The organism is Streptomyces sp. T028 (genome assembly GCF_048159505.1).
In the GTDB taxonomy this organism is placed as follows: domain Bacteria; phylum Actinomycetota; class Actinomycetes; order Streptomycetales; family Streptomycetaceae; genus Streptomyces.
The window spans coordinates 54,605-109,720 of sequence record NZ_JBLRVZ010000049.1; the positions used below are offsets into that span (position 1 = coordinate 54,605).

Annotated in this window: 54 protein-coding genes and 4 pseudogenes (2 of these 58 only partly in view); 14 read left to right on the forward strand and 44 right to left on the reverse strand. The window is 71.1% G+C overall.

Translation table 11 applies throughout. The features are described 5' to 3' along the window. The 12 genes from ACLZN2_RS39040 to ACLZN2_RS39095 all read right to left on the reverse strand — a co-directional run. A protein-coding gene (locus ACLZN2_RS39040; protein ID WP_416984344.1) for a cytochrome P450 crosses the window boundary here: on the reverse strand, positions 1-1,070 show its 5' portion. It extends 148 nt beyond the left edge of the window; the window shows 1,070 of its 1,218 coding nt (coding positions 1-1,070); its start codon is at positions 1,068-1,070; its stop codon lies off the left edge, out of view. A 59-nt stretch (positions 1,071-1,129) separates the two neighbouring features. Then, a complete protein-coding gene (locus ACLZN2_RS39045; RefSeq protein ID WP_416984345.1) occupies positions 1,130-1,435 on the reverse strand; it encodes a hypothetical protein in 306 nt (101 codons plus the stop codon). A gap of 10 nt (positions 1,436-1,445) precedes the next feature. Continuing rightward, complete coding sequence (locus ACLZN2_RS39050; protein WP_416984346.1) at positions 1,446-2,786, reverse strand: DUF3500 domain-containing protein; 1,341 nt, start codon at positions 2,784-2,786, stop codon at positions 1,446-1,448. Positions 2,787-2,973: 187 nt separating this feature from the next. Beyond that, positions 2,974-4,470, reverse strand: coding sequence for a sensor histidine kinase (locus ACLZN2_RS39055; RefSeq protein WP_416984347.1), 1,497 nt, complete (start codon positions 4,468-4,470; stop codon positions 2,974-2,976). After that, positions 4,467-5,192 carry a response regulator transcription factor gene (locus ACLZN2_RS39060; protein WP_416984348.1) on the reverse strand — a complete coding sequence of 242 codons (726 nt, stop codon included), beginning with the start codon at positions 5,190-5,192 and terminating at the stop codon, positions 4,467-4,469. The genes ACLZN2_RS39055 and ACLZN2_RS39060 overlap by 4 nt, the downstream gene beginning before the upstream one ends. 65 nt (positions 5,193-5,257) lie before the next feature. Continuing rightward, the gene (locus ACLZN2_RS39065) at positions 5,258-5,923 is read right to left on the reverse strand and encodes a response regulator (protein WP_416984349.1); all 666 of its coding nucleotides are present in this window, start codon (positions 5,921-5,923) and stop codon (positions 5,258-5,260) included. Continuing rightward, positions 5,920-7,272: a sensor histidine kinase gene (locus ACLZN2_RS39070; RefSeq protein ID WP_416984350.1), complete on the reverse strand. Its 1,353-nt coding sequence runs from the start codon at positions 7,270-7,272 to the stop codon at positions 5,920-5,922. The genes ACLZN2_RS39065 and ACLZN2_RS39070 overlap by 4 nt, the downstream gene beginning before the upstream one ends. 134 nt (positions 7,273-7,406) lie before the next feature. Beyond that, entirely contained in the window at positions 7,407-8,084 is a 678-nt protein-coding gene (locus tag ACLZN2_RS39075; protein WP_416984351.1) for a response regulator, read from the reverse strand. Beyond that, positions 8,081-9,571: a sensor histidine kinase gene (locus tag ACLZN2_RS39080; RefSeq protein WP_416984352.1), complete on the reverse strand. Its 1,491-nt coding sequence runs from the start codon at positions 9,569-9,571 to the stop codon at positions 8,081-8,083. The genes ACLZN2_RS39075 and ACLZN2_RS39080 overlap by 4 nt, the downstream gene beginning before the upstream one ends. 27 nt (positions 9,572-9,598) lie before the next feature. Further along, positions 9,599-10,813 carry an acyltransferase family protein gene (locus tag ACLZN2_RS39085; protein WP_416984413.1) on the reverse strand — a complete coding sequence of 405 codons (1,215 nt, stop codon included), beginning with the start codon at positions 10,811-10,813 and terminating at the stop codon, positions 9,599-9,601. Between the two features lies 1 nt (position 10,814). After that, entirely contained in the window at positions 10,815-11,870 is a 1,056-nt protein-coding gene (locus ACLZN2_RS39090; RefSeq protein WP_416984353.1) for an alpha/beta hydrolase, read from the reverse strand. Between the two features lie 207 nt (positions 11,871-12,077). Then, on the reverse strand, positions 12,078-12,518 hold the full coding sequence (locus ACLZN2_RS39095) for a MarR family winged helix-turn-helix transcriptional regulator (RefSeq protein ID WP_416984354.1): 441 nt from the start codon (positions 12,516-12,518) through the stop codon (positions 12,078-12,080). A gap of 97 nt (positions 12,519-12,615) precedes the next feature. Here ACLZN2_RS39095 and ACLZN2_RS39100 point away from each other — a divergent pair, with 97 nt between their 5' ends. Then, complete coding sequence (locus ACLZN2_RS39100; RefSeq protein ID WP_416984355.1) at positions 12,616-13,014, forward strand: nuclear transport factor 2 family protein; 399 nt, start codon at positions 12,616-12,618, stop codon at positions 13,012-13,014. A gap of 9 nt (positions 13,015-13,023) precedes the next feature. Here the strand turns inward: ACLZN2_RS39100 and ACLZN2_RS39105 are convergent, their stop codons facing one another. From ACLZN2_RS39105 to ACLZN2_RS39160, 12 genes are all read right to left on the reverse strand, one after another. Then, positions 13,024-13,908, reverse strand: a complete 885-nt coding sequence (locus ACLZN2_RS39105; protein ID WP_416984356.1) for an alpha/beta hydrolase — start codon at positions 13,906-13,908, stop codon at positions 13,024-13,026. Positions 13,909-14,210: 302 nt separating this feature from the next. After that, positions 14,211-15,458 (reverse strand): kynureninase, encoded by a 1,248-nt coding sequence (gene kynU / locus ACLZN2_RS39110; RefSeq protein ID WP_416984357.1) that lies wholly within the window; start codon positions 15,456-15,458, stop codon positions 14,211-14,213. Next, positions 15,451-16,290, reverse strand: a complete 840-nt coding sequence (locus ACLZN2_RS39115) for a tryptophan 2,3-dioxygenase family protein (RefSeq protein WP_416984358.1) — start codon at positions 16,288-16,290, stop codon at positions 15,451-15,453. The genes kynU and ACLZN2_RS39115 overlap by 8 nt, the downstream gene beginning before the upstream one ends. Positions 16,291-16,474: 184 nt before the next feature. After that, positions 16,475-16,888: a DUF3151 domain-containing protein gene (locus ACLZN2_RS39120; RefSeq protein ID WP_416984359.1), complete on the reverse strand. Its 414-nt coding sequence runs from the start codon at positions 16,886-16,888 to the stop codon at positions 16,475-16,477. 28 nt (positions 16,889-16,916) lie between these two features. Further along, on the reverse strand, positions 16,917-18,386 hold the full coding sequence (locus tag ACLZN2_RS39125; protein WP_416984360.1) for an MFS transporter: 1,470 nt from the start codon (positions 18,384-18,386) through the stop codon (positions 16,917-16,919). 93 nt (positions 18,387-18,479) lie between these two features. Continuing rightward, positions 18,480-19,502 carry a class II fructose-bisphosphate aldolase gene (fbaA, locus tag ACLZN2_RS39130; RefSeq protein WP_416984361.1) on the reverse strand — a complete coding sequence of 341 codons (1,023 nt, stop codon included), beginning with the start codon at positions 19,500-19,502 and terminating at the stop codon, positions 18,480-18,482. A 196-nt stretch (positions 19,503-19,698) separates the two neighbouring features. Then, positions 19,699-20,253, reverse strand: coding sequence for an orotate phosphoribosyltransferase (gene pyrE / locus ACLZN2_RS39135; RefSeq protein WP_416984362.1), 555 nt, complete (start codon positions 20,251-20,253; stop codon positions 19,699-19,701). Positions 20,254-20,263: 10 nt separating this feature from the next. Beyond that, positions 20,264-21,061: an aldose 1-epimerase gene (locus ACLZN2_RS39140; RefSeq protein WP_416984414.1), complete on the reverse strand. Its 798-nt coding sequence runs from the start codon at positions 21,059-21,061 to the stop codon at positions 20,264-20,266. 293 nt (positions 21,062-21,354) lie between these two features. Further along, positions 21,355-22,275 (reverse strand): SRPBCC family protein, encoded by a 921-nt coding sequence (locus ACLZN2_RS39145; protein ID WP_416984363.1) that lies wholly within the window; start codon positions 22,273-22,275, stop codon positions 21,355-21,357. Positions 22,276-22,369: 94 nt separating this feature from the next. Further along, on the reverse strand, positions 22,370-23,971 hold the full coding sequence (locus ACLZN2_RS39150) for a polyamine aminopropyltransferase (protein WP_416984364.1): 1,602 nt from the start codon (positions 23,969-23,971) through the stop codon (positions 22,370-22,372). A gap of 9 nt (positions 23,972-23,980) precedes the next feature. Beyond that, entirely contained in the window at positions 23,981-24,514 is a 534-nt protein-coding gene (locus ACLZN2_RS39155; protein WP_416984365.1) for a DUF2617 family protein, read from the reverse strand. A 395-nt stretch (positions 24,515-24,909) separates the two neighbouring features. Next, entirely contained in the window at positions 24,910-25,362 is a 453-nt protein-coding gene (locus ACLZN2_RS39160; protein WP_416984366.1) for a hypothetical protein, read from the reverse strand. Positions 25,363-25,503: 141 nt separating this feature from the next. Between ACLZN2_RS39160 and ACLZN2_RS39165 the strand changes: the two genes are divergently transcribed. Next, on the forward strand, positions 25,504-26,700 hold the full coding sequence (locus ACLZN2_RS39165) for a pyridoxal phosphate-dependent aminotransferase (protein WP_416984367.1): 1,197 nt from the start codon (positions 25,504-25,506) through the stop codon (positions 26,698-26,700). A gap of 151 nt (positions 26,701-26,851) precedes the next feature. Here ACLZN2_RS39165 and ACLZN2_RS39170 read toward each other — a convergent pair whose 3' ends face one another. Both ACLZN2_RS39170 and ACLZN2_RS39175 read right to left on the reverse strand, forming a co-directional pair. Then, complete coding sequence (locus ACLZN2_RS39170; RefSeq protein ID WP_416984368.1) at positions 26,852-27,436, reverse strand: TerD family protein; 585 nt, start codon at positions 27,434-27,436, stop codon at positions 26,852-26,854. Positions 27,437-27,653: 217 nt separating this feature from the next. Continuing rightward, entirely contained in the window at positions 27,654-27,824 is a 171-nt protein-coding gene (locus ACLZN2_RS39175; protein WP_416984369.1) for a hypothetical protein, read from the reverse strand. 500 nt (positions 27,825-28,324) lie between these two features. Between ACLZN2_RS39175 and ACLZN2_RS39180 the strand changes: the two are divergent. Next, positions 28,325-28,762: pseudogene (locus ACLZN2_RS39180) on the forward strand (aminotransferase class I/II-fold pyridoxal phosphate-dependent enzyme); the annotation flags it as partial. Between the two features lie 259 nt (positions 28,763-29,021). Here the strand turns inward: ACLZN2_RS39180 and ACLZN2_RS39185 are convergent. Both ACLZN2_RS39185 and ACLZN2_RS39190 read right to left on the reverse strand, forming a co-directional pair. Next, positions 29,022-29,285, reverse strand: a complete 264-nt coding sequence (locus tag ACLZN2_RS39185) for a type II toxin-antitoxin system RelE family toxin (RefSeq protein ID WP_067256670.1) — start codon at positions 29,283-29,285, stop codon at positions 29,022-29,024. Beyond that, positions 29,278-29,547, reverse strand: a complete 270-nt coding sequence (locus tag ACLZN2_RS39190) for a type II toxin-antitoxin system Phd/YefM family antitoxin (RefSeq protein WP_027734289.1) — start codon at positions 29,545-29,547, stop codon at positions 29,278-29,280. Before ACLZN2_RS39190 ends, ACLZN2_RS39185 begins: the two co-directional genes overlap by 8 nt. Before the next feature lie 100 nt (positions 29,548-29,647). On the opposite strand from ACLZN2_RS39190, the pseudogene ACLZN2_RS39195 reads away from it, so the two are divergent. Next, a pseudogene (locus ACLZN2_RS39195) lies at positions 29,648-30,086 on the forward strand (aminotransferase class I/II-fold pyridoxal phosphate-dependent enzyme); the annotation flags it as partial. Between the two features lie 350 nt (positions 30,087-30,436). Here the strand turns inward: ACLZN2_RS39195 and ACLZN2_RS39200 are convergent. From ACLZN2_RS39200 to clpB, 7 genes and pseudogenes are all read right to left on the reverse strand, one after another. After that, positions 30,437-31,038, reverse strand: a pseudogene (locus tag ACLZN2_RS39200) (helix-turn-helix domain-containing protein); the annotation flags it as partial. Continuing rightward, positions 31,002-31,175, reverse strand: a pseudogene (locus ACLZN2_RS39205) (response regulator transcription factor); the annotation flags it as partial. The pseudogenes ACLZN2_RS39205 and ACLZN2_RS39200, both read right to left, overlap by 37 nt. Beyond that, the gene (locus tag ACLZN2_RS39210; RefSeq protein WP_416984370.1) at positions 31,165-32,424 is read right to left on the reverse strand and encodes a sensor histidine kinase; all 1,260 of its coding nucleotides are present in this window, start codon (positions 32,422-32,424) and stop codon (positions 31,165-31,167) included. The pseudogene ACLZN2_RS39205 and the gene ACLZN2_RS39210, both read right to left, overlap by 11 nt. 25 nt (positions 32,425-32,449) lie before the next feature. Then, a complete protein-coding gene (locus tag ACLZN2_RS39215; protein WP_416984415.1) occupies positions 32,450-33,169 on the reverse strand; it encodes an ABC transporter permease in 720 nt (239 codons plus the stop codon). 85 nt (positions 33,170-33,254) lie between these two features. Next, on the reverse strand, positions 33,255-34,184 hold the full coding sequence (locus ACLZN2_RS39220) for an ABC transporter ATP-binding protein (RefSeq protein ID WP_416984371.1): 930 nt from the start codon (positions 34,182-34,184) through the stop codon (positions 33,255-33,257). 191 nt (positions 34,185-34,375) lie between these two features. Further along, positions 34,376-34,912 (reverse strand): YbjN domain-containing protein, encoded by a 537-nt coding sequence (locus ACLZN2_RS39225; RefSeq protein WP_416984372.1) that lies wholly within the window; start codon positions 34,910-34,912, stop codon positions 34,376-34,378. Between the two features lie 311 nt (positions 34,913-35,223). Next, positions 35,224-37,845, reverse strand: coding sequence for an ATP-dependent chaperone ClpB (gene clpB / locus ACLZN2_RS39230; RefSeq protein WP_416984373.1), 2,622 nt, complete (start codon positions 37,843-37,845; stop codon positions 35,224-35,226). 192 nt (positions 37,846-38,037) lie between these two features. Between clpB and ACLZN2_RS39235 the strand changes: the two genes are divergently transcribed. Next, positions 38,038-38,442: a pyridoxamine 5'-phosphate oxidase family protein gene (locus ACLZN2_RS39235; protein ID WP_416984374.1), complete on the forward strand. Its 405-nt coding sequence runs from the start codon at positions 38,038-38,040 to the stop codon at positions 38,440-38,442. A gap of 208 nt (positions 38,443-38,650) precedes the next feature. On the opposite strand, the gene ACLZN2_RS39240 is transcribed toward ACLZN2_RS39235, so the two are convergent. Then, the gene (locus ACLZN2_RS39240) at positions 38,651-38,989 is read right to left on the reverse strand and encodes a hypothetical protein (RefSeq protein WP_416984375.1); all 339 of its coding nucleotides are present in this window, start codon (positions 38,987-38,989) and stop codon (positions 38,651-38,653) included. Positions 38,990-38,991: 2 nt separating this feature from the next. Then, the gene (locus tag ACLZN2_RS39245; RefSeq protein ID WP_416984376.1) at positions 38,992-39,198 is read right to left on the reverse strand and encodes a hypothetical protein; all 207 of its coding nucleotides are present in this window, start codon (positions 39,196-39,198) and stop codon (positions 38,992-38,994) included. Between the two features lie 113 nt (positions 39,199-39,311). Between ACLZN2_RS39245 and ACLZN2_RS39250 the strand changes: the two genes are divergently transcribed. Genes ACLZN2_RS39250 through ACLZN2_RS39260 form a run of 3 tightly spaced genes read left to right on the forward strand, consistent with a single transcriptional unit; the run spans position 39,312 to position 42,302 of the window. Further along, entirely contained in the window at positions 39,312-40,295 is a 984-nt protein-coding gene (locus ACLZN2_RS39250) for a helix-turn-helix transcriptional regulator (RefSeq protein WP_416984377.1), read from the forward strand. A 1-nt stretch (position 40,296) separates the two neighbouring features. Further along, complete coding sequence (locus tag ACLZN2_RS39255; RefSeq protein ID WP_416984378.1) at positions 40,297-41,310, forward strand: helix-turn-helix transcriptional regulator; 1,014 nt, start codon at positions 40,297-40,299, stop codon at positions 41,308-41,310. After that, entirely contained in the window at positions 41,307-42,302 is a 996-nt protein-coding gene (locus ACLZN2_RS39260) for a helix-turn-helix transcriptional regulator (protein WP_416984379.1), read from the forward strand. Before ACLZN2_RS39255 ends, ACLZN2_RS39260 begins: the two co-directional genes overlap by 4 nt. On the opposite strand, the gene ACLZN2_RS39265 is transcribed toward ACLZN2_RS39260, so the two are convergent. After that, the gene (locus tag ACLZN2_RS39265; RefSeq protein ID WP_416984380.1) at positions 42,259-43,371 is read right to left on the reverse strand and encodes a LuxR C-terminal-related transcriptional regulator; all 1,113 of its coding nucleotides are present in this window, start codon (positions 43,369-43,371) and stop codon (positions 42,259-42,261) included. The two genes, ACLZN2_RS39260 and ACLZN2_RS39265, sit on opposite strands and share 44 nt — an antisense overlap. Positions 43,372-43,731: 360 nt before the next feature. Here ACLZN2_RS39265 and ACLZN2_RS39270 point away from each other — a divergent pair, with 360 nt between their 5' ends. From ACLZN2_RS39270 to ACLZN2_RS39280, 3 genes are read left to right on the forward strand one after another with little or no spacing between them, the layout of a single operon-like run. Next, positions 43,732-45,276, forward strand: a complete 1,545-nt coding sequence (locus ACLZN2_RS39270; RefSeq protein ID WP_416984381.1) for a circularly permuted type 2 ATP-grasp protein — start codon at positions 43,732-43,734, stop codon at positions 45,274-45,276. Next, on the forward strand, positions 45,273-46,205 hold the full coding sequence (locus tag ACLZN2_RS39275) for an alpha-E domain-containing protein (protein WP_416984382.1): 933 nt from the start codon (positions 45,273-45,275) through the stop codon (positions 46,203-46,205). The genes ACLZN2_RS39270 and ACLZN2_RS39275 overlap by 4 nt, the downstream gene beginning before the upstream one ends. Positions 46,206-46,210: 5 nt before the next feature. Beyond that, positions 46,211-47,053 carry a transglutaminase family protein gene (locus ACLZN2_RS39280; RefSeq protein ID WP_416984383.1) on the forward strand — a complete coding sequence of 281 codons (843 nt, stop codon included), beginning with the start codon at positions 46,211-46,213 and terminating at the stop codon, positions 47,051-47,053. A 106-nt stretch (positions 47,054-47,159) separates the two neighbouring features. Here the strand turns inward: ACLZN2_RS39280 and ACLZN2_RS39285 are convergent, their stop codons facing one another. Further along, positions 47,160-48,269 carry a sugar ABC transporter substrate-binding protein gene (locus tag ACLZN2_RS39285; RefSeq protein ID WP_416984384.1) on the reverse strand — a complete coding sequence of 370 codons (1,110 nt, stop codon included), beginning with the start codon at positions 48,267-48,269 and terminating at the stop codon, positions 47,160-47,162. A 315-nt stretch (positions 48,270-48,584) separates the two neighbouring features. Between ACLZN2_RS39285 and ACLZN2_RS39290 the strand changes: the two genes are divergently transcribed. Continuing rightward, positions 48,585-50,300, forward strand: a complete 1,716-nt coding sequence (locus ACLZN2_RS39290) for a fibronectin type III domain-containing protein (RefSeq protein WP_416984385.1) — start codon at positions 48,585-48,587, stop codon at positions 50,298-50,300. Between the two features lie 5 nt (positions 50,301-50,305). Here the strand turns inward: ACLZN2_RS39290 and ACLZN2_RS39295 are convergent, their stop codons facing one another. Both ACLZN2_RS39295 and ACLZN2_RS39300 read right to left on the reverse strand, forming a co-directional pair. Further along, entirely contained in the window at positions 50,306-50,908 is a 603-nt protein-coding gene (locus ACLZN2_RS39295; protein WP_416984386.1) for a Uma2 family endonuclease, read from the reverse strand. Between the two features lie 90 nt (positions 50,909-50,998). Further along, positions 50,999-51,445, reverse strand: a complete 447-nt coding sequence (locus tag ACLZN2_RS39300; RefSeq protein ID WP_416984387.1) for an ATP-binding protein — start codon at positions 51,443-51,445, stop codon at positions 50,999-51,001. Between the two features lie 197 nt (positions 51,446-51,642). On the opposite strand from ACLZN2_RS39300, the gene ACLZN2_RS39305 reads away from it, so the two are divergent. Beyond that, a complete protein-coding gene (locus ACLZN2_RS39305; protein WP_416984388.1) occupies positions 51,643-52,524 on the forward strand; it encodes a helix-turn-helix domain-containing protein in 882 nt (293 codons plus the stop codon). A gap of 10 nt (positions 52,525-52,534) precedes the next feature. Next, on the forward strand, positions 52,535-52,714 hold the full coding sequence (locus tag ACLZN2_RS39310) for a DUF397 domain-containing protein (protein ID WP_416984389.1): 180 nt from the start codon (positions 52,535-52,537) through the stop codon (positions 52,712-52,714). Positions 52,715-52,784: 70 nt separating this feature from the next. On the opposite strand, the gene ACLZN2_RS39315 is transcribed toward ACLZN2_RS39310, so the two are convergent. The 3 genes in view from ACLZN2_RS39315 to grpE are tightly spaced (at most 42 nt apart) and all read right to left on the reverse strand, a layout consistent with a single transcriptional unit that may run on beyond the window. After that, positions 52,785-53,246: a heat shock protein transcriptional repressor HspR gene (locus tag ACLZN2_RS39315; RefSeq protein WP_416984390.1), complete on the reverse strand. Its 462-nt coding sequence runs from the start codon at positions 53,244-53,246 to the stop codon at positions 52,785-52,787. 5 nt (positions 53,247-53,251) lie between these two features. Beyond that, positions 53,252-54,424: a molecular chaperone DnaJ gene (gene dnaJ, locus ACLZN2_RS39320; RefSeq protein ID WP_416984391.1), complete on the reverse strand. Its 1,173-nt coding sequence runs from the start codon at positions 54,422-54,424 to the stop codon at positions 53,252-53,254. A gap of 42 nt (positions 54,425-54,466) precedes the next feature. Further along, positions 54,467-55,116, reverse strand: the 3' portion of a protein-coding gene (gene grpE / locus ACLZN2_RS39325) for a nucleotide exchange factor GrpE (RefSeq protein WP_416984392.1). Its footprint extends 10 nt past the window's final position; only the last 650 of its 660 coding nucleotides appear in the window; its start codon lies beyond the right edge, outside the window — the gene reads right to left on this strand; its stop codon occupies positions 54,467-54,469.

Here is a 55,116-nt window from a genome sequence, read left to right on the forward strand (position 1 = left end):
CAGTAGTGGATGCCGGCGGAGAACGAGATGTGCGGGTTCTCCGTGCGGGTGAGGTCCAGGCGCTCGGGGTGCTCGAACACCTCGGGGTCGTGGTTGGCGGACCCGAAGAGCATGGCGATCTCGGCACCCCGGGGGATCGTCGTGCCGTCGATCTCGATCTCGTCCAGCACCCACCGCTCGAAGAGCTGGAGCGGGGTGTCGTACCGCATGAGCTCCTCGACGGCGGTGGGGACGAGCGAGTGGTCGGCGCGCAGGGCGGCGAGCTGCTCCGGGTTGTGGAAGAGGGCGTTCCAGCCGTTGACGGTGGCGTTGACGGTCGCCTCGTGCCCGGCGTTGAGCAGCAGCACGGCGGTCGAGATCATCTCCTGCTCGGTGAGCCGGTCGCCCTCGTCGTGCGCGGCGATGAGCCCGGAGATGAGGTCGTCGCCGGGTTCCTTGCGGCGGGCGGCGATGAGTTCACGCAGGTAGGCGGAGAACTCGACGGAGGCCCGCACCGCCTTCGCGGCGGTGTCCTCGGACGGGTTGAGCTCGTACATCCCGCAGATGTCCGCCGACCAGGGCCGCAGCGGCGCGCGGTCGGCCTCCGGTATCCCGAGCATCTCGGCGATCACGGCGACGGGCAGCGGTTCGGCGACCTCGCTCAGCAGATCGCCCCCGCCGGCCTCCACCAGCCGGCCCACCAGCTCGCCCGCGAGCTGCCGTACGTACGGCGTCAGCCGCTCGACCGTGCGCGGGGTGAACGCCTTCGACACCAGGCGCCGGATCCGGGTGTGGTCCGGCGCCTCCAGGTCCAGCAACCCGTGGTCGTTGAGGGTGTGGAACGGCTCGTGCTCGGCCGGGGGAGCCGTCCGCCCGAAGTCCTCGTGCGTGAACCGGTGTTGATACGTCCGCCCCAGCCGCCGGTCCCGCAGCAGCGCCGACACGTCCGCGTGGTGCGGCACCAGCCACTGGTCGGTCGGCGCGTAGTGGATCACCCGGCCCCGCTCCCGCAACTCGGCGTAGGCGGGGTAGGGGTCGGCGAGGAACGCCGGGTCCCAGGGGTCGAAACGAAGGTCGTCAGCTGCTGCCATGAACGGACGCTAGCCGGTGATCGGGCTGCTGACCAGGGGGGTCTCGCTCCGGTGTGGGGTCAGCGGGCGGGTGGCTGCTCCACGGAGGGGCCACCCCGGTGGACCGTGGGGACGTGGCGGTCGGCCGGGGCGGGAAGCGTGTCGACGCAGGTCCGGGAGCAGGCGTTGACGAGGAGAGGCAGTACGTCCGTGGCGACGCCGAGGGAGATCCAGACCTGCTCGGGTCCCGTCGGGGGCAGCGGGCCGGCGCAGACGCTGCACTCCTGGCCGGGGAGGACGGGTACGTGGAGCGCGGGGAACGGCATCCGGTTCTTGACGCGGAAGCCGGGCCGGGAAATGACGGGGGCCCCGGCCCGGTCGGTCACGCGTGGGAGGTCACCGGTGGTGCGGTGACGTCAGGTAGTGCTGCCTGAGGAGCTCCCTTCCGTAGTCGTTGCCGTTGGGGGTGCGGATGACGGAGTGGACGTGCTTCTGGGTGGCGCCGCTGCCCTGGGTCGCGCCGTACGCCCCGGCGAGCGGGCCGGGGGCCTGGCAGTCGACCTCGATCCAGACGACGGGGCTGTGGACGCGGACGTAGAAGGCGTCGTCGTCGCCGGTGCCGCCGGCCCAGGTGACATAGGTGTCGTCGAGGTGCTTGCGGATCTCCGCCATGCGCACCTTCGCGGCGTCGGCCTTGGCGCGGCCCACGAACGCCTGGGCGATACCGAGCAGTTTCTTCTTCTGGGCGGCGGTGAGGGCGTTGCCCCGGATGCCGACGTACTCCTGGACGGTGTTGTCCGAGAACGCCCCCGATTTCATCGACTCGTTGGACTTGGTCGTCGACTCGATGGCGACGGCCTGCTGGGCGGTGGTGAGGGTGTTGATGAAGGCCAGGCTCGCCACGACCTCCTCGTGGCAGACGGTCACCGTCTCGCCGTCGATCTCCATCGAGGTCGGCTCCGAGCCCCAGAAGCAGGGGCTCATGACGACCTGGTCGCCGAGCACGAAGTAGTTGATCACCAGGTGGTGGCCGTCGAACTGGAAGCCCCAGGGCTCGCTGTCCGAGGGCGTGCCCATCACGGTCCAGTAGTAGGCGTCCTCGTTGAAGGAGTTCGTGTTGCCGATCGCCTCGCCGGCCGCCTGGTTGATCTTCCGGATCTTCTCCGTCGTCTCCAGGCCGTCGGCGCTCAGGGCGGCCTTCAGCAGGGCCGTGCCCAGGGCCTTCTGGTCGTCGCTGAGGTCGGCGAGGGAGACGCCCTGGCGCTCGTAGGAGTCGATGTTGCTCCACAGCCGCCACTCGGTGGAGTGGACCGTGAACTGCGTCGAGGTCTTCTGGGTGTCGGTGAGGCCGGCCAGGAAGGCGTTCGCCGCCGAGATCACCGGGGCGGTGGCCACACCGGTGGAGTGGATCGTGAACAGGTCGTCGATCCGGTTGCCGTCGGTGGTGAGACCGAAGAACTCCTCGGTGATCGACATGTTGCCGGGGCCGCCGGTGCCGCCGCCCGGGCCGCCGCTGGGCGCGCCGCTCGGCGCGCCGGAGGCGTCGGCGGTGGGGGTGGCGGTGGCGTCGTCGGCCATCGCGGCCCAGGCTCCGGCGCCGCCCATGGTCGCGACGGCCGTGGCGCCGGACGCGAAGAACACCTTGCGCATGAAGTTGCGGCGGCTCGCGTGAGCACGGCCGCCGGTTTCGGACTGCGGCTCGGGGGCCGTCGGCTCACCGGTGTCGAGCTCGGTCATCGTCCCTGATCCTCTTCGTCATGAGCCCGTCCCCACTGGACCGGCGGCCTGCCGATCACTGTGGTGCAGCGAACTTAGGCAGGCCTTAAGCAGCGGGGACAAGCCCGTCGAAAGGGACTCGCGGGGAGTGGGCAGAGGGGGTCTGACCTGGGGTTCTGTGAGAGTCCTTAGACTCCGGGCGGGGGTGTCAGACTCCCAGCGGCAGCGTCACCGAGAACTCGGTGCACCCCGGCTCGCTCGCCACCTCGATCCGGCCCCCGTGCGCCTCCGTGATGGCCGCGGCGATGGCCAGCCCGAGCCCCGAGCCGCCCTCCTTGCCGGACGCACGGGAGCGCGAGGCGTCGGCCCGGGTGAAGCGCTCGAAGACGGTGGGGAGGAGCTCGGGCGGGATACCGGGGCCGTTGTCCCGCACGCGGATCACGCAGTGCCGGGCGGTCGCCGGATCGGCGTCCGCTCCGGTGGCGGCCTCCACGATCACCGTGATCTTCGTGCCGGCCGGTGTGTGTATTCGCGCGTTGGCCAGCAGGTTGGCCACCACCTGATGCAGCCGGGACGGGTCGGCGACGACCGTCACCGGCGTGTCCAGGCGCAGCGCGAGCTGCCAGTCGTGCTCGCTCCCCGCGGCCTGCGCGTCCCACACGGCCTCGGCCACCAGCGTCGCGATGTTCACCTCGGCCCGCCGGAGCGGCCGCCCCTCGTCGAGCCGCGCGAGCAGCAGCAGGTCCTCGACGAGGTCGGTCATCCGCGCCGACTGGGCGGAGACCCGGTGCCAGGCCAGCTCCGGCTCGATGGTGGTGCTGCCGCCGTTCATGAACTCGGCGTACCCGGCGATCGAGGCGAGCGGGGTGCGCAGTTCATGGCTGGCGTCGGTGAGGAACCGGCGCATGCGCTGCTCGGTGCGCTGGCGTTCGGCCAGCGAGGCCTCGACATGGTCGATCAGCCGGTTGAGCACGGCGCCCACCTGGCCGGCCTCGGTGCCGGGGTCGGTGTCCCCCTCGGCGACCCGGGCGAGGCCCGCGACCTCCCCGCGGTTCAGCGGCACGCGGGCCACCTCGGCGGCGGTGGCCGCGACCCGGCCGAGCGGACGCAGCTGGCGCCGGATGACCACCGCGCAGGCACAGGCCGCGGCCGACAGACCGACCCCCGCGATCACCGCTTCGAGGACCACCAGCCGGTCGATCACCTGCTGGATGTCGTCCATCGGCAGCCCGGCGAGTACGGGGACCCCGTCGCCGCCGATCGCGGTCACCCGGTAGGTGCCCAGGCCGGGAACGGTGCGGGTGTGCAGCGAGCCGTCCGGGCTGATCCCCTTCAGCGCGGCCCGCTGGGCGGCGCCGAGCACCTGCTGCCGGCCGTCCTCGGTCACCACCTCGGCGGCGATGACCTCCCCGTCGGCGAACCGCGCCGCCAGGGTGCCGGTGGGCTGCCCGCGTTCGTTGAGGAACCCCAGGTCCGTCGCCCCGCCCGTCCGGCGCTGCAGCCCGCCCTGGCCGCGCTCCGCCGCGTTCGTGACCCGCTGGTCCAGGTCCCCCAGCAGATACACGCGCTGCACGTACACCGTGGTGAGCGCCATCGCCGCGCACACCACCGCGAGCGTCACGGACACGAACAGCACCAGCCGGACCCGCAGCGAGCGCCAGCCCGGACGGGCGCCCGAGTCCGCCCCGCGCCTGAGGAACCTCATGTCCCCTCGTCCGCGGCCCGGATCGAGTACCCCACTCCGCGGACCGTGCGGATCATCGGGACCCGCCCCTTGTCGATCTTCGCCCGCAGTCCGTGGATGTAGACCTCGACGAGGTTCCCCTCGCCGTCGAACGAGGCATTCCACACATGGTCCAGGATCTGTGCCTTGCTCAGCACCTGGTGCGGATGGCTCATCAGGAACCGCAGCAGGTCGAACTCCTTCGTCGTCAGCGCGATCGGCGTCCCCCCGCGCTGCACCTCCCTCGTCCGCTCGGCCAGCACGAGGTCCCCCAGCGTCCGCACCGACCCGTCGGCCGTCTCGTCGGGCAGCCCGGCCCGGCGCAGCAGCCCGCGCACCCGCAGCATGACCTCCTCCAGCGAGAACGGCTTGGTGATGTAGTCGTCCGCCCCGGACGACAGTCCGTCCAGCCGGTGCTCCAGCGCGTCGCGGGCGGTGAGCATCAGCACCGGCAGGCGCGGGTTCTCGTTCCTGAGCCGGCGCAGCACCTGGATCCCGTCCACGTCCGGCAGCATGCCGTCGAGGACCACGACATGCGGGGCGCAGTCGCGCGCCAGACGCAGGGCGCCGCGTCCGTCCCCCGCCGCGAAGGGACGCCAGCCCGCCTCGGTCACGGCCGCCGACAGCAGCTCCGTGAGCTCGGGCTCGTCGTCGACGATCAGTACGCGCACCGTGCCGCCACGCGTTTCGGCATCGCCGGACATGCGTTGCCCTCCTCTCGGCCGGTCGAGCACCGGAAACCGGGGCCATGGTAGCCAGCGGACCCGGGTCAGCCCGGCGTCACCAGTCTCGCCTCGTACGCGAACACCGCGGCCTGGGTCCGGTCCCTCAGGCCCAGCTTGACCAGGATCCTGCTCACATGGGTCTTGATGGTGGACTCCGCGACCACCAGCCGGCCGGCTATCTCGACGTTCGACAGGCCCTGCGCGATCAGGACCAGGACCTCCGTCTCGCGCTCGGTCAGGTCGCCGTAGGCGGCCTGGGCGGCGCGGGGCAGAGCGGGGGTGTTGGAGAGTTTGGAGAACTCGGTGATCAGACGCTTGGTGATGGAGGGGGCGAGCAGGGCCTCGCCGGCCGCCACCACGCGCACACCGTCCGCGAGCTGGCGGGCCGAGGCGTCCTTGAGGAGGAAGCCGGAGGCTCCCGCGCGCAGGGCCTGGTACACGTACTCGTCGAGGTCGAAGGTGGTCAGCACCAGGACCTTCGCCGTGCCGTCGGCCGCCACGATCTCCCGGGTCGCCTCGATGCCGTTCAGCTCGGGCATCCGGATGTCCATCAGGACCACGTCGGGGGACAGCTCACGGACCCGGTCCACCGCCTCACGGCCGTTGACCGCCTCACCGACGACCTCGATGTCCGGCATCGCGTTCAGCAGGACCGAGAAGCCCTCGCGCACCATCATCTGGTCGTCGGCTATCAGGACACGGATCGTCATGCTCCACTCTCACTCGCGGCCGGTACGGGCAGGAACACCGTCACCTCGTAGCCCCCGGCGGGCGTCGGTTCCGCCGTCATCTCGCCGTTCAGCATGGTCACCCGCTCGCGCATCCCCGTGATGCCGTGCCCGGCGCCGGGCGAGGGCTTGACCAGGGAGGGGTTCGGTGGCGGGTCGTTGACTATGCGCAGCCCCAGACCGCCCAGCACATAGCCGACCTCCACCCGGGCGGTCGCCCCGGGGGCGTGCCGCAGGGTGTTGCTCAGCGCCTCCTGGACGATGCGGTACGCCGACAGCTCTACGCCCTGCGGGAGTTCGTGGGCCGCGCCCGTGATCACCTTCTCGACGTCCAGGCCGGTCTCCCGCACATTGGCGAGGAGCGCCTCCAGGTCGGCGAGGGTGGGCTGGGGGGCGTCCGGCGCCTCGTAGTCCTCGGCGCGGACCACGCCCAGGACGCGGCGCAGTTCGGTGAGGGCCGCCACCGCGTTCTCCCGGATCGTGGCGAAGGCCTTCTCCAGTTCCTCCGGCGGGTTCTCCACCCGGTAGGGGGCGGCCTCCGCCTGGATGGCGACCACCGACATGTGGTGGGCGACCACGTCGTGCAGCTCGCGGGCGATCGTGGTGCGCTCCTCCAGGAGGGTGCGCCGGGAGCGCTCGTGGGCGGTCACGGTCTGCTGGGCCGTCACCTCCTGCTCGGCCTGCCGGCGTATGTGCCAGACGGTGACGGCGAGCAGGGAGAGCGCGGAGCAGACCAGCATGGGCCCCACGTTGGTGGGGTAGTAGGTCCGGCTGAAGACCGTCTCCGCGAGGAAGCCGTAGGCGGCCGTGAACATCCACATCCAGGCCGCCGTGCGCGGGCGGGTGCGGATCGCGACGACCGTCAGCACCGCCAGGTGGGAGATGAAACTGGGCGGCAGCCACGGCCAGTTGCCGTACGTCTCGCTGATCAGAGCGACCGCCGTGGTCGAGACGAGCGACGCCCAGAACGCGGCGGCCGGCCGGACCAGCGTCAGCAGCACCGGCGCCAGGACCAGCACGCCGCTCAGTACGGACGTCGAGTCGGCTCCGGCGGGCATCACGGAGGACAGCACCGCCACCATGCCGGCCGCCCCGACCAGGATGTGCCGCGAGTAGGTCGCGTACTCCCGCTTGCGGCCCCGCAGCCCCCGTGTGAAGCGGCCCGTGGGCTCCCTCGGCGGCAGCGGGCGGTAGGCCAGCATGTCGTCGAACAGGTCTTTCCTCATCCCGCGCAGGGCGTCCATGGCCGCCCGGACCTCCGGGCTCTTCGGCTGGTAGGCGCCGTGCGGGTCGTCATGGGGCGGCATGTGCGTCTGCGTCGTCTCTGTCACGTTCAAAACGGTAGGCGGGAAGGGGGGTCGAGGTCGTCACCAGTGAGAGGGGTTCCGGCGGATCCGTCTCAAGTACTACGGGTCTGCCCGGGACTCCCCCAGGGGCACGAAAGACTCCCACAGGTGCGCGGGCCTCAGTACCCGGACGGTCGCACCAGCCCCGACTCGTAGGCGAACACCGCCGCCTGGGTGCGGTCGCGCAGGCCCAGCTTCACCAGGATGCGGCCCACGTGTGTCTTCACGGTCTGCTCGGCGACGACGAGATGGCGGGCGATCTCCGCGTTGGACAGGCCCTGCGCGATCAGGGTGAGCACCTCCGTCTCACGCTCGGTGAGATCGCCGACGCGCTCCTTCAGCGGGGGCCTCGGTGTGCCGTTCAGCCGGGAGAACTCGGCGATCAGCTTGCGGGTGATGCCGGGCGCGAGCAGGGCGTCGCCGGCGGCCACGACCCGGACCGCCTCGGCGAGCTGGTCCGCCGAGGCGTCCTTCAGCAGGAAGCCGGACGCCCCGGCGCGCAGCGCCTCGTACACGTACTCGTCGAGGTCGAACGTGGTCAGCACCAGCACCTTGATGGAAGGGTGCGCGAGAGTGATGCGACGGGTGGCCTCGATGCCGCCGAGCTCGGGCATACGGATGTCCATCAGGACTACGTCCGGGGCGAGTTCGGCGACCTGACCGACGGCGTCCAGGCCGTCCACCGCCTGCCCGATCACCTCGATGCCGGGGTGGGTGTTGAGCAGTACGGTGAAGCCCTGCCGGACCATCTGCTGGTCGTCGGCGATCAGTACGCGGATGGTGCCGCCGCTCGTCATCGTTTCTCTTCCCCTGTCTCTTCTCTTGTCGCGTCCCTGGTCGCGTCCCTGGTCGCGTCTCCTGTCGGGGACGGATCATCCGGGAAGACGAGTTCCAGGCCCTCCAGGGTCCCGAGGTCCCGCTCCGGGGGTGCGACGCCGTCCCTCGGGAGGAACGCGATGACGGAGAACCCGCCGTGCAGCGTCGGGTGGGCCGCGATCTGGCCGCCGAGCATCGCCGCCCGCTCCCGCATGCCGAGCAGGCCGTGCCCCGCGCCGGGCGAGGGTCGCACGGGGCCGCTCGGGCGGCCGTTGGTGACCTCCAGCGTCAACCCCCGGGACTGGTGGACGACGTCCACCCGGACATGGGAACCCGGCGCGTGCCGCAGGGCGTTGCTCAGCGCCTCCTGGACTATCCGGTACGCCGACAGCTGCACACCCGGCGAGTAGGCGGGCGGCTCGCCCCTGACCGTGGCAGTGACATGCAGCCCGGCCGCCCGGGTGTTCTCCACGAGGGCGTCGAGGCGGTCCAGCGTGGGCTGCGGGGTGTCGGGGGCGCTGCCGGTGCCGGCCGCGCCGAGGCCGTAGGGGTCCTCGGGGTTCTCCGAACGCAGTACGCCGAGCACCCTGCGCAGTTCGGTGAGCGCCTCCAGCGCGTTCTGCCGGATGCCGGCGAGGTTCTCCTTGAGCTCCTCGGACGGGTTCTCCACCAGATGCGGGGCCACCTGGGCCTGGATGGAGATCACCGACATGTGATGGGCGACCACGTCGTGCAGCTCGCGCGCGATGCGGTTGCGCTCCTCCAGGAGGGTGCGGCGGGCCCGCTCCTCGGCGGTGATGCCGGCCTGCTCCACAAGCTGGCTGCGGGCCACACGGCGGCCACGCAGGGCGGTGCCGACGAGGACGACGGCGGCGAACAGGGTCACCGCCAGCGCGCCGGTCGGCGTGTAGCTCGCGCCGCCCAGCACCCCTTGGACCAGGTACGTGGCGAGCGCCGTCAGGGCCAGCACCTCGACGGCGACTCTCGTGGCCACCCTGAGCGCGAGCAGCGACAGCACCACGCAGTGCGCGACCAGACCGGGCCCGCCCCACGGCCAGCCGGGGAAGTCCGGTTCCGTCTCCGGGTGGGGCGTGCCCAACGGCCATTGCGGGGCGTCGAAGTTGAGGTCGGCGAGCATCGCGCCCCGGGCGCCCAGCGCGACCACCACCGTGACCGTCAGGGACAGCCACCACGCCGGCACCGGCCGCCACAGCGCCAGCACCACCGCCGCTCCCTGCAGCAGCGCGCACACCGCGCCGTACTGCACGCCGAGTTGGTAGCCGTCGATCATCTGGTCGAAGTTGGCGATCGTGGTGCCCAGCGCGACCAGGCAGACCAGGCCGTGCGGCAGCCAGCGCAGCCATACGGAGGGCGGAAGCGGGTCCGCCCGGGCCGTCCACAGGTCGTCGCGCAGCGTCCGCAGACCGCGGATCACCCACTTCTGCACCCTCGTCAGCAACCTCTCCACCCCACCACCCCGTTCGTCCGCACCACCCTAGACACGGCGGGCTTCGCGCAGGCCCGAAGGCTCCGGCAGCCCTCCGACCCGCACCACGCGCGTCCGTCCCCTCCCCCGTTCACGCCCCCGCCCGCGGCGGCCGGTGGCGGCCTCGAAGCCGTGGAACGCCGCCCAGCACACCCCCAGGACCAGGGCGAACACCGGCAGCCACAGCAGCCGGGCCGCGACCCAGTCCAGGCCGTCCGGCCGGGTGTGCAGACCGGGCAGGCGGCCGGCCAGGAGGCCCGTCGCGGTGGTGGCCGTCATCGCCGTCTGGTGCCACAGGAACACCGTCATCGCGGAGAGGTTCACCAGCGCCACCGCCGCCCACGCCACCGGACGCGCCATGGCGCGGCGCAGTCGGTCGCGCAGCAGCAGGCCCAGTCCGCACTGGGCGAGACCGAAGGTGACGGCGGCCAGCGTCGGCGGGTTGAGGTTCGAGACCGCCGCGCCGGGCACGCCCACCATCGACGCCGGGTAGCCGGCGAAGCCCACCAGGACCGCCGTCGCCACCGCACCGCCGACGAGCAGCGTCCAGCCCGCGCGCGGGCGCTCCAGCTCGCCCCGGGTCCAGGCCGCGCCCAGGGTGTACGGCACGAGCCAGCCCGCCGCCAGATTCACCCAGCCGAGCCAGGACGGACCGCCCAGACCGAAGCACACCAGGTCCACGTGGAGGACGACCGCGAGCGGCCACAGCGGATTCAGCCGGGCCAGCAGCGGGGTCGCGGCCGTCAGCGCGGCGAACACCAGCAGGAACCACATCGGGGACAGCGCCAGCTTCACCACGGTGTGCACGGTGACGAACGAGGCGCCGCCCAGCAGCAGACCGGCCGCGGCCACCGCCCACACCGCCAGGACCGCCGACACCGGTCTGAACAGCCGGACCAGGCGCGCCCGCAGCCACGCCCCGTAGGTCGTGCCCCGCGCGCGGGCCGAGGCGAGACCGCGGGTCGCCACATGGCCGCCCACCATGAAGAACACGGCGAGTGTCTGGAACACCCAGGACACCGGTGCCAGCCAGGGCATGGGACCGAGGGGGCTCGCCGCGCGCAGGGTGTCGCCGTCGGCGACGAGGGCGGTCACCAGCCAGTGGCCGAGGACCACACCGAGGATCGCGAAGGCGCGCAGCGCGTCCACGGCACGGTCCCGATGCGGGGGTGTGCCTTCATGGATGCGGGCAGCAGCACGCCGTATGCCCGAGGTCTCGCGGATGTCAGGCACGGGTCACCTCCGTCGTCTCGCCGAGCACGATCCGGGCGAGGTTGGCCAGGGAGGCCGAGCCCGGGGAGAAGTAGTCGCTGTGGCCGCCCTGGCCGGCGGTGAAGACACGGGCGCCGAAGGCCGGGGAGACCGGGTCGGTGCCGAAGCCGACCGTCGTACCGAACAGGTCGGCGCTGACATGCGGGACGTTCGCCACCCAGTCGTCGCCGCCCCGGGCCGCCCAGACCCGCGCGCGGGTGCGCAGTCCGGCCACCGTGTCCACGCCGGTGCCGGGGCTGCCGAGCAGGACGATGTCGCCCACGTCCAGGTGGCCGGCGGCACGGCCGCACACGACCGAGCCGTACGAGTGGCACAGGAGCGAGACGTGGGTGCTTCGGCCGGTGACGGCGCGCAGCTCGCGCAGGAACTCCCGCAGCCGCGGGGCCGCTTCCTCGGCACGAGCCGGGGTCAGCACCGTCGTGCTCACCGTGCCGGGGGTGGTGTAGCCGAGCCAGGCCACCACCGCCGTACGGCTGCCCGCGCCGCTCACGTGAGCGAGCCGCTCCTGCAGTGCCGACGCGCCCGCGCGGAAGCGGCCGTAGGTGTCCAGTGTGGTGTCGGAGCCCGGTATCAGGACCGCGACCCGGTCGGCGTGGGCGAGATCCCCGAACACCTCCGTGGCCCGGCCCTCGCCCCGGCCGTCGAAGGCGAGCAGCTTGCGCGACGGGTCGGCCATCTCCCTGTCGGCCGCCGCGCGGTGGCTGTCGCCGTGGGCCTCGGCCATCCGGGACGCCAGCGCGGCGTTGGCCCTGTTCGCCGCGTACGCCTCGTCGAGCGTCGCCGCCGTCAGCGGGGCGAGGTGCGCCGGAGCGGGGGCGGGGATACCGGGCCGGGCCGCCGCGGTGAGGGGGACGACCACGGCGGCGGTGACCAGAACGGCCGGCAGCAGCCGCAGCCGACGGCGACGCCGGCCCCGCGTCGCCCCCGCGGTCGACCGCCCCGCTCCCCCTTCAGGAGAACGGCCCCCGCCGGTCGCGGCCGCCCAGACCTCTCGCACCCTCCCACGCATGCCCGATGCCCCCGCCCCTCCGCGCCAGTTCGCCCGCCATCGGGCCTGTCAGGCTTGGAAGTTACGGATCACGGCTTGTCGTTCGCGTCCCACTGAGGAGCTGTCCTCCGACGTAGCTCTCAGGTACTACGGGTACGACAGGTGTGCCCCCGGCCAGTGACCCGGGCCGCCAGTGACCCGGGCCGCCGGTGACCCGGCCGTCGGCGATCACTCCGGTTCGTACTGCGCCAGAACGCGCCCGAGCAGACCGGTCAGCGTCTCCCGCTCCTCCGCCGACAGCGGCTTGAGCAGGTCGTCCTGCACCTGGTCGAGCAGCCCGTCCATGCGCAGCAACTGCCGGAGGCCGTCCCCCGTGAGGGTCACCTTGTTGCGCCGTCCGTGGTCCGGATCCGGCGTCCGGTCGACGAAGCCCTGCTCGACCAGCTCGTTGACGGCCGCCACCATGTCGCTGCGGTCGACCCGGCACCGCCGGCCGAGCTCCGCCTGGCTCGCCGGTCCGAACTCGTGCAGTGCCGCCAGGATCCGGTAGTGGTACCCGCGCGCCCCCGCGGCGGTGAAACCGTCGGACACCAGTCGGCGGGCGTGCACGGCCAGCTGCGTGATCAGCCAACTCGGCTTCACCGCAAGGCGCTCGGGGATCTGGTCCATGGTGGTCACTCTATCCGCAAAGGTGTTGGCAGGACCAACATTCCGTGCGTAGTGTTGGCTATCCCAACATTGGGGCAACCAACACAGGGAGCTCACCATGTCCACTGCCGACCGCCTGGAGATCGCCGACCTGTTCGCCCGCCTCGCCCACCTCCTGGACGAGCACCGCCACGACGACGCCCCCTCCGTCTACCACGACGACATCGTGGTGCGGTCACCTCGGGGCGAGCTGCACGGTCTCGACGAGGTGACCGCTTTCCTGAAGCAGAGCCGGGTCGAGGGAGAGCGCACCCAGCATGTGCACGGAGACGTGCTGGTGGAGGTCGACGGGGACAGCGCGCAGGCCACCGCGAACCAGCTCGTGTACGTCTGCCGCGGTGGCGAGGCGCCCTACCGGAGGAGCGGCCTGCGCGTGACCTGCGCCGCCGTACGCACCCCGGTCGGCTGGCGGTTCGGCGAGATGCGGATCACGCTCGTCTGGATGCGCGAGAACTGACGGCCCGCCTCACCAGGCCAGCTGCGCGATCTCCTCCGCCACCACCGCACAGGCGTCCGCCAGCGGATCGATCAGCGGGAAGTGGCCGACGTCCTCCAGCAGCGTCACCCCCACGACCTCCCCCGCCTTCGCCGCCGCGTCCGCGTACGCATCGGCGACCGCCTGGGGCACGACCAGGTCCGTACGTCCCTGGACCAGGGTCGTCGCGATGCCGGTCGGCAGCAGCAGGGCGGGGTCGGCGTACGGCTGCCGCTCGGCGAACAGCTCCTCGCCGCCCAGGAGTTGCCGCGAGGCACCCCCGCACACGTCCAGCTTCTCCGCGACCGTGAAGTCCGCGATCGGGGCGAGCGCGACGACCCCCCGCAGCGGGGCGGGCCCGGCGGTGCGCCAGGCGGCGTCGGCGGGCAGAACGTGCCGGGCCGCGGCCCACAGCGCGAGGTGGCCGCCCGCGGAGTGGCCGGTCAGCACGATCCGGCGGGCGTCGGCCTGCGGCACCGCCTGCCGTACGAGCGCGGGGAGCGCGTCGAGGGCCGCGGCGACGTCGTCGAAGGTGTCGGGCCAGCGCCCCGCGACCGGAGGCGTAAGCACGCCGGCCGCCCCCTCCGCCCCGCGCCGGTACTCCACATTGGCCACGGCGAACCCTCGTCGCGCCAGGTAGTCGGCGAACGGCGTGATGTGCGTCCGGTCGTACGGCGCCCGCCACGCACCCCCGTGCAGCACCACGACCAGCGGCGCGGAGCCACCCGGACCGGCGTCGCCCCTGGGGGCGTAGAAGTCGATCACCTGGTCGGGGTGGTCGCCGTACGCGGCGGTGGCGTCGGGGTCGACGGGCGGGTGCGAGAAGGCCGACTTCTCCTCGGCAACGGCCCGGGCAGCGACGGCGTCGTCCGGCATGCTCCAACCTCTCAGCGACGAAACGGTTTTGGACGGTACGGGGTGGCGGACCAGGTGAGAATTTCGGCCGTTGGCGGGGACGGTATCAGGCCCGTGACGTGCGCGGACACGCGGATGTCACGCAGGGTGAGGGGAAACGGTTCTGTACCCGCCGTTCCAGCACCTCCCATGCGCTCACCACCACGCGCTCCCCACCACGCGCTCCGCACACCGACACCCCGCGCTCCCCACACCCCCTCATACGCAGCCGACCACCGGCATCACTCAGAACACCGGTGGTCAGCACGTGAGTTCCGGGCCGGTCAGCCCAGGATCTCCCCCAGCACCCGGGCCGCCCGCTCCACGTCCGCGAAGCCGACGTACAACGGGGTGAACCCGAAGCGCAGCACGTCAGGGCGCCGGAAGTCCCCGACGACCCCACGCTCGATCAGCTGCCGCATGACCCCACCGGCATCCCGGCAGCGCAGGGCCACCTGGCTGCCCCGCTCCTCGTGGCGCACCGGAGTCAGCGACTCCACGCGCCCCTGAGGGACATACGTCGCGACGCACTCCAGGAAGAAGTCGGTCAGGGCGAGGGACTTGGCCCGTACGGCCTCGATCGAGACGCCCTCCCACACCTCAAGGGCCGCTTCCAGGGCGAGCATTGACAGAATGTCAGGTGTTCCGACCCGGCCCCGCGCCGCGCCCGCCGCCGGCTCGTAGTCCCCGCGCATCCCGAACGGCTCGGCGTGCGAGTTCCAGCCGGGCAGCGGGGAGTCGAAGCGGTCCTGGAGCCCCGTACGCACATATAGGTACGCCGGCGAACCGGGGCCGCCGTTCAGGTACTTGTAGGTGCAACCGACCGCGAGGTCCACGCCGTGCTCGTCGAGGCCGACGGGCAGGGCACCCGCGCTGTGGCACAGGTCCCAGACGGAGACCGCGCCCGCCTCCCGTACGGCGGCGGTGAGCGCGGGCAGGTCGTGCAGCCGGCCGGTGCGGTAGTCGACGTGGTTGAGCAGGACGGCCGCCGTACGGTCCGACAGCGCGTCCGGCACCTGAGCCGGGGTCACCGGCCGCAGCGCGCACCCGGTCATCCGGGCCGCCGACTCGGCGATGTACCCGTCCGTGGGGAAGGTGGTCGCGTCGACGAGGATCTCGTCCCGCGAGACCCGCGAGCCCTGCGAGTCCCGCGAGCCCTGCGAGTCCCGCGAGCCCCCCGACTCCCCCGCGATCCGCACCGCGCCCACAAGTGCCTTGAACACATTGACACTTGTCGAGTCACCTACGACAACTTGCCCGGCCGCCGCGCCCACCAGCGGAGCGATCCGGTCGCCGATCCGCTCGGGCGCGGTCCACCAGCCGCTCTCGTCCCAGGAGCGGATGCGCAGCTCGCCCCACTGCCGACGGACCACGTCCTCGACCCGTGCTGGCACCGAGGCGGGCAGGGCGCCGAGCGAGTTGCCGTCGAGATAGACCGCCTCGTCACCGGCGTCGAGGACGAACTCGGCGCGCTTGTCCGCGAGTTGGTCACCGGAGTCCAGCTCCCGTGCCTTGAAGACCAGGTCAGACATACGACCTCGCCGTCCACAGCTCGGGGAACACGTTCTTCTGCGCGCGCTTCTCCAGCCAGGCCACGCCGGCCGAGCCGCCGGTGCCCGCCTTGGCGCCCATCGCGCGCCGGGTGGCGACCAGATGGTCGTTGCGCCAGCGCCACACCAGCTCGGCGACATCCGTCAACGCCTCGCCGAGACGGGCGAGTTCGTCGGAACCGTCACCGGCGTACAGCGCGGTCCACACGGCCTCGACCTCCGCCGAGGGCTCGTAGCGCTGCGAGACGTCACGCGTCAGCACGGCCTCGGGGACCGGGTGCCCGCGCCGGGCCAGCAGCCGCAGCACCTCGTCGTAGAGGCTGGGCTCGTGCAGCGCCTTCTCCAGCTCGGCGTGGACGCGGGGCGCACCGCGGTGCGGTACCAGCATCGACGCGGACTTCTCGGCGAGCAGGAACTCCATCCGCCGGTACATCGCCGACTGGAACCCGGAGCCCTCGCCGAGGGCGCCCCGGTAGGAGTTGAACTGGGCGGGGGTGAGCTGGGCGAGGGGCCGCCAGGAGGCGTTCAGCGCCTCCAGCTCCCGTACGGAACGCTTCAGCGCGTCGATCGCGACCTGCACGTCGTCCGCGCGCAGCGCGCCCGCGGCCGTCTCCCACTCGTGGACGATGACGGTGAACCACAGCTCCATGACCTGGGTCGTGACCAGGAAGACCATCTCTCCGGGATCGTCGGAGAGGGTGTGCTGGAGGTGGGTGAGAACGTCTGCCTTGACGTAGTCCTCGTACGGCGTGGTGCCGTTGAAGTCGAGATGCGGGGTCTCGGGCTCCTGCGTTTCCTGAGCCTCATGGGACATCGCTGTCTCCTGCTGTACTCCGGGTAGCGGTCCGCCCCTGCCGATGCCGACACGGGGGCCCCGGTCCCCACTCGCATCTTCCGCATCGACCGCGGATCCCGCAAGGCCCGCCCGCATCACGGACGGGCCCGCGCAACAGGAAGCGACCGCTGGAACGGCCCCTGGAACGGCCCCTGGCCCAGGTTCAGCCCAGGGTCTGGGCCGCCGTCGGGGAGGAGTCCTTCAGGAACTGAGAGCAGCGCTCGTACTCCTCCTGCTCGCCGATCGACTGCGCGGCGCGGGCGAGGGCGTGCAGGGCGCGCAGGAAGCCACGATTCGGCTCGTGCTCCCAGGGCACCGGGCCATGCCCCTTCCAGCCGTTCCGGCGCAGGGCGTCCAGGCCGCGGTGGTACCCCGTACGGGCGTACGCGTACGACTCCACCACGCTGCCCCGCTCGAAGGCGTCGTCCGCCAGCTGGGCCCAGGCCAGCGAGGATGTCGGGTACTTCGCGGCGACGTCGGCGGGCGCGGTGCCGTTCGCGAGGAGGTCGCGGGGCTCCGGGTCGTCGGGGAGGTGGGTCGGGGGCGGGCCCCCGAGAAGGTTTTCGTGAAGGGACATGGGTCCAGTCTCGCTCACTCCGGCTCGCTCACTCCAGCTCGCGGGGTGCCCGCCTCTCCCCCTCCAGCGGCGGAGCCGTCACACAGCAATGGGTCTTGCACTCCGGGTGGTCGCAGTCCGGCGGTGGGCGGCGGACCGTCGTGAAGGCGAGGGCCGAGCCGACCACCAGGATGCCCGCGCACCACAGCATCGAGCGCCGGAACGGTCCCTCGAAGGCGTCCGCCGAGCGGTAGGACTCCGGGCCCATGCCGGTCAGCAGGGGCAGGGCCGCGACCGCGATGAGGCCCGCCGCCCTGGCCGCCGCGTTGTTGATGCCGCTGGCGAGCCCGGCCCGGGCCACGTCCACCGAGGCCAGCACCGTCGCGGTCAGCGGCGCGACGAGGGTGACCAGGCCGACGCCGAGCACCAGGACGGCGGGCAGCACGTCGGCGACGTACGAGGCGTTCTCGCCGACCCGCAGCATCAGCAGCATCCCCACCGCGCACAGCAGCGGCCCCACGGTGAGCGGGATGCGCGGCCCGATGCGCTCCCCCAGCTCACCGGAGCGGGAGGAGAACAGCAGCATCAGCACGGTCGTCGGCAACAGGGCCGTACCGGCGCCGAGCGCGGAGTACCCGGCGACCACCTGCAGCTGGACCACCGAGAGGAAGAAGAAGCCGCCGAGGGCCGCGTACACACACAGGGTGACCAGGTTGACGGCCGTGAACTGGCGGGACGCGAAGATGTCTGGCGGCATCATCGGGTCGGAGCGGCGCCGCTCCAGCACCACGAAGGCCACCCCGGCCGCGATCCCCGCGACGGCCGCCAGGGCCACCAGCGGCGATCCCTCGCCCGCCTCGATCAGCGCGTACGTCACCAGCCCCAGCGACAGCGCGCCCAGCGCCGCGCCCAGGACGTCGAACCGGCCGTGCGCCTGCTCGTCCTTCGACTCCGGTACGTGCCGCAGCGCCACCGGGACGCACACCACCGCCAGCGGCACGTTCAGCAGGAACACCCACCGCCAGCCCGGCCCGTCCACCAGCCAGCCGCCGACGAAGGGCCCCACCGCCGCCCCGATGCCCCCGAACCCGGACCACAGGCCGACGGCCCGGCCCCGGTCGTCGTGATGGAAGGACGCCTGGATCAGGGCCAGTGAGCCGGGGGTCAGCAGAGCGCCCCCGATCCCTTGCAGGGCACGGGCCGCGACCAGCACGCCCGCGCTCGGCGCGAGCCCGCACAGCAGGGAGGCGGCGGCGAACCACACCACCCCGATGACGAAGACCTTCCGGCGTCCGTAGCGGTCCCCCAGGGAGCCGCCCAGCAGGATCAGACCGGCCAGCGTCAGCATGTACGCGTTGACGGTCCACTGGAGCGCGGCGAGGTCGGCGTCCAGGTCCTCGCCGATACGTGGCAGGGCCACATTGACGACGGTGGAGTCCAGCAGGGCCATGCTGGAGCCGAGGACCGTGGTGAACACGGTCCACCTGCCCTGGGACGAGGACAGCCGGACATCGGGCATGCCCCCAGGTATACAGCGAGCCCGGCGCCGAAGCACCGGGCTCGCTGCGGAAGCGACCCGCAGACCTGCAAAGGCGCAGGCTTGAGCGGGGGCTTACTTGATCTTCTGCCCCGCCGACCGCAGGTTCTGCGTGGCCTCGACGACCCGCGCGGCCATGCTCGCCTCGGCCAGCTTGCCCCAGGTGCGCGGGTCGTAGGTGGACTTGGAGCCGACCTCGCCGTCGACCTTCAGGACGCCGTCGTAGTTCTTGAACATGTGGGCGGCCACCGGACGCGTGAAGGCGTACTGGGTGTCCGTGTCGATGTTCATCTTGACGACGCCGTTCTCCAGCGCGGTCGCGATCTCCTGCTCGGTGGAGCCGGAGCCGCCGTGGAAGACGAAGTCGAACGGGGACTGCTTGCCGAACTTGGCGGCGACGCCGTCGTTCAGCTCCTTCAGCAGCTCGGGGCGCAGGACGACGTTGCCCGGCTTGTACACGCCGTGGACGTTGCCGAAGGACGCGGCCAGCAGGTAGCGGCCCTTCTCGCCCAGGCCCAGCGCCTCGACCGTACGGATCGCGTCCTCGACCGTGGTGTACAGCGAGTCGTTGATCTCGTGGGAGACGCCGTCCTCCTCACCGCCGGTCGGGGTGATCTCCACCTCGAGGATGATCTTCGCGGCGGCGGCGCGGGCCAGCAGCTCCTGCGCGATCGCGAGGTTGTCGGCGAGGGTCTCGGCGGAGCCGTCCCACATGTGCGACTGGAACAGCGGGTTGCGGCCGGCCTTCACGCGCTCCTCGGAGACCGCGAGCAGCGGACGTACGTACCCGTCGAGCTTGTCCTTCGGGCAGTGGTCGGTGTGCAGGGCGACGGTGACCGGGTACTTCTCGGCGACGATGTGCGCGAACTCGGCGAGGGCCACGGAGCCCGTCACCATCTCCTTGCTGTACTGGCCGCCCAGGAACTCGGCGCCACCGGTCGAGATCTGGATGATGCCGTCGCTCTCCGCCTCCGCGAAGCCACGCAGGGCCGCGTGCAGGGTCTGAGTCGAGGTCACGTTGATGGCCGGGTAGGCGAACTTGCCCGCCTTGGCCCGGTCGAGCATTTCGTTGTAGACCTCGGGGGTTGCGATGGGCATCTGTCCGCTCCTTGGTATGTGCGGGTTGGCGATGTGCGTACACGCGTACGCGTGGTACTACGGCCCTGACCTAGACCTTGGATGTGACGTCATCGTCGTCCCCATCTTTCCAGAGATGCGCGGATGGTCCATGCCTGGTCCATGCCTGTTCCGAAGCCGACCCGCGCCCTGGTCAAGTCCAGACCAAAAGGGCTGGTCAGTCCAGTCCCAGTTCGTCCTTCGAGAAGGCGAACAGGTACGGCACACCCGCCCCCTCGCGGATCTTCGCGTCGGCGCCGGTCGCCCGGTCCACGATCGTCGCGACGGCGACGACCTCGGCGCCCGCCTCGCGCACGGCCTCCACGGCGGCCAGCGGAGAGCCGCCGGTGGTGGAGGTGTCCTCGACGACGAGCACCCGGCGCCCGGCGATGTCGGGGCCCTCGACGCGCCGCTGCAGACCGTGCGCCTTGGCGGCCTTACGCACCACGAACGCGTCGAGCCGCTGCCCCCGCGTCGCCGCCGCGTGCAGCATCGCGGCGGCGACCGGGTCGGCGCCCATGGTCAGCCCGCCCACCGCGTCGAACTCCAGGTCGGCCGTCAGGTCGAGCAGCACCTGCCCGACCAGCGGGGCGGCCTCGCCGTCCAGAGTGATACGGCGGAGGTCGACGTAGTAGTCCGCCTCCAGACCCGACGACAGGGTCACCTTGCCGTGCACCACGGCCTTGTCCTTGATCTGCTGCAGCAGCGCGCCGCGTACATCCACGTCCGTCATGCCGAACAGCTTAGAGGCGGGTCCAGGACCAGGTGGTCGTGGCCTCCAGCGGCTCCAGGGGCGTGACCAGGCGAGGGAGGGTGTTCAGGCCGTTGGGCGGGCCGGTCTGCGGCTCCACGCAGACGGCGGCCTCCTGCTCGTCGTAGACCACGACCCACGCCTCGGGGCTGGTCACCCGCACCGCCAGCTGCCCCGGCCAGGTGAGGGTGACGTCGACGCCGCCGGGCATGCCGAAGCAGTCGTCCCAGGGGCCGGGCTTCGGCTCGACACGGTTTCCGGTCGGCAGGTGGTCCTCCCCGCGTTCCTCCTGCCAGGCGGGGTCGAAGGCGACCTGGACGTCCTGGCCGGCGGGGCCGCCGAGGTTCCGGTTGAACCAGGGGTGCCAGCCGATCTGCGCCGGGAAGGACGAGTCGTGCGCCTCCACGCCCATGGTGAGCGTCACGGACTCCTCGGTCAGCTGGACGATCTGGGTGATCCGGCCGGGGTGCGGCCAGGGCTCCACCAGGTCGTACGTCAGCACGGCCTCGTCCGCCGTGAGCCGCGCGACCTTCCAGGCGCCGTCGCGGGCGGTGCCGTGGATGGCGTGGGGCGGGGCGTTCAGCGGCAGCTGGCGGACGGTCGCGCCGTCGAGGAACCGGCCGTCGCGGATCCGCCCGCACCAGGGGACCATCGGGAAGCAGCCGAACCGCTTCCCCTGCCGCAGCAGCTCCAGCCCGCCGACGCGCAGCCCACCGACCCGGCCGCCGTTGCCCGGCTGCACGGTCACCTCCGCGTCGCCCGCGGTCAGCGTGATGTCTTCGTCACTCACGTCGTCACTCAGGTCGTCACTCACGGGACGACCCTACTGGGGCCCCGCGCCCCTCGGGGGCGTTGCAGGCACCGCCTGCCACCTGGCTGCCGTAACTGCGGCATCGTCGTCGCGTGCGGACCGGTGGGGGCCGATCGCGCCCACGCGGCGGTAGCCGCATATCGACACAGCCCCGCGCCCCTAGGGGGTTGCCGTCGTCCTGGCTGCGGGCAGTCGTGCCGCTGAGGCGATGGGGGTCCCCCCGCTCGAGCGAAGCCGAGAGTGGGGGGAGGGTGGGCGCTGCGGCACCCCCGTCACCTGCGGCGGCGCAGTGCCCGTCCCACGACGATCGCCGACGCCACGACCAGCGCGGCGGCGGGGGCCGCCCAGCGCAGGGTGCTGTGCGGGGCGACGGTCTGCGGCGCGGGGACCGGCGCGTACCGCCCGCGCGGCGGGGCGTGGTCGACCTCCTCCGCACTGCGCCCGATCATCGTGCGGCGCGCGTGCGCGGCCTCGGCGGGGGGCTCGCCGGACTCGACCGGCTCCGTGGCCCCAGGGGACTCCGTGGACTCCGCCGGCTCCGGGGCCTCCGTGGGTTCGGCCGGCTCAGCGGGCTCGATCGGCTCGGCGAAGTCGTCGAGGCCCTCGTCCAGCCCCGGGGGCGGGATCTCGGCCTCGAACACGGTCATCGCGGGGTCCTCACCGGACTCGGAGGGCTCGCCGGGCTCGCCGGGCTCGCCGGGCTTCTCGGGCCCTTCCTCCGCTACGGCGTCCCCCTCCGGCCCCTCCGACAAGGCGCCCTCGGCCCCCTCGGCCGCCCCCGCCCCCAGCTTCTCCGCGAACCGGCCGAGCAGGCGCGTCACCGCCGCCCCCACCTGTTCCTCGGGCAGCTGGGTGACCCGGCCGTGCGCCGACGCCGTGCCCTCGAAGCGGAGGGTCGTGCCGGTGTCGGCCTCGCGCAGCCGCAGCAGCAGCGTGAGTTTCACGGTTCCGCCGCCGCGGGCCTCGGTGGCGTCGCCCTCCACGGCGTACGCCCCGTCCTCGCGCACGGAGACCCGTACGACCCCCCGGTAGGTGATGGTGTGGCCGCCGATCCGGACCTTCAGCCGCCCGGCGACGGGCTCGGCCCCGGCGTCCTGCTGGAGCCCGGGCACCGCGCGGGCCACCTGGGCGGGGTCGGCGAGGGCCGCCCTGAGCCGCTCGGCGGGAACGGGAACGAACACCTCTTGCTCCATAGGGCCGGAGCCTACCCAGCGGTCGCGGGAACGCACCCGGCGAAACAGTGATTCGCCCGCGCCGCCCCGCCCGCGCCGCCCCGCCCGCGCCCCCTCAGTAGCGCGGATGCACCAGCGTCGAGGGCGGCACCCCCGCCACCCGGGTGCGCTGGGCCGCCCGCGCGTCCGCCAGGAGGCCCGCCTGGGTGAGGGTGTGCGGGCGTTCGTCGGGATCGAGGCGCAGGGGCGGGCGGGTGCCGGGGGCGGCCAGGACGAAACCCCAGTCGTCGGGGGCGCGCTCGCGGCCGGCGGCGCGGACGTCGACGCGGTAGGGCACGGTGTGCAGTCCGGCCGCCCGCAGGGTCGCCTCGACCGTCCAGAAGGCCCGGTGCCGGCCGGTGACCGGCCCGGCGTGCACGGCGAGCCGCCCGCCGGGGGCCAGGGCGCGCCGGGCGAGGACGTAGAACTCCTGGGAGTACAGCTTGCTGCTCGCGGTGACATCGGGGTCGGGCAGGTCCGCGAGCACGACGTCGTACGCCGTCGGGGGCTCCCCGCGCAGCCAGTGGAAGGCGTCGGCCGTGACGACACGGACGCGGGGGTCGTCGTAGACGTGGCCGTTGAGGCGGGTCAGGGCGGGGTCGGTGCGGGCGAGGCGGACCAGGCCGGCGTCGAGTTCGACGACGTCGACGCGGTGCACGCCGGGGAGGGTGAGGGCCTCGCGGGCGGCGAGGCCGTCGCCGCCGCCGAGGACGAGCACGCGCGCGTGGGGCCCGTTCATCGCGGGGTGGACGAGCGCCTCGTGGTAGCGGCGTTCGCCGCCGCCGACCCGGAAGCGGCCGTCGAGGTAGAGGTCGAGGGGGCGGCCGTGGGTGCCGCCGGTGAGGACGACCTCCTGGACGCCGGTCCGCACCGCGACCCGTACGTCGGCGCCGTAGACCGCCTGGCGCGCGGCCCGCTCGAAGTCGTCGACGAGGACGGCGGCGGAGCCGAGGACGCCGATCACGGTGACACCGGCGACCGGCAGCAGCCAGCGGGCGCGGCGGCTGAGGTCGCGGCGGAACAGGCCGAGGACGAGGGCGCCCCCGGCGACGACGTTGACCGCGCCGGTCAGCAGGGAGCTGGTCAGCTGGCCGCAGAACGGCAGCAGCAGGAAGGGGAAGGCGAGGCCGCCGACGAGCCCGCCGACGTAGTCCGCGGCGAACAGGTCGGCGACGGCGCCGCCCGCGTCCTGGCGGCGGACGCGCTGGATGAGCTCCATGAGGAGGGGGACCTCGGCGCCGATGAGCAGACCGATGGCGAGGGAGAAGGCGACGAGGAGGACGCGCGGGCCGTCGGCCCACAGTCCGCCCCAGTCACCCGTCCAGGCGAACACCGCGTACAGCACCATCGCGCTGCAGCCGCCGACCAGGGCGAGGACCGCCTCCAGGGCGCCGAAGCCGGCCGCGGCGAACCGGCGGAGCCGTTTGGCCGCGAGGGAGCCGATGCCCATCGCGAAGACCATCACGGACAGCACCACGGAGGCCTGGGTGACCGAGTCGCCCATCAGATAGGAGGCGAGGGCGACGAGTTCGAGCTCGTAGACGAGACCGCAGGCCGCGCAGACGAACACGCACGCGAGGACCAGGAACCGCCCGACGTCCGGCCGGACGGGCAGCCGCGCGGGGCCGCGCCAGGGCGGTGGGGCACCGGGCGGGGCGGGCGCGTGCGGTTCGATCACGGTGCGACGTTACGTTACCGGGCTGTTCCGCCCGGCCGTCGTCCGGACACCGACCCTCGTTCTCGTCGCCACCAACTGCCCGTCCTGCGGATACGCGTGCCAGGTGCGCCAGTGGACCTGGCCCTCGTGGCGCTGGGCGAGGAGGGCGGTGAACGCGTGCGGGCTGCCCGGGAAGACGCCCGCCAGGCCGTTCGGATGGTCGGACACCAGGGCGAGGAGTTCCTGGGCGCGGGCGGCGAACTGGCCCGGCGTCAGCACCTCGACGCGCGCCGCGAACTCGTACTCCCAGTCGCCCACCCGTTTGGCCACCCCCAGCGGGAGCGGGGTGCTGCTGCCGGGGATGCAGGCCACCGTCTCCGAGCAACAGCCCTGCTCGTCCTCGAGCAGCACCTGGTGCGAGGCTCCCAGCAGTCTCAACTGGAGCTTCGTTCCGGACAGTTCGAGGTCGAGCGTGGCGAGGGCGGGCAGCGGCTCACGCCCCAGGGCCCAGGCGAGGTCGGCCGCGCGCGTGTCGGTGTAGGAGGTGTTCAGGGTCGTGAGCATGGATCGGCTCCGCGAAGACGCAAGGAGGGAGGGCAGGTGGCGCACCCCGGTAGACCTTGTAGACCCGGTAGACACCGGGAGATCGGCCCCGGCCGGCCCGGTCGTGAAGGGCGTCCGCGCGGGACGTCCGTCGGTGTCCGAGGGGCTGCGTTGGCGATTTAGAGGGAATCATGAACAGTGGCGACGCCACAGCGTTTTTACCCAACTTCGTGGGGTTTCCATCCCTCAGGGGGCTCCACAGCTCAATTGTTCAACCACGGCGCGCGCCGGACAGGCCGGGCGTACGCCCCCCGAAGCCCCCTCCCCGGCATGGTGCGACCGCGGGGCGCCCTGGTCAGGGGCGGGCCCCGCGGTCCGGATGCGGCTCCCCCCTGGGGGAGCTCAGCTGCCCCGTGTCAGCTGCCTCCACCGCATCCGCCGCCTCCGCCGCCTCCGCCGCACGACGAACCGCCGCCGCCGCAGGACGACCCACCGCCGCCCCCGCAGGACGAACCGCCACCGCAGGAGTGACCCGAGTGGCCGCCGGAGTCGCCCGAATGGCCGGAATGACCCGAGTGGTGGCCGGACGATCCGCTGTCGCCGCCGAACACCCACCAGCTCGCGGCGGCGGCGTCGGCGCCGCTGCTGGAACCACTGCTGGAACCACTGCTGGAACTACCGCTGGAACTGCTGCCGGTCCTGCTGACGGCCCTGCTGCCGGAGTGGCCGCGGCTCGCCGAGCCGCCGCTGTACGACCGCACCGGACGGCCGTAGGGGTGCCTGCGCCTGCCGCTCCTGCGGCGGGCGTTGACGACGAGCACCGCCACGAAGAGCACTGCGATCACCGCCAGGATGATGCCGACGACCATGGCGTCACCCTCCTTCCGAATCCCCCGAAGCGGCCCCCCGTGGGCGCCTCGCGCAGGGCCCGAGCGCCTGCGTGAACGGGGGATGCCCTCCCGTCCCACCCGCCAAAGCACACTTGAGGAACTCCAGAGCTTCGGCGCAGGATGAACGGCATGACCTCCAGCTCACGCCCCTTGCTCAACCGCCGCCTCGCCGAATTCGGGACGACGATCTTCGCCGAGATGTCCGCCCTGGCGGCGGCGACCGGATCCATCAACCTCGGGCAGGGCTTCCCGGACACCGACGGCCCGGAGGAGGTCCGTGAGGCGGCGGTGCGGGCGCTGCGGGACGGCCGCGGCAACCAGTACCCGCCGGGCCCGGGCGTCCCCGAGCTGCGCACGGCGATCGCCGCGCACCAGGCCCGCCGCTACGGTCTGTCCTACGACCCCGACACCGAGGTCCTGGTCACCGCGGGCGCCACGGAGGCCATCGCCGCCACCCTGCTGGCCCTGCTGGAGCCGGGCGACGAGGTGGTGGCCCTGGAGCCGTACTACGACTCCTACGCGGCCTGCATCGCCATGGCGGGCGCCACACGCGTGCCGGTCACCCTGCGCCCGGACCCGGAGCACGCCCGCTTCCGCCTCGACCTGGACGAGCTGCGCGACGCGCTCACCGACCGCACCCGCCTCCTCCTGATCAACACCCCGCACAACCCGACCGGCACGGTCCTCACCCGCGAGGAGCTGACCGCGATCGCCGCGCTGGCGGTGGAACGGGACCTGCTGGTCGTCACGGACGAGGTGTACGAGCACCTGGTGTTCGACGAGGCGGAACACATCCCGCTGGCCACCCTCCCCGGCATGCGCGAGCGCACGGTGACGATCGGCTCCGCCGGCAAGACGTTCTCCTTCACTGGCTGGAAGGTCGGCTGGGTGACCAGTACCCAGGAACTCGTAACCGCCGCCCGAACGGCCAAGCAGTACCTGACCTACGTCAGCGCGGGCCCCTTCCAGTACGCGATCGCCGAAGCGCTGCGCCTGCCGGACGCGTACTTCGACAACTTCCGCGCCGACCTCCGCCGCAAGCGCGACCTGCTCGGCGACGGCCTGCGCGCGGCCGGCTTCGAGGTCTACCAGCCTCAGGGCACGTACTTCATCACCACCGACATCACGCCCTTCGGCGAAAAGGACGCCTACGCCTTCTGCCGCGCCCTCCCCGAACGCTGCGGCGTCGTCGCCATCCCCAACTCCGTCTTCTACGACGACCCCGACGCCGGCCGCAGCCAGATCCGCTTCACCTTCTGCAAGAGCGACGACGTTCTCCACGAGGCGGCCAGTCGGCTACGACGCCTGGCTTTCTGAGCTCAGCGAAGACCCACACGGCCATGAGGGCACATCGCGTTGCTCCCCGGTCGCGATGAGGGAATAGCCGGTTGCGCATCGCCGGCAGCCAGCGCCACGGGCCGTGTCCCAGGGCCTGGACGCCACTCGGATGCCGGGCCCCAGGTTCGCATTATTTGCTGACAGCGAAGCGCATCAGAGCATGCTCGTCACCCTGCTTGATCTTCCCCGTCACATTGATCACTTCGAGTTGCCACGTCTCACCGACCCGCATCGCCTTGGCTACGGCGCAGCCGTTGTCCTGGGTGAGCAGGCTGGGCCAGATGTCGGCGACCTGCTGAGAGCTTCCCCCCGTCGCGTCGTAGACCTTGAAGCTGATGTTGCGCGCCTTCTGGAAGGAACTGCCCTTCTTGTACGCGGCGGCGACGAACACGATCGACGTGATGTTGGGCGGCACCCGGGCGAACTCAACGGTCACGGTCTCGTCGTCCCCGTCCCCGCGTCCCGTCTGGTTGTCGCCACTGTGGACCAGCGAGCCGTTGCCCATAGGGTCCAGCGAGTCGAGACCCGCGAGGCGCACCGGGTCCCCGCCCTGCATGGCGATGGCGATCAGGTCGAGGTCGGTGCCGGTCTTACGGCGCAGCTTGCCCAGCACCCCGCCACTGCTGCCAGCCGTGGGATCCCAGGAAACCCCGATGGACAGGTGGGTCACTCCGTCCAGGTCTGCCGGACCGTCTTCCTTGGTGAGCGTGATCATGCGTGGATCATCCTTTGGTCAAAGGGACTACACCACGGAGAGTCTGCCTGGCGCCTCAGTGGTTCCATGCGACGGGTCCCAAGTCGGCGCGCACGAGCGGATCGGGACGAGAACGGGTTCGGTCGCGCGGGTCGCCGAGACGCTTGCTGGAGGGCGAAAGCCCTTGCCCAACCGGGTGCGGCAAGCACCGGGAGCCCTTCGTCAGCGGGCGTCTGCCTCAGGCTCCGGGCCCGGGAGTTCGTCGAGGTCGAGGGTGAAGGGTCGAGACGACCTCGGAGGTCAGCAGGACGTCCTCGAAGCTGTAGCGCTTGCCCTCCCGGCGGGCGTCCTCGCGAAGGATCGCCAGATCAGGCGCGGAGTTCTCGTCGGCGGGAAAGTCGATGTACACGTCGGAGGTGACCTTCGCGTGACGGCCGGCCGAGGGTGAGAGCGGAGTCGATCTGCATCGATCGGATGGTGCTGGAGTGCTCTTCGCTCCGCGGAGTCATGATCACCTTTCCGTCGGCACCGAACAGGACCGTGTACCCCTTGGGGAACTCGGTGTGCACGATCGCGTCGACGCTCATGGATGGCTCCTTCCCCTGTGCGGTCAGGATACGGCGGACAGCGCCGTATCACCGAGCCCGGCGGTACGGCCGTGAATCGGTCCGGACAGGTTCTGCGGCGCCACGGCTCCGTCGTCCGGTGGCGACAAGGCCGCTTCAGGGGGACGGCCAGGGGTGTCGTTCGGGGCCGGAGCACAGGCGGCGGCCAGGAGAGCGCGAGGCGAGCGCTGATGCCATGGGACCGTGCACCACGGGACGCGAACAACGGCCCGCTCACCGGCGGTACTGGAGATGTCCCTCGTGGGCCTGTTACGCAACCCGTAAATAGGTGTACGAACGAGGAGTCGGCTGGGTCACGGCGGCGCCCGGCCTGGTCACGGCGGTGCGCTCGGCGAAGCAGTTCCTGACGTACGTGGCGTCGGGCCCGTTCCAGTACGCGGTCGCCGAGGCTCTCGCCCTCCCCGACACCTACTTCGACGCCTTCCGCGCGGACATGCTGGCCAAGCGCGACCTGCTGGCGGCGGGCCTGACGGACGCGGGCTTCTCGGTCTTCCGCCCGGCCGGCACCTACTTCGTCACCACCGACATCCGCCCCCTCGGCGAGAGTGACGGCTTCGCCTTCTGCCGCTCCCTGCCCGAGAGCGCGGGCGTGGTCGCCATCCCCAACGCGGTCTTCTACGACCACCGCGAGCAAGGCGCGCCTTTTGTTCGATTTGCTTTCTGCAAGCGGACAGGCGTGCTGGAGGAGGCCGTATCCCGGCTCAAGTCGCTGGCCGCGTAACAGCCGTATGGTCTGGGTTCGTCCGTGGACCTCAGCCCCCCCGCATCGGAAGAGTCACGTGTCAGCAGACACCATCGCGACGCATGGCCATGACGCCGGCAAGCGCTTCGGCGACACGAAACTGCACATCGCCCTCCTCCGGCACGGTCTCCCCTCTCACTCCGGTCGGCCTGGCACCTGCATCGTCTGCGGTGCAGGTGCCAGGTCCGCTCCGCCTTCTGGATCGGTGCTGGACATCATGACCGGATGCCAGGAGTGCTCAGGTGTCGTAGACGGTGGAGCGATGCCCGACGTGTACGACCCACACCACCAGCTCGCCGTTGTCGATTGTGTAGATCACGCGGTAGTCGCCCACCCGTAGGCGGCGCCGGTCGGGCTGGGAGACAAGGGCCGTGGTGCTGAACCCCATCGGGTCGCTCTCCAACTCAGTCAGCTTGGCCAGAATGCGGAGGGCCATGTCTCGCGGGACCTTGCGGAGTTCGGCCTGAGCCTCGGCTCGGAAGACGGTGCGGTACTCACTCACTGCGCGCCAGCGTCTCCCTCATGATGTCCTCGATCGGGATGCCGGGTGTCGGGTTGGTCATGCGCTCGTCGATGATCCGGTTGATCTCGCGCTCTTCCCACTCCTGGTATTTGCGCAGCACCTCGATGGACACCACGGCGGCGACCTGCTTGCCGCGCCGGGTGATCACGGTAGGCACGTCGTCCCGGTCGGCCCGCTCCACGACCTCGGCCAGGTGCGCCCGGACATCGCGGATGGACTCTATGGGCATGGGTTGCGTCATGCGCCCAAGGGTACCGAGTGCTCCATGTGTACACAACAGCTCACTGCTACTCGAGGGTGTAGACCTGTGGCCCGCACGCGAGTGAGTGCGAGAACGAGGAGTGGGCTGGGTTATGGCCACCCCGAATCCGGTGGCCGCGGTCCGCTCGGCGAAGCAGTTCCTGACGTACGTCGCCTCCGAGCCCTTCCAGTACGCCGTTGCCGAGGCCCTGCGCCTGCCCGACTCGCACTTCGCGGACTTCCGCGCGGACATGCCCGCCAAACGGGACCTGCTCGCGGGCGGCCTGGAGCAGGCAGGCTTCAAGGTCTTCCGCCCCGGCCGGCACATATTTCGTCACCACCGACATCCGCCCTCTCGGCGAAAGCGACGGCTTCGCCTTCTGCCGCTCCCTGCCCGAGCGCGCGGGTGTCGTCGCCATCCCCAACGCGGTCTTCTACGACCATCGCGAGGCGGGCGCCCCCTTCGTACGGTTCGCGTTCTGCAAGCAGGTGAGCGTGCTGGAGGAGGCGGTGACCCGCCTGAAGGCACTGACGGGCTGAGCGGGCGCCTACGCCACTCCCGTCCACAGGCTGTGGACGGCCCAAGGGCCTGCGCGAGTACTCGGACCAGGTCCGCAAGGACCAGACGCACGGCGCGGACATCGAGCGGGGCCATCACCGAGGTCAAGAACGAGCTGTCGACCATCAAGGGGCTGCCTTCCACGGCCAGGTGCGCTCAACACAGTCGTGCCGTACGGCGTATGCTGCTGGGCCGCCCTTCTCAATGGCACGGTGGATCGCGTCACCGTGAGTGATCCACTCCTCATCCGGAACGTCCTGCCCGTCGCCAGGAAAGACGTCCCCGATGCGGTGAACCGTCCACCCGCACGCCCTTGGCCCTTCCGCGACTCGACATCGTGCTCGCCCTGGTCGAACGGCACTACCCGCACGGTGATGTGAGGTTCCGTCCGGGTCCTGAGCAGTCGCGCCAACTGCTCCCGCATCACCGCCTGCCCGCCGACCAGGCGCCGGAGCACCGCCTCGTCGAGGACCACCCACAGCTCGGGACGGTCGGGTGTGCCGAGGCGCTCCTGTCGTCCCATGCGAGGGCGACCCGCTCCTCCAACTGCTCTTCGCTGCCGAGTGTCCGACCGACGCTCAGCACCGCCCGCGCATAGTCCTCCGTCTGCAACAAGCCGGGCACCACATGAGCCGCGTACTGCCTGATGGCCACCGCCCGCGCCGCGTACTCCATGAACCTCCGCGACCAGTCCGGAAACGCCTCCCGGTACACGTACGGCCACAACTCGACCAGTAGATCGTCCACGCCGAGGGCCGCATCCAGGGCCCTCGCCAGCTCCAACGTCGGCTTCGCCCCGGACGCCCGCTCGATCTGCGTGATCCGCGTGCTCACCACGTGTGTCCTGTCGCCGAGTTCGGCCTGCGTCAGCCCGGCCGCTGTACGGAGCCTGCGCACGCGCGAGCCAGCGTGACCGCGTCCACGCCGTTGGATGCCTCGCCGAGCACGGTGAAGCCGGGCGCGGATTCGAACATGCCGCGCAGACCGTCCCGTACCACGGGATGGTCGTCGACGATGAGGAGGGAGATCACGGCACCTTCGGTCACGGCGACACTCATGTCATCGGTCATGGCGCACCAACGGTACGCGGGCCGACACCGCCGTGCCGTACCCCGGTTCGGACTCGACGGTGAGCGAGCCCGCGATGCGTTCGGCGCGGGCGCGCATGCCGTCGAGGCCGAAGCCGGCGGTGCCGGTGCGTTCGGGCAGTGTCAGCGAGTCGAAGCCCCGGCCGTCGTCGCGCACGTCCACGGTGACCTCGCCGTCCATGAAGCTGAGCGTGACACCGACGCGGGAGGCGGAGGCGTGCTTTGACGCGTTGGCCAGGGCCTCCTGGGTGATCCGCAGGAGGGTCGCCGACACCTCTCCATGGAGGTGCTCCACCGTGCCCGTGAGCGTGAACTCGGCGCGTACGCCGTTCTGTTCGGCCCACTGGGCGACCGACTTCCGCAGGGCCTGCGGCAACCCGTCGTGCGCCAGGGCCACGGGTGCGAGATTCCGCACTGAGCGGCGGGCCTCGCCGAGACTGTGGCGGGCAAGGTCGGCGGCACAGTTCACGTGCTCGTGGGCAGCCGCCGGGTCGGGCGTGTTCGCGACGACCTGGAGCTGGGCGATGATGCCGGTAAGGCCCTGCGCGATGGTGTCGTGGATCTCCGCGGCCAGCCGCCTGCGCTCGTCGGCGATACCCGCTTCCCTCGCCTGAACAAGGAGTTGGGCGTGCAGAGCGGCGTTCTCGTCGAGAGCCTGCTCAAGGGCGGCGTTGGTGCGTTCGAGTTCGGCGATGGTGGCGGCCCGGGCGCGGGACCGTTCCTCCTCCTGCGCGGAGAGGTTGCTGACCACCGTCAGCAGCACGTTGTTGGCCACCAGCAGCCCGGCGAACACCGCCCATTGCGCTCCACTCCGAAACGGCATTCCACCGGCCTGCGAACCCGCCACGGCCACAGAGCAGGCGAACGGCCCGATCCGCCACCAGCGTTTCCCCCCGGGAAGCAGCTTGTCGGCGTCGAAGTAGCCGGTGACCGCGTAGAACGCGAAGAACGGGTTCAGCCACGTGAGCGCAAAACCGATCGCCCAGCGCACGGTGTAGTACGCCGCCCCGGCGGGCGTCGGGCCGGGGCGCGTCCGTCCGGCCCGGCCCCACCACAGCTGAAGCGCGAGCGCCGCGAGCACCAGCACCGCGGGCGCGTTCCGTTCGGCCGTGCTCGGCATCAGCTCGGCGGTAGCCATCGACAGGAGCGTGGCAATGGCGAGCAGCCCGTACGGCCCCCACCTGCGGAGCAGTTCCCAGCGCCGCTCGATGTCCGTGTCCGCCGCCGTCATTCCCCCAGTCTGCACGGACGGCTTCCTACTCCCACCGGAACCAGCGCGTGGCCGCAGCCGAGAGGACGATCGCCCACGCGGCGAGGATGCCCAGGTGGGACGAGGCGGGCCAGTCGCCCGCCGCTGCCTGGTCAAGGGCGCGGGCGGCGGCGCCGAAGGGGGTGAACCCGACTGCGCGGACGAGGACATCCGGCATCACCTGCACGGGCACCCAGACACCCGCGCAGAACATCATCGGGAAGAACACCGCGGAGCCGACCGCGGTCGCGATCTTCGCGGTGCGGGACAGCGCTGCCACAAGGGCTCCCATCGCCAGGGCGGCGGCAACAGCGAGTAGCAGTGCCAGGACGTATCCGCAGGGCTGATCCGGCAGCCGTACGTCGAAGGCGAGCCACCCCACCGCCAGCGACAGCAGCGCCGACACCAGGGCTGCGGCGCCGTGCAGGGCCATCTGCGCTGACAGCAGGGCGGGCGGGCGTACCGGGGTCGCCGACATACGGCGCAGGATGCCGCGCTCGCGGTAACCGGTGACGACGGGTGGCATCGCCTGGATTCCGGCCACGATCAGGGCGATCAGCACGGTCACGGGCACGTACGTGTCGATGAGCCGGATGCCGCCGAGGTCGTCGTTGGCCTTCCGGAACGGCGGGACGCAGCCAAGAACCGCCAGCAGCAGAGGCGGGAACCCCAGGATCCAGAAGAGGTTGCCGGGCTCGCGGAGAAAAAGCCGGACCTCGGCTCGCAGGACTGCGCTGTGGGGGGGGAGGCGGCACGGGTGGCGGTCATGGTGCGGCTCCGGTCCGGCTGTCCCGTGGTAGGTGCGTCGTACATCAGGTCGTCGTCAGGTCGAGGAAGGCGTCGTCCAGCGTGGCGCCGGTGACGCGGAGCTGGTGCGCGGTGATGCGGTGCCGGGCGAGGAGCGAGATGACCGCGTCGACGGTCTCGTCGGTTCCGCCGAGCGTGATCCGGCTGTCCTTGTGCTCGACGGACGCGAGCGCGGGCAGCGAGGCCAGTTCCTCGTCGTCGAGCGGCGCCGACGGCGTGAACGAAATGACGGTGGAGCCCGCCGCACGGCCGATCAACCCGCGGGGCGTGTCGAGCGCGGCGATCCGCCCCTTGTTGATCAGTAAGACCCGGTCGCACAGGTGCTGCGCCTCCTCCATGAAGTGCGTGACGAGCAGGACGGTGACGCCGCCTGCGCGAACGTCCTCGATGAGCTGCCAGGTGTCACGGCGAGCGCGCGGGTCCAGCCCGCTCGTGAGCTCGTCGAGCACAACGATCCTCGGGTTCCCGATCAGCGCGAGCGCGATGAACAGACGCTGCTTCTGGCCGCCGCTGAGCCTGGCGAACCGGGTGGTGAGCTGCCCTGTGAGGCCCAGGCGTTCGACAAGCAGACGCCAGTCCGCGGGGCTCGGGTACAGGGCGGCGTACAGCTCCAGTGCCTCACGCACGGTGAGTTTGGGCTGCAGTTCGCTCTCCTGGAGCTGGGCGCCGAGGACACGCGTCACCGCCTCGTGATCGTCGACCGGGTCGAGCCCCGCCACACGGATCCGGCCCGCGTCAGGGACGCGCAGTCCCTCGACGCACTCGACGGTGGTGGTCTTGCCGGCGCCGTTCGGACCGAGGATCCCGAAGATCTCGCCCTCGTCGACGACAAAGGAGACACCGTCGACGACGGCCCGTCCGCCGTAGGACTTCCGCAGGTCACTGACTTCGACGACAGGACCGCGGGCCGTCGTGCTCACGCTCGCCATGCTCATGCGTCGAGCGTCACCCGTGGGCCGGGGCTGAGGCATCACCCATCACGCTCGAAGCGGCATCAGCCGATCGGTTGATGCGGCAGCTGAAGGAGGCGGTGCCCGCCTGAAGCGCTCGCGGGCTGAAAACGGCAGGCGGCACCGTCCACAGGCTGTGGACGGTGCCGCGCCGTGACGGACGGGCCGGTCGCGACCTACTCGTCGCCCTCCTCGGGCCCGCCGTCCGTGTCGTCGACTTCCTTCTCCAGGCCCAGCTGCTCCACCAGCCACTTGTCGAACTCGATGGCCGCGCGCACCCAGCTCACCGTCGAGGAGACGAACAGCTCGATGTTCACGCCGGCGCCGATCAGCAGCTGCGCCTCGCCGATGAGGCGGACGGTGCCGTCGTCGTGGGTGTGCGTGTAGACCTTGGGCCACAGGGTGCGCCGGTTCCAGTCGTCGATCGCCTCCAGCAGCTGCTGCTTGTCGTCGATCTGGTGGGGCCGGTCGTAGAACGTCCGCACCGAGTAGACCGCCTGGTCACCCTCGCCGCGGAACATGAAGTACGTACGGAACTCCTCCCACGGCGCCGCGAGGTCACCCTCGTCGTCGACGACGTACTTCAGCTCCATCTGGTCGAGGAGCTGCTTCACGAGGTCCTGATCCGGGACTACGGGGCCCGCCGGTCCCTGGGGCTGCGGCTCGGGCTGCTGGCCCCCGAAGTTCGGAATCGAGGACGGGTCGATGGACATACTTGAAGACTCCTGCGGTCGTCTGGCTCGCCGGCCGTCACTGCGACCGCGCGTATACGTCCCACCCTCTCTCTCTTGGCCCCCGGGCGGCAACCTGCCTCGGCGGCGGGCCGACTCTGCGTGACGGATCAACGACGAGTGCGCCGGAATCCCGGCCCCTTGGGCCCCGTGTCGCGGCTGATGCGCTGAACGGCCAGAACTCGTTTCATACGACATCCCTCCCGGCCGGAGGAACGGGCTGACCCGCCGGGAGGTTACGTCAAACACCGCTTATCGACTCGATACTCACCCTGCGGCGGAAACGCTCGGGGTCACAGCGTCTTGCCGGTCGCCGGCCCCACGAGCAGGCCCTCGCCGAAGGCGTCCACGCGGACCGTGTCGCCGTCCTTGACCTCGCCGGAGAGGATCTCCTTGGCGAGGCGGTCGCCGATGGCCGTCTGGACCAGGCGGCGCAGGGGGCGGGCGCCGTAGGCGGGGTCGTTGCCCTCGTCGGCGAGCCAGGCGAGGGCCGCGTCGCTGACCTCCAGGGTGAGGCGGCGGTCGGCGAGGCGGCGGGCGAGGCGGTCGATCTGGAGGCGGGCGATCCGGCCCAGCTCGTCCTTGGACAGGGCCGAGAAGACGACCAGGTCGTCGAGGCGGTTCAGGAACTCCGGCTTGAAGGAGGCACGGACCACCTCCAGGACCTGTTCCTTCTTCTCCGCCTCCGTGGAGACCGGGTCGACCAGGTACTGGCTGCCCAGGTTGGAGGTCAGGACGAGGATCGCGTTGCGGAAGTCGACCGTGCGGCCCTGGCCGTCGGTGAGGCGGCCGTCGTCGAGGACCTGGAGGAGGACGTCGAAGACCTCGGGGTGGGCCTTCTCGACCTCGTCCAGGAGTACGACGCTGTACGGGCGCCTGCGGACCGCCTCGGTGAGCTGGCCGCCCTCCTCGTAGCCGACGTAGCCGGGGGGCGCGCCGACGAGGCGGGCGACGCTGTGCTTCTCGCCGTACTCCGACATGTCGATGCGGATCATGGCCCGCTCGTCGTCGAAGAGGAAGTCGGCGAGGGCCTTGGCGAGCTCGGTCTTACCCACGCCGGTCGGGCCGAGGAAGAGGAAGGAGCCGGTCGGGCGGTCGGGGTCGGAGATGCCCGCGCGGGAGCGGCGTACGGCGTCCGAGACGGCCTGGACGGCTTCCGACTGGCCGATCAGACGGCGGCCCAGTTCGGCCTCCATGCGGAGCAGCTTCTGCGTCTCGCCCTCCAGGAGGCGGCCGGCCGGGATGCCGGTCCAGGCGGCGACGACGTCGGCGATGTCGTCGGAGCCGACCTCGTCCTTGACCATGGTGTCCTTGGCGCCCCCGCCGGAGGCGGAAGATGTCAACGCCTCCTCGGCCTCGGTGGCGGCCTCCAGGTCGCGTTCGAGGGCCGGGATCTCGCCGTACAGCAGCTTGCCGGCGGTGTCGAAGTCGGCCTCGCGCTGGGCGCGCTCGGCCTGGCCGCGCAGTTCGTCGAGCTTCTCCTTCAGCTCGCCGACCCGGTTGAGGGACTGCTTCTCCTTCTCCCAGCGGGCGGTCAGGCCCCGCAGCTCCTCCTCCTTGTCGGCGAGGTCGCGGCGCAGCTTCTCCAGGCGGTCGCGGGAGGCGGCGTCGGTCTCCTTGCCGATGGCCAGCTCCTCCATCTTCAGCCGGTCCACGGACCGCTGGAGCTCGTCGATCTCGACGGGGGACGAGTCGATCTCCATACGGAGGCGGGAGGCGGCCTCGTCAACGAGGTCGATGGCCTTGTCGGGCAGGAAGCGGGAGGTGATGTACCGGTCGGAGAGGGTCGCGGCCGCGACCAGCGCGCTGTCGGCGATCTGGACCTTGTGGTGGGCCTCGTAGCGGCCCTTGAGCCCGCGCAGGATGGCGATGGTGTCCTCGACGCTCGGCTCGGCGACCAGGACCTGCTGGAAGCGGCGCTCCAGTGCGGGGTCCTTCTCGATGCGCTCGCGGTACTCGTCGAGCGTGGTCGCGCCGACCATGCGCAGCTCACCGCGGGCGAGCATCGGCTTCAGCATGTTGCCGGCGTCCATGGCGGAGTCGCCGCCGGCACCCGCGCCGACGACCGTGTGCAGCTCGTCGATGAAGGTGATGATCTGGCCGTCGCTCTCCTTGATCTCGGCGAGGACGGTCTTCAGGCGCTCCTCGAACTCGCCCCGGTACTTCGCCCCGGCGACCATCGCGCCGAGGTCGAGCGCGACGAGCCGCTTGTCCTTCAGGGACTCCGGCACGTCCCCCTTGACGATCCGCTGGGCGAGTCCCTCGACGACGGCGGTCTTGCCGACGCCGGGCTCGCCGATGAGGACGGGGTTGTTCTTCGTACGGCGGGAGAGGACCTGCACGACGCGGCGGATCTCCTGGTCCCTGCCGATGACCGGGTCGAGCTTGCCGTCGCGGGCGGCGGCGGTGAAGTCGGTGCCGAACTTCTCCAGGGCCTTGTACTGGCCCTCGGGGTCGGCGGTGGTGACCCGGCGGCCGCCGCGGGCCTTCTTGAAGGCGTCCTGCAGCTTCTCCGGGCCGGCGCCGTGCCGGCCGAGCACGTCGGCGGCCTGGCCGCCCTTCGCGGCGGTGCCGATCAGCAGGTGCTCGGTGGAGAGGAACTCGTCGCCCAGTTCCTTGGCCCGCGCCTGCGCGTCGGCGATGACGGCGAGCAGCTCACGGTTGGGCTGCGGGGGCGCCACGGTGGAGCCGGTCACGCTGGGCAGACCGGCAAGGACGTGTTCGGCCCCCGCGCGGACGGCCGCCTGGTCTGCGCCGACCGCGGCGAGGAGGTCGACGATGTTCTCGTTGTCCTGGCCCTGGAGCAGCGCGAGCAGCAGATGGGCGGGGGTGAGATCGGGGTGCCCTGCGGACAGGGCCCTGTTGCTGGCCGCGTTGATCGCGTCCCGGCTCCGGTTGGTCAGCTCGGCGTCCACGTTCGCTGTCTCCTCCTGGCGTCAGCCTTCTCCTTTGTCTGACTGTGCCAGCGTACACAAAGTTGAGTCCATTCCGCTCAAGTTCAGGCGTCCGATTCCGCACCGGGTTCGGTGGCGGGCCGGCGGCCGGTTCGGTGGCCGGTTCGGTGGCGGGTTCGGTGGCGGGTTCCGCAGCGGCTAGATTCCGGGCACATGACCACCAACCCCCAGCTTCTCGACGCCGCGTACCTCGCCTTCTGGCGGGAACGCCATCTGTGCACGCTGACGACACCCCGGCCGGACGGAAGCCCGCACGTGGTGCCCGTCGGAGTGACATACGACCCGGAGCGCGGCCTGGCTCGGGTGATCGCGGACAAGGCGAGCAGGAAGGTGCGCAACGTCCTCGCGGCGGAATCCCAGGGCGCCCGGGTCGCGGTCTGCCAGGTGGACGGCCGCCGCTGGGCCACGCTGGAGGGCCGGGCGTACGTCCGCACCGAGCCGATGCGGGTCGCGGAGGCGGAGCGGCGCTATGCCGAGCGGTACGGCAGGACACCGCGGGTGAACCCGAGCCGGGTGGTGATCGAGATCGAGGTGGGCCGGGCGATGGGCCGCGGCTGACCCGGCCCCGGCTCCCGCGGGCCACGGCGGGCCGAAACCCGGCACCCCCGCAATACGGCGTTTTCCAGCCACGGCGCAAGCACTCCGATACTCGCCGATACGGGGAAATGTCCCCGGAAAACTGCAGCGGCGTCACCGTGTTCAGGTCACGGTGACGCCGCTGCGGGGGGAAGCACCTGAGGCGATCTGTTACGACGGGGGAATCGCGTCAGGCACTGCGGGGGGTGGCTGAGATGGTGTGCGGAGCGGCCTGGGGCGCCGGTTCCGCCAGCTGGTGGTCGCGCTGGTCCAGGTTCACGAAGATCATTCCGTACCGGATCGCGCACCGTACGGGCTGCGGCGCCCCCCGAGGGCGCCGCAGGCACCGGTAGGCCCGGACGTCGTCCTCCTCGTCCCGCGTGACGACCACCGGTTCTCCGAACACGGTCACCATCAACGAGTCACCGCTGTGGGGGATGGCGGTGACCAGGTCGATGAAGTGCCAGCCGGAGCGGTAGGCGGTGGCCATCTCGCGGCGGAAGGAGCGGTCGTCGGGCGGATTGGTCATGGTCAGGCCCACACACTGTCGTCAGTTCCGACAGGAGTGTCGCCGTCGGCCACGACGGACTCCGGCGTGGTCGCCCACACGCTGTCCGCCCGCATGTCACCCTTCGCGTCCGGGAGGCCACCCAGCGATCCGAAGGCCACAACGGCGGAGAAGGCGGCGACAAGCACCGAGCGAAGCATTCTCTTACCCATAGTCGGCTTCGTCCTCACTTGAAGGTCCCCTCTTCCCCCGTCGACTTAGACGATGGCTCATTCGGGCACGTCATGGCCACACGATCGGTGCATCATGTTCCTGCACGTTCAGGACCCTGGGGGGTGGAGATTTGACAACAAATCGGACTAAAGGGAAACATCCCCATGCCGTGACCGCGCTATGCGACGAGGGTAGCCGCCTGTATGTGGATGCACTGAGGACGGGACGTATCGCACGCGCGGACGTGGAGGCCGCTCCCTGCCTGATGGAGTTCGCGCTACTGCACCCCGACCCCGACGACGCCAACTGGCTCCGCCCGGTTCCCCCTTCGGTCGCCCTGGCCCAGCGCCTCAACCCCCTCGAACTCGAGATCACCGAGCGCCGCCGGGCCTCCATCGAACTGGCCGACGCCTTCGAGCCGTTCATGGCCCTGAGCGCCCAGGTCACCGCGTCCACGCACTCCATCACCGTGCTGGAGGGGCTCGACCGGATCAACGCGGCGCTGGACCTGGCCACGTCCCAGTGCCAGAACGAGATGCTGACGGTCCAGCCGAGCGGCCACCGCCCCGAACGACGGCTCATCGAGGGCCTGGAGCGGGACCGGCCGCTCATCGAACGCGGGGTGCGGATCCGCACGCTGTACCAGCACACGGCCCGCTACAGCCCCGAAAAGCTCGCCTACGTGGACAAGTTCGCCGACGGCAAGGTGGAGTACCGGACCATCGACGAACTCGTCGAGCGGCTCATCATCTGCGACGAAACGGTCGCCTTCATCCCCATCCGCGACGACCGCCAGGTCGCCCTGGAGATCCGCCACGCCGGGCTGGTCGGCTACCTCATGAAAGTGTTCGAGTTCATGTGGAACCGGGCGGTGCCGCTGAACGCCGGCGCACCGTACGAGACCGCCCCCGACGGCCTCACCGACATCCAGCACTCCATCGCCAAACTCCTCGTGGAGGGGCACGTGGACGAGGCCATCGCCCGCCGCCTGGGCATGAACGTACGCACCTGCCGCGCCCACATAGCCAAGCTGGCCACCGCCCTCGGCAGCGGCAGCCGGGCCCAACTCGGCTACCTCATAGCGCAGTCCGGGATCCTGGTCCGGGACGAGTGAGGTGACGGGACCGGAGGGACGACGTCCCGCAGCACACACGCCGCACGGCGCGGAGGAGCTGTGTGCCGAGGGCGCGCGACTGTACGAACGCGCCCTGCGCGAAGGGCGGCTCGCAGTCACCGAAGCCGAACCCGCCCCCTGTCTGCTCGACTTCGGCCTGCTGCACCCGACCATCGACGACGCGGATCTGCTGCAACCCGCCCCGCCGCTCCTCGCCCTGCACCGGCTGCTGCGCACCACCGGTCACCGCATCGCGGCCGAACGGCAGCGCGAAGCCCTGCTCGTCGACACCTTCGAACCCTTCCTGCGGCTCGACGCGTGCCATGCCACGGCCTCGACGGTACACACCACCACTCTTCTGAGTGGCATGCCCCTGATCAACGCCACGATCACCAGGGCCATGGCCGACACCCGCCTCGAGATCCTCTGCATCCAGCCCCACAGCACCCACATCGGCCCGCCCCCGGCCGTCCACACCGAAGCCATAGCCCGCGACCAGGCCTTCCTGGACCGCGGTGGCCGTATCCGCACCCTCTACCAGCACACGCTGCGGTACGCCCCCACCGTCCAGGCCCGCTACGAACGACTCCGCGGCGACGTCGAGGCCCGCACCCTCGACGAGGTCACCGAACGGCTCATCCTGCTCGACCGCACCGTCGCCTTCATCCCGGCCAACAAGGACCGCACACTCGCCCTCGAAATACGCCACCCCACACTGCTCCGGTACTTCGCCACCACCTTCGACCGCCTCTGGCACCTCGCCACCCCCATGTACCCCGAGGCCGTCCGCCAGCCCACCCTGAACGGGGTCACCCCGCGCCAGCGGGCCATCGCCACCCTCCTGGTGGAGGGGCACACCGACGCGGTCATCGCCGACCGCCTCGGCATGAACATCCGCACCGCCCGCGTCCACATCGCCAAGCTCGCCGCCGTCCTCGGCAGCGAGAGCCGCGCCCAGCTCGGCTACCTCATCGCCCGCTCCGGAATCCTCGACCAGGAAAGAGACCCGACGTGAACACGCCGCCGCACCCCCACCACGGCGTGGCAGAGCTCTGCGCCCAGGGCAGACAGCTCTACGAACGCGCCCTGCGCGAGGGGCACCTCGCGGCCGGTGACGCCGAGACCGCCCCCTGTCTGCTCGACCTGGGCCTGCTCCACCCGGCGGTCGACGACATGCGCCGACTGGAGCCCGTCGCCCCGGCCGTCGCCCTGCACCGCCAACTGAAGGCCACCGCGGCCCGGATCGCCGACGAACGGCGCCACGAGGAGCAGCTGGCCGCCCTCTTCGAACCCCTCATGCGGCTCACCGGCAGCCGCACCGCCCCCGCCGAGTCCGCCTCCCTGCGCGTCCTCAGCGGCAACGAGCAGATCAACCAGGCCATCACCGTGGCCATGGACGAGATGCGCGAGGAACTGCTGTGCATCCAGCCGCGGACCGGCCTCGACACCGAACGGGCCGCCGCCACCATCGAGCTCGCCCGCCGGCGCGACCAGGCCGTCCTCGACCGCGGCTGCCGTATCCGCACGCTCTACCAGCACACCACCCGGCACATCCAGATCATCATCAGCCACTACGAGCTGCTCAGCGGCGACGCCGAGGCACGCGGCCTCGACGAGGTCACCGACCGGCTGATCGTCGTCGACCGCACGGTGGCCTTCCTCCCCGCCAACGAGGACGGCACCCTCGCCCTCGAGGTCCGCCACCCCGCCCTGATCGCCTTTCTGGCCACGGCCTTCGACCGCCTGTGGCGGCTGGCCACCCCCATGTACCCCGAGGCCGTGCAGCGGCCCTCCCTCAACGGGGTGACCCCCCGTCAACGGGCCATCGCCACCCTCCTCGTCGAGGGTCACACCGACGCGGTCATCGCCGCGCGCCTCGGCATGAACATCCGCACCGCCCGGGTCCACATCGCCAAGCTCGCCGCCGGCCTCGGCAGCGAGAGCCGCGCCCAACTCGGCTATCTCATCGGCCGGTCGGGAATCCTCGACCGGGAAGAACACCGGTGACCTGACCCGGCAGGTCGCGGCCGACCGCGTCCGCCCGTTCGTTCCCCTCCGCCCGTTCCGCCCCCGGAGCCCCGAGCCCGCTCACCTCCACCGGCCCGTCCAGCCCCACCTGCGCGATCCGCACCCCCAGCTGGGTCCGGCTCGCCGCGCCCAGGGTCTCCGAAAGACGCGCGATATGGGCCCGGCAGGTGCGGACGCTGATCCCGAGGCGCTCGGCGATCACCGCGTCCTGGTGGCCCTCCGCCAGCAGCGCGGCGATGGACTGCTCACGGTGCGAGATGCCCTCGATCCGGGTCTCCGGGAGCGGGGCGGTCAGCGGGATCGCGAGCCGCCACAGCCGCTCGAAGACCGTCACCAGGTAGGCGATCAGCGCCGGGTGGCGCAGCTCCAGCGCCATCGTGCGGTCGGCGTTCGCCGGGATGAAGGCCACCTTGCGGTCGAAGAGGATCAGCCGGTCGACGACCTCGTCCAGGGTGCGGGCCTCCACCGCGTCACCCATCAGCTCCAGATAGTTCAGCAGCCCCTGACCGTGCCGGGCCACATGGTTGTACAGGTCGCGCATCCGCACGCCCCGGCCGCGCAGCTCCAGCGCCCGGTGCAGGCCCTCCGACAGTTCCTGCTCGCGCCGGATGCCGCCCGGCTGCACCGTCAGCACCTCGGTCGTGCACGCCTCGGTCGCCTGGTCCAGGGCCGCCTGGATGCGCGAGGGGCCGTCCAGGACCCGGATCGCCGCGCCCTCCCCGGCCCGCGCGCCCGGCGCCGGGCCGCCGAGACCGGCGTACCACTCGAAGGCGGCGACGGCCGAACCCATCCGCCGCTCGCTCGCGCTCACCTCGTCGTGCAGACCGCGCAGCAGCCTGGTCATGACCTCCTGCGGGGAGGTCGGCACCAGCCATTCCATGTCGTCGGGATCGGGATGCAGCAGGGCCAGTTCCAGCAGACAGGGAACCGGCCCGGCGTCGCCGCGCGGCACCCGTCCCCGCCGTACGGCCCGGGAATACACGCGATCCCCGGCCTCGCACAGTCGGTCAGCACCGTGAGGATGCTCCTCCGTCCCGTGCCCGGCCATCGCCCATCCCACCCCCGACTGACACCTCTCCGACGCGTCCGACGCGCCTTCCGCGACGCAACTATGCGCGGCGCGGACCGGCTCCGCAACACGGCTCCCCCGGCCAGGGCAGCGGAAAACCACTCATATAACCGAGTTTCTCCCGGCCTCCACCCCTCGCATTGCAACAAGCTGATGGTGGTGCGCGCCGGCAGACCCGGGCATGGTTGATTCCACTTCCCCCCGGGTGCGCCCCACCCGGGTCGGTCCGGCCGGGCGACGGGGGAGCCCGGCCGGACCCGGGGAACGTCTTCCGGAGGCGTGCGTTCCCGGAAACCGCGGGGTGATCCCCCTGTTACCTCCCGCACTTACCTTCTGGCCATGGCGGACATATTTGACGCATACGCGTTGGCCGATGCGTGGGACGAGATGTTCGAGCGGCCGGGTGAGGTCAGGACCGCCTATGAGCCGGTACTGGCGGCGCTCCAGCCGATCGAACCAGGTGAACTGCGCTTCCGGGCGGACCAGATGGCCCGTGCGTTCACCGACCGTGGCGTGACCTACGCCTTCGCGGGCGAGGAACGGCCCTGGCCGCTGGACCTCGTGCCGAGGATCCTCGACGCCGTCGAGTGGGATTTCATACAACGCGGGGTCGGACAGCGGGTCAGGGCACTGGAGGCCTACCTCGCCGACGCCTACGGGCGCTGCCGGGCCTTCGAGGACGGTGTCGTCCCCTGGCGGCTGCTGCTGACCTCCCCGCACTTCCACCGCGCGGCCCACGGGGTGGAGCCCCCGAACGGGGTCCGCATCCATGTCGCGGGCATCGACCTGGTGCGCGACGAGGCCGGGGACTTCCGGGTCCTGGAGGACAACGTACGGGTGCCCAGCGGGGTGTCGTACGTCATCGAGAACCGGCGGGCGATGACCCGGGTGTTCCCCTCGCTCTTCGACGGGCAGCACGTCGTGCCCGTCGACGGCTACCCGGCGCGGCTGCTGGCCGCGCTGCGGGCCGCCGCGCCCGAGCGGACCGCCGACCCCCGGGTCGTCGTCCTCACGCCGGGCCCGAGCAACGCCGCGTACTTCGAACACGCGCTGCTGGCACGGCTGATGGGCGTGCAGCTGGTGGAGGGGCACGACCTCGTCTGCCGCAACAACCGGGTGTGGATGCGCACCACCCGGGGCGAGGTGCCCGTCCACGTCGTCTACCGGCGGCTCGACGACGACTTCCTCGACCCGCTCCACTTCCGCCCCGACTCGGTGATCGGCTGCCCGGGCATCCTGAGCGCGGCCGTGGCCGGGAACGTCACCCTCGCCAACGCGGTCGGCAACGGCGTCGCCGACGACAAACTGCTCTACACCTACGTCCCGGACCTGATCCGGTACTACCTCGGCGAGGAACCGATTCTCCCCAACGTCGAGTCGTACCGCCCCGACGAGCCGGGCCAGCTGGAGGCCGTCCTCGACCAGATCGACCAGCTGGTCGTCAAGCCGGTGGACGGCGCGGGCGGACAGGGCATCGTGATCGGCCCGAAGGCCGACGCGAAGACCCTGGAGAGAACCCGCAAGGCGGTCGCCGCCGACCCGCGCGGCTTCATCGCCCAGCGGCCGGTCGCCCTGTCCACCTCCCCCACCCTCGCGGGCGAACGCATGGCGCCCCGCCACATCGACCTGCGCCCGTTCGCCGTCAACGACGGCAACGACGTCTGGGTCCTGCCCGGCGGCCTGACCCGGGTCGCCCTCCAGGAGGGCAACCTGATCGTCAACTCCAGCCAGGGCGGCGGCTCCAAGGACACCTGGGTACTCGCCGAGGGCCCCGTCGAGGCCCCCTCCAGCCTCGCCGACGACGGCCCGCTCCCGTCCGTCGTCCCCCGCCAGCTCGGCCCCGACGGAATCCCCACCCTCGTACCGGAAGGGGCGCAGCAGTGAACGACGTGATCCTCTCCCGCATCGCGGAGGCGCTGACCTGGACCGGCCGCTATGTCGAGCGGGCCGACGCCACCGCGCGCATCCTCGACGCCTACCTCCACCGCATGCTGGAGGACCCCTGGCGCGACGAGGACGCGGCCTGCCGGTCGCTGTACGCGATCCTCGGCATGGACGCGGGCCGCGCACCGGTCGACATGCAGCAGGTCCTCGACCAGCTGGCGTTCGACGCCCGCTCGACGGGCTCCATCGAGGGCGCGCTCGGCGCCGCGCGGCTGAACGCGCGCAGCGCCCGCGAGGCGGTGTCGTCCGCCATGTGGGAGTGCCTGAACGCCACCTGGCACGCCCTCGCCGACCAGCGCCGCGCCGCCCGCCGCACCGGCCCGTACGCCTATCTGGAGCTGGTCCGCAGCCGCGCCGCTCTCTTCTTCGGCCTCGCCGACTCCACGATGAGCCGGGACGACTCCTGGCGGTTCGTCGTCCTGGGCCGGAGCCTGGAGCGGGTGGACATGACCGTACGGCTGCTGTCGGTGCGCGTCCTGGACGCCGTGCACGCGCCGGACTGGCCGACGCTGCTCAGCGCGTCCGGCGCCGACGAGGCGTTCGCACGGGTGTACGGCGGCTTCGGGGACACCGCGCGCGTGGCCGAGTTCCTGCTGCTCGACCGGGACTTCCCGCGTTCGGCGCTGCACGCGCTGACCACGGCGGAGGAGTGCCTGTCCGCGCTCGGCCGCCCCCGCCAGGATCCGGCGCGCCGCCCCATCGGCCGGCTGCGCACCCGCCTGGAGTACCTCGACACCCAGGCCCTGGAGGACCAGCTGCCGCTGCTCCTGCGGGACCTGCAGACGGCCTGCATGGCCTCGGCGGAGGCGGTCGCCGAGCGGTTCTTCCCGTACCAGGGGCCCGTGGTGTGGGCCCAGGAAGGAGCGTGAGCGCGATGACCCGCAGGCTCCGCATCCAGCACACGACCCGTGTCTCCTACGCGCAGGCCGCGGTCTCCTCGCACAACGAGGTCCGGATGACCCCGCTGACCCTGCCCGGACAGACCACGCTGGATTCCCGGGTGAGCATCCGCCCGGCGGCCACCACCTGGTCGTACTGGGACTACTGGGGCACCCAGGTCACCGCCTTCGAGCTGATGGACCCGCACGCCGATCTCACCATCACTGCCTCCAGCCTGGTCGAGACGGCCCCGCCGGGCGAACTGCCCCCCGCGCCCGGCTGGCCGGAGATCGCCGACCGCGTCGCCGGCTCCCGGCTGCTGGAGTTCGCCGCCCCGACGGTCCGTACGACGGTCCCGCCGAAGCTGGTGAAGAAGGCGCGCAGGGCCGCGGCGGGCCTGGACCCCCACGAGACGGCGGTGGCCGTGTCCTCCCTGGTCGCCGACCGGGTCGCCTACCTCCCCGGCGCCACCGGGGTGAACACCTCGGCGGCTCAGGCGTGGGAGCAGGGCGCGGGCGTCTGCCAGGACATCGCGCACCTGACGATCGCGCTGCTGCGCGGCCTCGGCCTGCCCGCCCGGTATGTCTCCGGCTACCTCCACCCCGAGCGGGAGGCGGAGCTGCACCGCCCGGTGGCCGGGCAGAGCCACGCCTGGCTCGAGTACTGGGCGGGCGACTGGCAGGGCTACGACCCCACCAACCGGACCCGCGCCGACGAGTCCCACGTGGTGGTCGGCCGGGGCCGCGACTACGACGACGTCACCCCGCACAAGGGCGTCTACCGGGGCGTGGCGGGCGGCCCGCCGGAGGTGACGGTGGAGTTCACACGGGTGGCGTGAGGGGCGGGCCTTCGGCGAGGGCAGGGCCGCGTGTGCGCGCAGTCTCAGCGACACGCCGTGCGCACGGCGTGTCGCTGAGACTCTCCCGTCACCACCGGGGTGTTCGTTACTTCAGGTTGATGACGGCGCAGGCCTGCTTGTACTTCGCGGTGCAGATGTCGGACGCCTTGTAGATGCCGTCCGCGATCACGGTCTGCTCGATGTTGCTCTTGGTGAGCGCGACCACGGTCACCAGCTTGGCCGGGATGTCCTTGTCGGTGGGGCTGTCGACCCTGTCGCGGGTGAGCGCCTCGAACTGCAGCTCACGGCCCTGGACCAGGGCGACGGCCGCCTCGGCCGCGGCCTCCGCCTCACCGGCGTACGGCTTGTAGACGGTCATGTACTGCTCGCCCGCGACGATCCGCTGCACGGCCGGGAGTTCGGCGTCCTGGCCGGTGATGGGCGGCAGGTTGCTGTCGCTGACGCCGGCGTCCTCGAGGGCCTCGATGATGGCGCCGGCCATGGCGTCGTTGGCGGAGTAGACGGCGGCGATGTTGTCCTTGCCGATCTTCTCGATCGCCTCGGCCATGTGCTGCTTGGCGATGGGCGGCTTCCAGCCGTCGGTGTCGTAGGTCGCGGCGATGGTCACACGGCCGTTGAGCTCGTCCATCGCCCCGTTCTTGAACTGGCCGGCGTTCGGGTCGGTGGGCGAGCCGTTGATCATGACGATCTGGTCGGAGGTGTCGGCCGAGCCGAGCGCCTCGGTGATGGCGCGGCCCTGCACCTCGCCGACGAGTTCGTTGTCGAAGGAGACGTACGCGTCGATCGGGCCCTCGGCGAGCCGGTCGTAGGCGATGACCGGGATGTTCGCCTCCTTGGCCTTCTTCACCATGGGAGCGATCTTCTTGGAGTCGACGGCGTCGAGCAGGATGCAGTCGACCTTCTCGTCGATCATCTCCTGCATCTGGGCGTTCTGCTTCTTGACGCTGGATGCCGCGTTGGCGTACTCGGTCTTGCCCTTGTTACTGGTGAGGGCGGCGATCTTCTTCTTGATGATCGGGTAGTCGAACTCCGCGTACCGGGTGTTCGTCGTCTCCGGCATCAGCACACCGACGGTGATGTCGTTGGTGCGGGTCACTGTCGTGTCGCCGCTGTCGTCCGAGGCCCCCAGCATCCCGCATCCCGCGAGCGAGAGGGACATCGTGGAGGCGACCACAGCTATGGCGATACGACGCATTCGGGGGCTCACTTCAGGTGCGTTCCGGTACATGGGTGCAACAGACACGTTGACCCACTTGTCTGAAAGACAACGCGGCGGCAGCCGCCGGAGTCAAGCCGAACCACTTAACGAAGTAACAACATCACCGTCCGCATAGCGAGTGAAGACGCATGGAGACGGCGCGAAGGGGGTAAGGACCACTCTTTACGACTTCTCCTCAAATCGGCTTCAGCGGCACGCAAAGACCCGTACAACCAAGGGCACTTCTCGCGAGTCGTGATCACGGCAGGCAGTTTTCTCGCACACGCCCGCCCTTCCCGACCAGAGGATCGAATGAACTCAGCCAGACTCGCGACGGCCCTCGTGCTCGCCACGACCGGCGGTCTCCTCACCGCCGTCACCGCCGCGCCCGCCTCGGCCGCGACCAGCTGCACCTCGCCGGTGTACAAGCGTCAATTCTTCGCGAACACCACCTTTTCGGGCACTCCGAAGAAGACCGACTGCGACTCGGCCGTCAGCGAGAACTGGGGCACCAGGGCCCCTGCTTCCGGCCTCCCCACGAACAACTTCGGCGTGCGCTGGACCGTGACCCGCGACTTCGGCTCGGGCGGCCCCTTCACCTTCTCGGTGTCGGCCCAGGACGGCGTACGGGTCTACCTCGACCCCGGCACGGACAACGCCCGCAAGATCAGCCTGTGGAAGAACACGTCCACGACCGTGTCGAAGACGGTCAACGTGACGATCCCGTCCGGCAGGCACACCCTCCGCGTGGACTACGTGAACTGGACCGGCGCCGCGAACGTCAAGTTCACGTACACGCCCCGCACCTCGGCGACGGTCGACAAGGTCGCGCCGCTCACCCCGACGGGCCTCGCGGCCGCCTACGACACCGCGACCGGAAGCGCGAAGCTCACCTGGGCGAAGAACAAGGAGATGGACCTCGCCGGCTACCGCGTCTACCGGCGCCCCGCCGACGGCTCCACCTGGACACGGCTGGTCTCCACCGCCTCCACCACGTACACCGACACCACCCTCCCGGTGACCGGCGCGGCCTACGTCTACGAACTGCGCGCCTACGACAAGGCGGGGAACGAGTCGGCGGGCACGGCCGACAAGACCGTCACCACCGTCGACCGGACCGCCCCCGCCGTGCCCGTCCTCCGCCCCACCTCGAGCGAGCCGGAGGGGCTGCGGGTCACCTGGGGCGAGGTCGCGGGGGCGGCGTCGTACCGCGTGTACCGGGCGGCGAGTCTGAGCGGCACCTACGCTCTGGTCGGTACCACCGACCAGACCTCGTACCTGGACTCCACCGCCGTGGAGGGCACCAGCTACTTCTACCGAGCGACCGCACTCGACGCGGCGGGCAACGAGTCCGCGCAGTCCACCGCCGTGGTCGGCACGCTCCGGGACGTCACCCCGCCGTCCGCCGTCACCGGGGTGACGGTCACTCCGACCGAGTACGGCTTCGAGGTGCGCTGGGACGCCAACCCGACCCCGGACCTGGAGAGTTACACGGTCCGCCGGGGTGAGCTCTGGGGCGACGAGGGAGGCGAGCAGGTCTGCTCCCTGTACCCGGGCTACTCCGTGCCCGCCGGCACCACCTCCTACGCGTACGTCACCCTCCCCGAGGGTGAGGAGTCCTGCTTCATCGTCGACGCCCTCGACGACGCCACGAACTCGTCGTTCGCGTCGACCGGTGAGGCGCAGATCGTGATCGCCACCGAGCTCGACATGACGCCGAGCGTGGCCACGCCCGAGGGATCTCCGCTGACTCTCACCGCGGAGGCGGCCGAGGGCGACGAGGGCAACCGGCTGACCTGGCACGGACTTGCCGACTCGGCTCCGGAACAGGCCGGCGGCTACCGCGTCCACCGCTGGAACCCGCAGACCTCCACGTACGAGACGATCGCCGAACTCCCCAGCGGTGCCCTGGAGTACTTCGACACCGGCGTGCCGCGCGGGACGACTTCCTTCTACTGGGTCACCGCGGTGGCGGAGGACGGTTCCGAGTCCCTGCCCGCGGACGACTGGGCGGTCACCGCGCCGTAGCCCCGTCAGCCCCGCTTCGGGCCCGTGATCGCCTCACCGATCACGAAGCCCTTGGCGGGGCCTTCGGGGATGGTGACTTCGGTGCCGTAGGGGACGCGGTGGATGTCCTCCCAGTCGGCCTTGTCGGGACGGGGGCCGGTGAAGAGGGTGACAGCGCCCTGGCCGTCGTAATCGTCGATGAGGACGTAGACGGGGATACCGGCGCGGGCGTATTCGCGGCGCTTGCGGATGCGGTCTCGGTCCTGGTTGCTCTTGCCGGGGGAGACGACTTCGACGACGAGGTGAAGCGCTTTGGCCCTCACTCCCAGACCGTCTTCATCCGCGTACGGCTCCAGGTCCTCGGGAGCGACGAAGGCGTCGGGGATCCAGCCTTTGCGCTTGTGGATCACGTTGAAATCCTGGAAGCAGGCGTATTCGCCTTCCCCCAGGAACTTGTCCAGCGCCCGACACAGACGATTGACGATCTGCGCGTGGGACAGACGACCGGTGGTCGACACCTCGATGGCTCCCTCGATGATCTCAGCGCGGTAGCCCTCGGGGAGTTCCATGGCCTTCCACAGCTGCCACAGGCCCTCATCCGGGTCGGCCAGGTGTGCGCGAGGGATCAAGGTGGCACCTCCTCCTCAAGTGGGCTGGACGTGCTTGGGGCACAAGCAACGCGATCACGGTAAGTACGGCGATACGGCTGACCAGGGGAACTACCCCCAGTTCACCCGTTCGAGCGAGCCCAGCTCGAACCACACCCCCTTCGCGAACCGCCCCGCCCTGTCGTCGGCGACGCCCCACCCGTCCGCCATCTCCTCGACGAGCCCGAGCCCCCTCCCCCAGCAGGCCACGGCCCCGGTGGCGGGGCGGACGACGACCGGCGGGTCCGGACTCTCGTCGAAGACGCTGACCCGGAGCCGGGCCGGGGTCAGCCGGATGCGGAGCATGGCGGTGCCCTTGGTGTGCAGGTGCACGTTCGTGACGAGCTCCGAGGTGCACAGGGCGGCCGGCATGACGAGGGGTTCCCGGTCGTGCGTGAAGAGGACGGCGCGGACGAAGTCCCGGCACACCCGGGGCGAGGTCGCGTCCGCCGGGGTGAACAGGCTGTATTCGTGAGTGAGTTGAGCTGAGCGGTGGGCTGCACGGCGGGCTGGGTTCATGGGAGGCGGCTCCTTTGCGCGCCCGGCGATGGCGTCGCCCACGGGGTGCGGGTGCTCTGTCGACTTACGGGCGCTGAGTGACTGCTTGCACACTCACGGTAGGTATAGAGGTTTACAATTTTCAAGCTTCTCACTCGATCGGTGGACGAACTCATCCAATCCGGAGAGACTTTGGGCGACCGGACGAGGAGTAACCCGTGGGACTGCGCACCACCATCACCGAACGCCAGCGACGACTCGGCTACGAGCTCAAACAACTGCGCGAAAAGGCGGGTTTGAGTGCGGGTGAGGCCGCCGAGCGGATCGGTATGGGCCGGGCCCAGCTCAGCCAGATCGAGACGGCGAAGACGACGATCCTGACGGAGCGACTCCGCGAGCTCTGCCGTCTCTATGCATGCAAAGATGAGACGTACACTGATGCCCTGGTCGCCATGTCCGAGGCCACCGGCAAGGGTTGGTGGACCGCCTACAAGAAACCCATGGAGCAGGGTCCGCTGAACATGGCGGAACTGGAAGCAGGCGCCGTGGCCCTACGGGTGCACCAGCCTCTGCTCATTCCCGGACTGTTCCAGACCGCGGACTACGCACGAGCCATCTTCACCACCCCTGGCCTGGGCTTCGAACGGATCGAAGAGGCCCTGGAGTTCCGTATGGAGCGACAGCGCGTGCTCACCGGCGACCACCCACCTGCCGTGCATGCCGTGATCCACGAGTCCGCCCTGCACATGCGGTTCGGAGGCACTGAGGTACTGCGCGGTCAGCTGCTCCACCTCATCGAGCTGGCCCGGCTGCCCAACGTCACCGTGCAGATCTACCCGTTCACCTCGCGGGCCCACCCGGCCCTCTCCAGCAGCTTCGTACACGTCATCCCCGCCGTCGCCGAACTGGGCACCGTGGTCCTCGAACACTTCGGCAGCTTCCAGTACTTGGGCGACCACGCGAGCCTGACCCAGTACGGGGTGCTGTTCGAGAGTCTCGCCGAGTACGCCTTGGCGCCCGTCGACGTATCGTTGGCCCCGGAAGCACACTCCGTGAAGGACTCGCTGGCCCTCATCCAGCACCTGCTCTACACCCTTTGAGGAGGCCCGGATGCCTGAACTCACCTGGCAGAAGTCGTCGTTCAGCGGCGGCCCGCAGGGCGAGTGCCTCTACCTCGCCCCCACCCCCGACGGAACGATCCGCCTCCGCGAGAGCGACACCCCGGACGTCATCCTGGCCACCACCCCGGAAACCCTCGCCGGACTCCTGGATCACCTCAGGCACTCCTGATTCACAGGTAGGACGAAGGGGCCCGGAGGATCAGTTGATCCACCAGGCCCCTTCACACATGTGCCGCAGGTCAGTCCTTCGGCTTCTTCGGTCGCCACACCACCAGCGCGCTGGTCTGCTGGACCTCCTGGTACGGGACGAGGTCCCGGCGGTAGGAGGCGTGGACCGCTGCCTCGCGCTGCTGCATCGCGGCCGCCGCGCCCTCCAGGGCGTCCTGGAGTTCGACGACCCGGGACTGCAGGGCGGCGACCTGGTTCTCCAGTTCGATGATCCGCTTGATGCCGGCCAGGTTGATGCCCTCGTCCTGCGACAACTGCTGGACGGTGCGCAGCAGTTCGATGTCGCGGGCCGAGTAGCGGCGGCCCCGGCCGGCGGTGCGGTCGGGGGAGACCAGGCCCAGCCGGTCGTACTGCCGCAGCGTCTGCGGGTGCAGGCCGGAGAGCTGGGCCGCCACCGAGATGACGTAGACCGGGGTTTCCTCGGTCAGTTCATACGGCCCACGGAAATGGTCACTGCGTCGACGGCCGTCCATCACTCTCAGGCTCCCTTCGCGGCCTCGAACAGCTCCGCCCGCGGGTCCTCACCCGCGGTCGCCTCGCGATACGCCTCGAGCGCGTCACGAGCCTTCCCCGACAGGTCCTTCGGCACACTCACCTCGACGGTGACCAGCAGGTCGCCGCGGGTGCCGTCCTTGCGGACCGCGCCCTTGCCCCGCGCCCGCATGGTGCGGCCGTTGGGGGTGCCGGGCGGCAGCTTCAGGGTGAGGGAGGGCCCCCCGAGGGTGGGGACCCTGATCTCGCCGCCGAGGGCCGCCTCGGTGAACGTGACCGGGACCGTCACCGTCAGGTTGTCGTCCTTGCGGCCGAAGACCGGGTGGGCGCCGACGTGGACGACGACGTACAGGTCGCCGGCCGGGCCGCCGCGCTCGCCCGGTGCGCCCTTGCCGCGCAGCCGGATGCGCTGGCCGTCCGTGACCCCGGCCGGGATGCGGACCTGCATGGTCCGGGACGACTTGGCGCGGCCGCTGCCCTTGCACTCCAGACAGGGGTGCTCGGCGATCAGACCGCGGCCCTTGCAGTCCGGGCAGGGGTCGGTGAGGGAGAACCCTCCGCCGGAGCCCCGGGCCACCTGGCCGGTGCCGACGCAGGTCGGGCACACGCGCGGTGTGCCGTTCTTGTCGCCGGTGCCGGAGCAGGCCTTGCACGGGGACTGCGAGGACATGCGCAGCGGAACCGTCGCGCCCTCGATGGCCTCCGTGAAGGTCAGGGTGACCTCGGTGTCGATGTCCTGGCCGCGCCGGGGCTGGGTGCGGGTCGTACCGCCTCCACCCCGGTTGAACAGGCCCCCGAAGACGTCCCCGATGCCGCCGCCGAAGCCGCCGGAGCCCCCGCCCTGGGCGCCGCCTCCGAAGAGGTCGCCCAGGTCGAAGTTGAAGTTGCCGCCGGCGCCCGGCCCCGGGCGGAAGCCGCCGTTGCCGAACAGGGCGCGCGCCTCGTCGTACTCCTTGCGCTTCTTGGGGTCGCCGAGGACGTCGTTCGCCTCGGAGATCTCCTTGAAGCGCTCCTCCGCCTTGGCGTTGCCCTTGTTGGCGTCCGGGTGGAACTCGCGGGCGAGCTTCCGGTACGCCTTCTTGATCTCGGCCTCGGTGGCGTCCTTGGGGACGCCGAGGACCTTGTAGTAGTCCTTCTCGATGAAGTCCTTGGTGCTCATCCTCGACGCGCCCCCTTTCCGGTGATCCGCTCCGTGTCTACGTCAGCCCTCCTCAGGGCCGTTGTCCTTCTCGTCCGCCGCCTCGGCGGGGGCCGCGTCCGAGGACTCGGCCTTGACCGTCTGGGCGCCGGGCTGGGGCTCGGCGACGGCCACCCGCGCGGGGCGGATGGTGCGCTCGCCGATCCGATACCCGGGCTGCAGAATCGCCACGCACGTCGTCTCGGTGACATCCGGCGCGTACGAGTGCATCAGGGCCTCGTGGATCGTCGGGTCGAAGGGCTCGCCCTCCTTGCCGAACTGCTGCAGGCCCATCTTGGCCGCGACGGTCTCCAGCGATTCGCCCACGGACTTGAAGCCGCCGACGAACTCGCCGTGTTCCCGCGCGCGGCCGATGTCGTCGAGGACGGGCAGGAGCTCGGTCAGGAGGTTCGCGATGGCGATCTCCTTGACCGCGATCCGGTCGCGCTCGACCCGGCGGCGGTAGTTCTGGTACTCGGCCTGGAGCCGCTGGAGGTCCGCGGTGCGCTCGCCGAGCGCGGTGCGCACCTGGTCCAGCTGGGCCACCAGTCCGGCGGTCTGGTTCGCGTCCCCGGCCGGGGCCGCGCCCTCCTCGGAGGGGGCGGCCTTCGGCTCGGCGTCGTCGGGGGTGGCGCCGGAGGGGACGTCGGGCTTCTCCTCGAAGCCCGGGGTCT

Excerpts from the sequence above, each read along its gene's own strand:
- ACLZN2_RS39050 (WP_416984346.1), bottom strand. The coding sequence starts at position 2,786 with ATGACCGAGCTCGACACCGGTGAGCCGACGGCCCCCGAGCCGCAGTCC.
- ACLZN2_RS39055 (WP_416984347.1), bottom strand. The coding sequence starts at position 4,470 with ATGAGGTTCCTCAGGCGCGGGGCGGACTCGGGCGCCCGTCCGGGCTGG.
- ACLZN2_RS39060 (WP_416984348.1), bottom strand. The coding sequence starts at position 5,192 with ATGTCCGGCGATGCCGAAACGCGTGGCGGCACGGTGCGCGTACTGATC.
- ACLZN2_RS39065 (WP_416984349.1), bottom strand. The coding sequence starts at position 5,923 with ATGACGATCCGTGTCCTGATAGCCGACGACCAGATGATGGTGCGCGAG.
- ACLZN2_RS39075 (WP_416984351.1), bottom strand. The coding sequence starts at position 8,084 with ATGACGAGCGGCGGCACCATCCGCGTACTGATCGCCGACGACCAGCAG.
- ACLZN2_RS39090 (WP_416984353.1), bottom strand. The coding sequence starts at position 11,870 with ATGCGTGGGAGGGTGCGAGAGGTCTGGGCGGCCGCGACCGGCGGGGGC.
- ACLZN2_RS39095 (WP_416984354.1), bottom strand. The coding sequence starts at position 12,518 with ATGGACCAGATCCCCGAGCGCCTTGCGGTGAAGCCGAGTTGGCTGATC.
- ACLZN2_RS39100 (WP_416984355.1), top strand. The coding sequence starts at position 12,616 with ATGTCCACTGCCGACCGCCTGGAGATCGCCGACCTGTTCGCCCGCCTC.
- ACLZN2_RS39105 (WP_416984356.1), bottom strand. The coding sequence starts at position 13,908 with ATGCCGGACGACGCCGTCGCTGCCCGGGCCGTTGCCGAGGAGAAGTCG.
- kynU (WP_416984357.1), bottom strand. The coding sequence starts at position 15,458 with ATGTCTGACCTGGTCTTCAAGGCACGGGAGCTGGACTCCGGTGACCAA.
- ACLZN2_RS39115 (WP_416984358.1), bottom strand. The coding sequence starts at position 16,290 with ATGTCCCATGAGGCTCAGGAAACGCAGGAGCCCGAGACCCCGCATCTC.
- ACLZN2_RS39120 (WP_416984359.1), bottom strand. The coding sequence starts at position 16,888 with ATGTCCCTTCACGAAAACCTTCTCGGGGGCCCGCCCCCGACCCACCTC.
- ACLZN2_RS39125 (WP_416984360.1), bottom strand. The coding sequence starts at position 18,386 with ATGCCCGATGTCCGGCTGTCCTCGTCCCAGGGCAGGTGGACCGTGTTC.
- fbaA (WP_416984361.1), bottom strand. The coding sequence starts at position 19,502 with ATGCCCATCGCAACCCCCGAGGTCTACAACGAAATGCTCGACCGGGCC.
- pyrE (WP_416984362.1), bottom strand. The coding sequence starts at position 20,253 with ATGACGGACGTGGATGTACGCGGCGCGCTGCTGCAGCAGATCAAGGAC.
- ACLZN2_RS39145 (WP_416984363.1), bottom strand. The coding sequence starts at position 22,275 with ATGGAGCAAGAGGTGTTCGTTCCCGTTCCCGCCGAGCGGCTCAGGGCG.
- ACLZN2_RS39155 (WP_416984365.1), bottom strand. The coding sequence starts at position 24,514 with ATGCTCACGACCCTGAACACCTCCTACACCGACACGCGCGCGGCCGAC.
- ACLZN2_RS39160 (WP_416984366.1), bottom strand. The coding sequence starts at position 25,362 with ATGGTCGTCGGCATCATCCTGGCGGTGATCGCAGTGCTCTTCGTGGCG.
- ACLZN2_RS39165 (WP_416984367.1), top strand. The coding sequence starts at position 25,504 with ATGAACGGCATGACCTCCAGCTCACGCCCCTTGCTCAACCGCCGCCTC.
- ACLZN2_RS39170 (WP_416984368.1), bottom strand. The coding sequence starts at position 27,436 with ATGATCACGCTCACCAAGGAAGACGGTCCGGCAGACCTGGACGGAGTG.
- ACLZN2_RS39190 (WP_027734289.1), bottom strand. The coding sequence starts at position 29,547 with ATGACGCAACCCATGCCCATAGAGTCCATCCGCGATGTCCGGGCGCAC.
- ACLZN2_RS39210 (WP_416984370.1), bottom strand. The coding sequence starts at position 32,424 with ATGACGGCGGCGGACACGGACATCGAGCGGCGCTGGGAACTGCTCCGC.
- ACLZN2_RS39220 (WP_416984371.1), bottom strand. The coding sequence starts at position 34,184 with ATGAGCATGGCGAGCGTGAGCACGACGGCCCGCGGTCCTGTCGTCGAA.
- ACLZN2_RS39225 (WP_416984372.1), bottom strand. The coding sequence starts at position 34,912 with ATGTCCATCGACCCGTCCTCGATTCCGAACTTCGGGGGCCAGCAGCCC.
- ACLZN2_RS39235 (WP_416984374.1), top strand. The coding sequence starts at position 38,038 with ATGACCACCAACCCCCAGCTTCTCGACGCCGCGTACCTCGCCTTCTGG.
- ACLZN2_RS39240 (WP_416984375.1), bottom strand. The coding sequence starts at position 38,989 with ATGACCAATCCGCCCGACGACCGCTCCTTCCGCCGCGAGATGGCCACC.
- ACLZN2_RS39265 (WP_416984380.1), bottom strand. The coding sequence starts at position 43,371 with ATGGCCGGGCACGGGACGGAGGAGCATCCTCACGGTGCTGACCGACTG.
- ACLZN2_RS39270 (WP_416984381.1), top strand. The coding sequence starts at position 43,732 with ATGGCGGACATATTTGACGCATACGCGTTGGCCGATGCGTGGGACGAG.
- ACLZN2_RS39280 (WP_416984383.1), top strand. The coding sequence starts at position 46,211 with ATGACCCGCAGGCTCCGCATCCAGCACACGACCCGTGTCTCCTACGCG.
- ACLZN2_RS39285 (WP_416984384.1), bottom strand. The coding sequence starts at position 48,269 with ATGCGTCGTATCGCCATAGCTGTGGTCGCCTCCACGATGTCCCTCTCG.
- ACLZN2_RS39290 (WP_416984385.1), top strand. The coding sequence starts at position 48,585 with ATGAACTCAGCCAGACTCGCGACGGCCCTCGTGCTCGCCACGACCGGC.
- ACLZN2_RS39300 (WP_416984387.1), bottom strand. The coding sequence starts at position 51,445 with ATGAACCCAGCCCGCCGTGCAGCCCACCGCTCAGCTCAACTCACTCAC.
- ACLZN2_RS39310 (WP_416984389.1), top strand. The coding sequence starts at position 52,535 with ATGCCTGAACTCACCTGGCAGAAGTCGTCGTTCAGCGGCGGCCCGCAG.
- ACLZN2_RS39315 (WP_416984390.1), bottom strand. The coding sequence starts at position 53,246 with ATGGACGGCCGTCGACGCAGTGACCATTTCCGTGGGCCGTATGAACTG.
- dnaJ (WP_416984391.1), bottom strand. The coding sequence starts at position 54,424 with ATGAGCACCAAGGACTTCATCGAGAAGGACTACTACAAGGTCCTCGGC.